The organism is Pseudomonas sp. SWRI18, from assembly GCF_014268345.1.
Classification (GTDB): Bacteria; Pseudomonadota; Gammaproteobacteria; order Pseudomonadales; family Pseudomonadaceae; genus Aquipseudomonas; species Aquipseudomonas cedrina.
In genome coordinates, this window is sequence record NZ_JACCQQ010000018.1 from 1 (window position 1) to 55,961 (window position 55,961).

General features: G+C 60.3%; 50 protein-coding genes and 1 pseudogene. 28 read left to right on the forward strand and 23 right to left on the reverse strand.

The genetic code is table 11. The annotated features are described in order from the left end of the window. The first annotated feature begins 166 nt into the window (after positions 1-166). Complete coding sequence (gene pdxB / locus H0Z09_RS18950; RefSeq protein WP_186692410.1) at positions 167-1,309, forward strand: 4-phosphoerythronate dehydrogenase PdxB; 1,143 nt, start codon at positions 167-169, stop codon at positions 1,307-1,309. A gap of 55 nt (positions 1,310-1,364) precedes the next feature. Here pdxB and H0Z09_RS18955 read toward each other — a convergent pair whose 3' ends face one another. Next, a complete protein-coding gene (locus H0Z09_RS18955) occupies positions 1,365-1,538 on the reverse strand; it encodes a PA1571 family protein (protein WP_186692412.1) in 174 nt (57 codons plus the stop codon). Positions 1,539-1,782: 244 nt separating this feature from the next. On the opposite strand from H0Z09_RS18955, the gene H0Z09_RS18960 reads away from it, so the two are divergent. Then, on the forward strand, positions 1,783-3,561 hold the full coding sequence (locus H0Z09_RS18960) for an ABC transporter transmembrane domain-containing protein (protein ID WP_186692421.1): 1,779 nt from the start codon (positions 1,783-1,785) through the stop codon (positions 3,559-3,561). A gap of 217 nt (positions 3,562-3,778) precedes the next feature. On the opposite strand, the gene H0Z09_RS18965 is transcribed toward H0Z09_RS18960, so the two are convergent. Further along, positions 3,779-5,707: a transglycosylase SLT domain-containing protein gene (locus H0Z09_RS18965; RefSeq protein WP_186692431.1), complete on the reverse strand. Its 1,929-nt coding sequence runs from the start codon at positions 5,705-5,707 to the stop codon at positions 3,779-3,781. A gap of 213 nt (positions 5,708-5,920) precedes the next feature. Between H0Z09_RS18965 and H0Z09_RS18970 the strand changes: the two genes are divergently transcribed. Further along, positions 5,921-7,840, forward strand: a complete 1,920-nt coding sequence (locus H0Z09_RS18970) for an ATP-binding cassette domain-containing protein (protein ID WP_076950280.1) — start codon at positions 5,921-5,923, stop codon at positions 7,838-7,840. Between the two features lie 182 nt (positions 7,841-8,022). Here the strand turns inward: H0Z09_RS18970 and H0Z09_RS18975 are convergent, their stop codons facing one another. Beyond that, positions 8,023-8,463 carry a universal stress protein gene (locus H0Z09_RS18975; RefSeq protein WP_076950281.1) on the reverse strand — a complete coding sequence of 147 codons (441 nt, stop codon included), beginning with the start codon at positions 8,461-8,463 and terminating at the stop codon, positions 8,023-8,025. Positions 8,464-8,568: 105 nt separating this feature from the next. Here H0Z09_RS18975 and H0Z09_RS18980 point away from each other — a divergent pair, with 105 nt between their 5' ends. The 7 genes from H0Z09_RS18980 (at position 8,569) to H0Z09_RS19010 (ending at position 16,918) form a co-directional block, all read left to right on the forward strand. Beyond that, positions 8,569-9,006: a hypothetical protein gene (locus H0Z09_RS18980; RefSeq protein ID WP_076950282.1), complete on the forward strand. Its 438-nt coding sequence runs from the start codon at positions 8,569-8,571 to the stop codon at positions 9,004-9,006. Positions 9,007-9,491: 485 nt separating this feature from the next. Beyond that, on the forward strand, positions 9,492-11,639 hold the full coding sequence (gene fadB / locus H0Z09_RS18985; RefSeq protein WP_186692442.1) for a fatty acid oxidation complex subunit alpha FadB: 2,148 nt from the start codon (positions 9,492-9,494) through the stop codon (positions 11,637-11,639). A 29-nt stretch (positions 11,640-11,668) separates the two neighbouring features. Then, positions 11,669-12,844 carry an acetyl-CoA C-acyltransferase FadA gene (gene fadA / locus H0Z09_RS18990; RefSeq protein WP_076950284.1) on the forward strand — a complete coding sequence of 392 codons (1,176 nt, stop codon included), beginning with the start codon at positions 11,669-11,671 and terminating at the stop codon, positions 12,842-12,844. A 98-nt stretch (positions 12,845-12,942) separates the two neighbouring features. After that, positions 12,943-13,179, forward strand: coding sequence for a DUF1653 domain-containing protein (locus H0Z09_RS18995; protein ID WP_076950285.1), 237 nt, complete (start codon positions 12,943-12,945; stop codon positions 13,177-13,179). A 114-nt stretch (positions 13,180-13,293) separates the two neighbouring features. Then, positions 13,294-15,915, forward strand: coding sequence for a type I DNA topoisomerase (gene topA, locus H0Z09_RS19000; RefSeq protein WP_186692444.1), 2,622 nt, complete (start codon positions 13,294-13,296; stop codon positions 15,913-15,915). A gap of 129 nt (positions 15,916-16,044) precedes the next feature. Then, positions 16,045-16,566, forward strand: coding sequence for a DUF6586 family protein (locus H0Z09_RS19005; protein WP_186692446.1), 522 nt, complete (start codon positions 16,045-16,047; stop codon positions 16,564-16,566). 118 nt (positions 16,567-16,684) lie between these two features. Continuing rightward, the gene (locus H0Z09_RS19010; RefSeq protein WP_005786160.1) at positions 16,685-16,918 is read left to right on the forward strand and encodes a hypothetical protein; all 234 of its coding nucleotides are present in this window, start codon (positions 16,685-16,687) and stop codon (positions 16,916-16,918) included. 207 nt (positions 16,919-17,125) lie between these two features. Here the strand turns inward: H0Z09_RS19010 and sulA are convergent, their stop codons facing one another. Both sulA and lexA read right to left on the reverse strand, forming a co-directional pair. Further along, positions 17,126-17,599, reverse strand: a complete 474-nt coding sequence (gene sulA / locus H0Z09_RS19015) for an SOS-induced cell division inhibitor SulA (protein ID WP_186692448.1) — start codon at positions 17,597-17,599, stop codon at positions 17,126-17,128. A 10-nt stretch (positions 17,600-17,609) separates the two neighbouring features. Next, the gene (gene lexA / locus H0Z09_RS19020; protein WP_186692450.1) at positions 17,610-18,218 is read right to left on the reverse strand and encodes a transcriptional repressor LexA; all 609 of its coding nucleotides are present in this window, start codon (positions 18,216-18,218) and stop codon (positions 17,610-17,612) included. A 263-nt stretch (positions 18,219-18,481) separates the two neighbouring features. Here lexA and H0Z09_RS19025 point away from each other — a divergent pair, with 263 nt between their 5' ends. Together H0Z09_RS19025 and nagZ are read left to right on the forward strand one after the other, a co-directional pair. Next, positions 18,482-19,189 (forward strand): TetR/AcrR family transcriptional regulator, encoded by a 708-nt coding sequence (locus H0Z09_RS19025; RefSeq protein ID WP_186692452.1) that lies wholly within the window; start codon positions 18,482-18,484, stop codon positions 19,187-19,189. Positions 19,190-19,315: 126 nt separating this feature from the next. Beyond that, positions 19,316-20,326, forward strand: coding sequence for a beta-N-acetylhexosaminidase (gene nagZ / locus H0Z09_RS19030; protein ID WP_186692454.1), 1,011 nt, complete (start codon positions 19,316-19,318; stop codon positions 20,324-20,326). 100 nt (positions 20,327-20,426) lie between these two features. Here the strand turns inward: nagZ and H0Z09_RS19035 are convergent, their stop codons facing one another. From H0Z09_RS19035 to mfd, 3 genes are read right to left on the reverse strand one after another with little or no spacing between them, the layout of a single operon-like run. Continuing rightward, positions 20,427-23,135: a DEAD/DEAH box helicase gene (locus H0Z09_RS19035; RefSeq protein WP_186692456.1), complete on the reverse strand. Its 2,709-nt coding sequence runs from the start codon at positions 23,133-23,135 to the stop codon at positions 20,427-20,429. Between the two features lie 9 nt (positions 23,136-23,144). Beyond that, on the reverse strand, positions 23,145-23,711 hold the full coding sequence (locus H0Z09_RS19040; protein WP_186692458.1) for a CsiV family protein: 567 nt from the start codon (positions 23,709-23,711) through the stop codon (positions 23,145-23,147). Positions 23,712-23,722: 11 nt separating this feature from the next. Then, entirely contained in the window at positions 23,723-27,172 is a 3,450-nt protein-coding gene (gene mfd, locus H0Z09_RS19045) for a transcription-repair coupling factor (RefSeq protein ID WP_186692460.1), read from the reverse strand. 340 nt (positions 27,173-27,512) lie between these two features. Here mfd and H0Z09_RS19050 point away from each other — a divergent pair, with 340 nt between their 5' ends. Continuing rightward, entirely contained in the window at positions 27,513-28,976 is a 1,464-nt protein-coding gene (locus tag H0Z09_RS19050; RefSeq protein ID WP_076950295.1) for a glyceraldehyde-3-phosphate dehydrogenase, read from the forward strand. A 381-nt stretch (positions 28,977-29,357) separates the two neighbouring features. Beyond that, positions 29,358-30,752, forward strand: a complete 1,395-nt coding sequence (gene sthA, locus H0Z09_RS19055; protein ID WP_076950296.1) for a Si-specific NAD(P)(+) transhydrogenase — start codon at positions 29,358-29,360, stop codon at positions 30,750-30,752. Between the two features lie 42 nt (positions 30,753-30,794). Here the strand turns inward: sthA and H0Z09_RS19060 are convergent, their stop codons facing one another. Together H0Z09_RS19060 and H0Z09_RS19065 are read right to left on the reverse strand one after the other, a co-directional pair. Next, on the reverse strand, positions 30,795-31,517 hold the full coding sequence (locus H0Z09_RS19060; RefSeq protein WP_186692462.1) for a glycerophosphodiester phosphodiesterase family protein: 723 nt from the start codon (positions 31,515-31,517) through the stop codon (positions 30,795-30,797). Positions 31,518-31,561: 44 nt separating this feature from the next. Further along, positions 31,562-32,140 carry a PilZ domain-containing protein gene (locus H0Z09_RS19065; protein ID WP_186692464.1) on the reverse strand — a complete coding sequence of 193 codons (579 nt, stop codon included), beginning with the start codon at positions 32,138-32,140 and terminating at the stop codon, positions 31,562-31,564. Positions 32,141-32,234: 94 nt separating this feature from the next. Here H0Z09_RS19065 and H0Z09_RS19070 point away from each other — a divergent pair, with 94 nt between their 5' ends. The 5 genes from H0Z09_RS19070 to queF all read left to right on the forward strand — a co-directional run bounded on the left by H0Z09_RS19070 (position 32,235) and on the right by queF (position 37,105). Further along, positions 32,235-33,485: a lipoprotein-releasing ABC transporter permease subunit gene (locus H0Z09_RS19070; protein ID WP_169376598.1), complete on the forward strand. Its 1,251-nt coding sequence runs from the start codon at positions 32,235-32,237 to the stop codon at positions 33,483-33,485. 7 nt (positions 33,486-33,492) lie between these two features. Continuing rightward, the gene (gene lolD / locus H0Z09_RS19075; RefSeq protein WP_024074097.1) at positions 33,493-34,176 is read left to right on the forward strand and encodes a lipoprotein-releasing ABC transporter ATP-binding protein LolD; all 684 of its coding nucleotides are present in this window, start codon (positions 33,493-33,495) and stop codon (positions 34,174-34,176) included. 60 nt (positions 34,177-34,236) lie between these two features. Next, on the forward strand, positions 34,237-35,481 hold the full coding sequence (locus H0Z09_RS19080) for a lipoprotein-releasing ABC transporter permease subunit (RefSeq protein WP_186692474.1): 1,245 nt from the start codon (positions 34,237-34,239) through the stop codon (positions 35,479-35,481). Positions 35,482-35,691: 210 nt separating this feature from the next. Beyond that, the gene (locus tag H0Z09_RS19085) at positions 35,692-36,204 is read left to right on the forward strand and encodes a cupredoxin family protein (RefSeq protein ID WP_186692476.1); all 513 of its coding nucleotides are present in this window, start codon (positions 35,692-35,694) and stop codon (positions 36,202-36,204) included. 70 nt (positions 36,205-36,274) lie between these two features. Beyond that, positions 36,275-37,105, forward strand: coding sequence for an NADPH-dependent 7-cyano-7-deazaguanine reductase QueF (gene queF / locus H0Z09_RS19090; protein WP_186692486.1), 831 nt, complete (start codon positions 36,275-36,277; stop codon positions 37,103-37,105). Between the two features lie 136 nt (positions 37,106-37,241). Here queF and H0Z09_RS19095 read toward each other — a convergent pair whose 3' ends face one another. Together H0Z09_RS19095 and H0Z09_RS19100 are read right to left on the reverse strand one after the other, a co-directional pair. Beyond that, a complete protein-coding gene (locus tag H0Z09_RS19095) occupies positions 37,242-37,508 on the reverse strand; it encodes a DUF4404 family protein (RefSeq protein WP_076950303.1) in 267 nt (88 codons plus the stop codon). 110 nt (positions 37,509-37,618) lie between these two features. Beyond that, a complete protein-coding gene (locus H0Z09_RS19100; protein ID WP_186692488.1) occupies positions 37,619-38,227 on the reverse strand; it encodes an HAD family phosphatase in 609 nt (202 codons plus the stop codon). 195 nt (positions 38,228-38,422) lie between these two features. Here H0Z09_RS19100 and H0Z09_RS19105 point away from each other — a divergent pair, with 195 nt between their 5' ends. The 3 genes from H0Z09_RS19105 to rssC all read left to right on the forward strand — a co-directional run bounded on the left by H0Z09_RS19105 (position 38,423) and on the right by rssC (position 41,115). Further along, a complete protein-coding gene (locus H0Z09_RS19105) occupies positions 38,423-39,112 on the forward strand; it encodes a VacJ family lipoprotein (RefSeq protein ID WP_076950305.1) in 690 nt (229 codons plus the stop codon). A 339-nt stretch (positions 39,113-39,451) separates the two neighbouring features. Continuing rightward, complete coding sequence (rssB, locus tag H0Z09_RS19110; protein ID WP_076950307.1) at positions 39,452-40,633, forward strand: two-component system response regulator RssB; 1,182 nt, start codon at positions 39,452-39,454, stop codon at positions 40,631-40,633. Then, on the forward strand, positions 40,633-41,115 hold the full coding sequence (gene rssC / locus H0Z09_RS19115) for an anti-sigma factor antagonist RssC (RefSeq protein WP_010212025.1): 483 nt from the start codon (positions 40,633-40,635) through the stop codon (positions 41,113-41,115). Before rssB ends, rssC begins: the two co-directional genes overlap by 1 nt. A gap of 198 nt (positions 41,116-41,313) precedes the next feature. Here the strand turns inward: rssC and tal are convergent, their stop codons facing one another. Both tal and dusA read right to left on the reverse strand, forming a co-directional pair. Further along, positions 41,314-42,240, reverse strand: coding sequence for a transaldolase (gene tal / locus H0Z09_RS19120; RefSeq protein WP_186692491.1), 927 nt, complete (start codon positions 42,238-42,240; stop codon positions 41,314-41,316). A gap of 330 nt (positions 42,241-42,570) precedes the next feature. After that, positions 42,571-43,584, reverse strand: coding sequence for a tRNA dihydrouridine(20/20a) synthase DusA (dusA, locus tag H0Z09_RS19125; RefSeq protein ID WP_186692687.1), 1,014 nt, complete (start codon positions 43,582-43,584; stop codon positions 42,571-42,573). Positions 43,585-43,982: 398 nt separating this feature from the next. On the opposite strand from dusA, the gene H0Z09_RS19130 reads away from it, so the two are divergent. Beyond that, positions 43,983-44,291, forward strand: coding sequence for a BrnA antitoxin family protein (locus tag H0Z09_RS19130; RefSeq protein WP_076950310.1), 309 nt, complete (start codon positions 43,983-43,985; stop codon positions 44,289-44,291). Between the two features lie 66 nt (positions 44,292-44,357). On the opposite strand, the pseudogene H0Z09_RS27390 reads toward H0Z09_RS19130, so the two are convergent. After that, a pseudogene (locus H0Z09_RS27390) lies at positions 44,358-44,450 on the reverse strand (type II toxin-antitoxin system RelE/ParE family toxin); the annotation flags it as partial. Further along, entirely contained in the window at positions 44,440-44,682 is a 243-nt protein-coding gene (locus tag H0Z09_RS19135; protein WP_186692493.1) for a CopG family transcriptional regulator, read from the reverse strand. The gene H0Z09_RS19135 and the pseudogene H0Z09_RS27390, both read right to left, overlap by 11 nt. A 289-nt stretch (positions 44,683-44,971) precedes the next feature. Between H0Z09_RS19135 and H0Z09_RS19140 the strand changes: the two genes are divergently transcribed. Both H0Z09_RS19140 and H0Z09_RS19145 read left to right on the forward strand, forming a co-directional pair. Next, a complete protein-coding gene (locus H0Z09_RS19140) occupies positions 44,972-45,319 on the forward strand; it encodes a DUF6124 family protein (RefSeq protein ID WP_186692495.1) in 348 nt (115 codons plus the stop codon). A 143-nt stretch (positions 45,320-45,462) separates the two neighbouring features. Continuing rightward, on the forward strand, positions 45,463-45,684 hold the full coding sequence (locus H0Z09_RS19145) for a hypothetical protein (RefSeq protein WP_186692498.1): 222 nt from the start codon (positions 45,463-45,465) through the stop codon (positions 45,682-45,684). A 55-nt stretch (positions 45,685-45,739) separates the two neighbouring features. On the opposite strand, the gene H0Z09_RS19150 is transcribed toward H0Z09_RS19145, so the two are convergent. From H0Z09_RS19150 to H0Z09_RS19160, 3 genes are all read right to left on the reverse strand, one after another. After that, complete coding sequence (locus tag H0Z09_RS19150) at positions 45,740-46,579, reverse strand: hypothetical protein (RefSeq protein WP_186692500.1); 840 nt, start codon at positions 46,577-46,579, stop codon at positions 45,740-45,742. A 357-nt stretch (positions 46,580-46,936) separates the two neighbouring features. Continuing rightward, positions 46,937-47,593, reverse strand: a complete 657-nt coding sequence (locus H0Z09_RS19155; protein WP_186692502.1) for a Wzz/FepE/Etk N-terminal domain-containing protein — start codon at positions 47,591-47,593, stop codon at positions 46,937-46,939. A 197-nt stretch (positions 47,594-47,790) separates the two neighbouring features. Further along, the gene (locus tag H0Z09_RS19160; protein ID WP_186692504.1) at positions 47,791-48,978 is read right to left on the reverse strand and encodes an MFS transporter; all 1,188 of its coding nucleotides are present in this window, start codon (positions 48,976-48,978) and stop codon (positions 47,791-47,793) included. Between the two features lie 423 nt (positions 48,979-49,401). Between H0Z09_RS19160 and mqo the strand changes: the two genes are divergently transcribed. Beyond that, positions 49,402-51,048 (forward strand): malate dehydrogenase (quinone), encoded by a 1,647-nt coding sequence (gene mqo / locus H0Z09_RS19165; protein ID WP_076950317.1) that lies wholly within the window; start codon positions 49,402-49,404, stop codon positions 51,046-51,048. 238 nt (positions 51,049-51,286) lie between these two features. Here mqo and H0Z09_RS19170 read toward each other — a convergent pair whose 3' ends face one another. Further along, the gene (locus H0Z09_RS19170) at positions 51,287-52,123 is read right to left on the reverse strand and encodes a LysR substrate-binding domain-containing protein (protein WP_186692506.1); all 837 of its coding nucleotides are present in this window, start codon (positions 52,121-52,123) and stop codon (positions 51,287-51,289) included. A 97-nt stretch (positions 52,124-52,220) separates the two neighbouring features. Between H0Z09_RS19170 and H0Z09_RS19175 the strand changes: the two genes are divergently transcribed. Then, positions 52,221-53,120, forward strand: a complete 900-nt coding sequence (locus H0Z09_RS19175; protein WP_186692508.1) for a DMT family transporter — start codon at positions 52,221-52,223, stop codon at positions 53,118-53,120. A gap of 123 nt (positions 53,121-53,243) precedes the next feature. Next, on the forward strand, positions 53,244-53,573 hold the full coding sequence (locus tag H0Z09_RS19180) for a YXWGXW repeat-containing protein (protein WP_076950322.1): 330 nt from the start codon (positions 53,244-53,246) through the stop codon (positions 53,571-53,573). Positions 53,574-53,683: 110 nt separating this feature from the next. Here the strand turns inward: H0Z09_RS19180 and H0Z09_RS19185 are convergent, their stop codons facing one another. The 3 genes from H0Z09_RS19185 to ppnN all read right to left on the reverse strand — a co-directional run bounded on the left by H0Z09_RS19185 (position 53,684) and on the right by ppnN (position 55,879). Then, entirely contained in the window at positions 53,684-54,079 is a 396-nt protein-coding gene (locus tag H0Z09_RS19185) for a type II toxin-antitoxin system VapC family toxin (protein WP_186692518.1), read from the reverse strand. Continuing rightward, positions 54,076-54,333, reverse strand: a complete 258-nt coding sequence (locus H0Z09_RS19190) for an AbrB/MazE/SpoVT family DNA-binding domain-containing protein (RefSeq protein ID WP_076950324.1) — start codon at positions 54,331-54,333, stop codon at positions 54,076-54,078. Before H0Z09_RS19190 ends, H0Z09_RS19185 begins: the two co-directional genes overlap by 4 nt. A gap of 172 nt (positions 54,334-54,505) precedes the next feature. Then, complete coding sequence (ppnN, locus tag H0Z09_RS19195) at positions 54,506-55,879, reverse strand: nucleotide 5'-monophosphate nucleosidase PpnN (protein ID WP_076950325.1); 1,374 nt, start codon at positions 55,877-55,879, stop codon at positions 54,506-54,508. Between the last annotated feature and the right edge of the window lie 82 nt (positions 55,880-55,961).

The window sequence follows — 55,961 nt, forward strand, 5'->3', positions numbered from 1 at the left end:
CGCGAATGCGGTGTGTCAGTCACAAGGTACTATCTGACCCACCGCATTCGCGAGCAAGCCCGCTCCCACAGTTAGATCTCCGTACATTCTGCGGGTATCCACTCGATCCACGCTGGAACCCAAATCGCATCCCTGTACACTGCGGTTCCGCCAAAAGGAGCCCGCCATGCTGATTGTTGCCGACGAAAATATTCCGCTGCTCGATGCATTCTTCCAGGGATTTGGCGAGATTCGCCGCGTACCCGGCCGCTCCATCGACCGCGCCACGGTCGAGCAGGCCGATGTGTTGCTGGTACGCTCCGTGACCAACGTCAACCGCGCTTTATTGGAGGGCTCCAAGGTGCGCTTCGTCGGCACCTGCACCATCGGTACCGATCACTTGGACCTGGACTACTTCAAGCAGGCCGGTATCCAATGGTCCAGCGCCCCCGGCTGCAATGCGCGCGGCGTGGTGGATTATGTGTTGGGCAGCCTGATGACCCTGGCCGAGATCGAAGGCGCCGACCTCAACCGGCGCACCTACGGCGTGGTCGGTGCCGGTGAAGTCGGCGGGCGGCTGGTCGAGGTGCTCAAGGGCCTGGGCTGGAAGGTATTGGTCTGCGACCCGCCCCGGCAAATCGCCGAAGACGGCGATTACGTCAGCCTGGCGCAAATCATCGAGCACTGCGATGTGATCAGCCTGCACACGCCGCTGACCAAGTCCGGCAACGGCTCCACCTGGCACCTGTTCGACCGTCAGCGCCTCAACCAGCTCAAGCCCGGCACCTGGCTGATCAACGCCAGCCGTGGCCCGGTGGTGGACAATGCCGCGCTGCGCGAAGTGCTGCTCGCGCGTGAAGACCTGCAAGCGGTGCTGGATGTGTGGGAAGGCGAGCCCGAAGTCGACGCCGACTTGGCCGACTTGTGTGTGCTGGCCACACCGCACATCGCCGGCTACAGCCTGGACGGCAAGCAGCGCGGCACCGCGCAGATCTACCAGGCGTTCTGCGCGCACCTGGGCCAGGAGCCGAGCATTCAGTTGAGCGACCTGCTGCCACCGCCCTGGCTGGCCGAGGTGCACCTGAACGCGTCGACCGACCCGGCCTGGGCGCTGGCGACCTTGTGCCGCAGCGTGTACGACCCGCGCCGCGATGATGCGGATTTTCGTCGTAGCCTTGTAGGAACCGTGAATGAACAGCGCAAGGCCTTCGACCTGCTGCGCAAGCACTATCCCGAGCGCCGTGAGATCGATGGGCTGAAGGTGCGTATTAATGGCGAGTCGGCCCGGTTGTCGAACATCGTGTCCGCACTGGGCGCGGAATCCGTTTAGACCGCCCATAAAAAACCCGGCCACCTGGGCCGGGTTTGAAAATAGCGTCAGCGCGTCAGCCTTGCTGTGCAGGCTTGACCAGGCGCTGCTCCAGTTCGCTGCACGCTTGCTGGATCATCTCTTCGGTAATCTGCACTTCGTGGCCTTGGGCGTCAATGTACGTGCAAGGCAACGCCTGCGGTTGGCGAATCACTTCAATCTTGGCGTCGCTGCTATTTTGCAAGGTCATGGCCTGTCTCCTCATCAGGTTGTGTACCTATTCTAATTCCCCCGCGTGACCAGGCTATTACAGCTCCCTGCGCGATCACCGGTTCGAACGCCCAGTGCACCAGAAACCGATATAAATTTCCAGCCAGGGGTTAGACCGAAAATCTCTAGCGTCTGGCCACGGTGAGCATAATTAACCTGACTCATTGTTATTCGCCCAAGTTCCCCCAATGTTGATGTACAGGTTCCTCATCGGTGATGCCCTCATGTTCTCAGCCCGTCAACGCCGCGCGATTCGCCTGGCCAGCCGTTTTGTTGCGCCGTACCGCTGGCAGGCGCTCGGTGCCCTGTTGGCGCTTATCGTCACGGCCGGTATTACCTTGTCCATGGGGCAGGGCATTCGCCTGCTGGTAGACCAGGGCTTCATGACCCAGTCACCGCATCTGCTCAACCAATCCATCGGCCTGTTCATGGTCCTGGTCCTGGGCTTGGCGGTGGGTACGTTTGCACGGTTTTACCTGGTGTCGTGGATCGGCGAGCGGGTCGTGGCGGATATCCGTCGCCAGGTGTTCAACCACCTGATCTACCTGCACCCCGGTTTTTATGAGAACAACCGCAGCTCGGAGATCCAGTCGCGGCTGACCACCGACACCACCCTGCTGCAATCGGTGATCGGCTCGTCGCTGTCACTGTTCTTGCGCAACGCCTTGATGGTCATCGGCGGCATCGTGTTGCTGTTTGTGACCAACCCCAAGCTCACCAGCATCGTGGTGGTGGCGCTGCCGTTGGTGCTGGCGCCAATCCTCATTTTTGGGCGGCGCGTGCGCAGCTTGTCGCGCCAGAGCCAGGACCGCATCGCCGACGTCGGCAGTTATGTGTCCGAGACCCTCGGCCAGATCAAGACCGTGCAGGCCTATAACCATCAGGTGCAGGACGAACAGCGCTTTGCCGTGACCGTGGAAGAGGCGTTCACCACCGCACGAAAACGCATTGCCCAGCGCGCCTGGCTGATTACCCTGGTGATCATGCTGGTGCTCGGCGCCGTGGGGGTGATGCTGTGGGTCGGCGGCATGGACGTCATCAGCGGGCGCATTTCCGGCGGCGAGCTGGCGGCGTTCGTGTTCTACAGCCTGATCGTCGGCAGTGCGGTCGGCACGCTCAGTGAAGTGCTCGGTGAATTGCAGCGCGCCGCCGGGGCCGCCGAGCGGATTGGCGAATTGTTGCAGTCGAACAACGAAATCCAGGCGCCCGCCACTGGAACCGTGCAATTGCCTGCGCGGGTCAGTGGTCACATGGCGCTGCAAGACCTGCGCTTTGCCTACCCCTCACGGCCGGACAGCTACGCCATCGACGGCTTGAGCCTGAGCATCAACCCCGGAGAAACCCTGGCGCTGGTGGGACCGTCCGGTGCTGGCAAGTCGACCCTGTTCGACCTGTTGCTGCGTTTCTACGACCCCCAGCAGGGCCGCATCCTGCTCGAAGGCCACCCGCTGACCGAACTCGACCCCATGGACCTGCGCCGCCACTTCGCCCTGGTGTCCCAGAGCCCGGCGCTGTTCTTTGGCAGCGTCGAAGATAACATTCGCTACGGCAACCCTGCCGCCACTACCGAGCAAGTCGAAGCCGCCGCGCGCATTGCCCATGCCCACGACTTCATCCTGCAAATGCCCGACGGCTACCAGACCCACCTTGGCGACGGCGGCATGGGCCTTTCCGGCGGCCAGCGCCAACGCCTGGCCATCGCCCGCGCCTTGCTGGTGGACGCCCCGATTCTGCTGCTCGACGAAGCCACCAGCGCGCTGGACGCCCAGAGTGAACACCTGATCCAGCAAGCGTTGCCGCAGTTGATGCAGGGGCGCACCACGCTGGTGATCGCCCATCGACTGGCGACGGTCAAGAACGCCGACCGGATTGCGGTGATGGACCAGGGTAAATTGGTGGCGGTGGGCACGCATCAGCAGTTGATTGCGAGCAATGCGCTGTATGCGCGGTTGGCGGCATTGCAGTTCAGCGAAGGAACAGAGGTTGCGAAAAGCGAAGGCTAGCACGGACCGAGCGCACAGCCGGCTTCCTGTGGCGAGCGGGCTTGCCCCGCGTTGGAGCGCGAAGCGCTCCCAAGTCAGTCCCCGCGGTGTAACTGTCAGATCGCGCTTGCAGGTTTGGGGCCGCTACGCAGCCCAACGCGGGGCAAGCCCGCTCGCCACAGGAAGCCCGCTTACCACAAAGGAATCGCCTCGCCATTGTCACTTGGCCAGTCAGTTATCACTGATCATCGAAATACCGCTCATGCCAATCCACCAACGGCTGCGGTGAATTGAGCTTCTGCCCGTAGATCACCGAATAAGACAGCACGTTCTGCACATACTGGCGTGTCTCATCGAACGGGATGCTTTCCACCCACACATCAAAACTCAGGTGATCCGCACCGCGCAGCCATTGGCGCACGCGCCCTGGGCCGGCGTTGTAGGCAGCGGAGGCGAGCACGCGGTTGCCGTTGAACTGGCTGTGCACCTGGCTCAGGTAGGCGGCGCCGAGCTGGATGTTCTTGTCCGGGTCCAGCACCTGGGCCGGGGAGGCCAGGGGAATGCTGAACTTGCGTGCGGTTTCCTTGGCGGTGCCGGGCATCAGTTGCATCAGGCCGCTGGCGCCGACGCCGGAGCGGGCGTCGTCCATGAACGCGCTTTCCTGGCGGGTAATGGCGAAGATCCAGCTGGAATGCAGGCCACGCACCTTGGCCTCGCGCACCAGGGTGTCGCGGTGGGCCATCGGGAAACGGATGTCCAGGTCGTCCCAGTACTGCGCCTGGCTGATGGTGCGGATAGCCGGGAAGTACCACTTCATGTCATAGGCCAGCTTGGCCTGGGCGACCATTTCGTCGCGGTTGAAGTGGCGGCTGACGTGGTACCACTCGCGACGCCCGTCGACGATCTGGCCACGCGCATAAAACTCAAGCGCACGCCGCACGCCGGGGGTGTTGCGGACCTTGTTGACCAGCGCCTGGCTCATCACCAGAGGCTTGTTGTTCAACTGGTAGGGAGATTTGGAGCGGTCAGCGGCGAGGAACCCGTAGAAATCCCGTTCCTTGGCCACGTTCTTGTACAGCGCCAGCGCTTGCGGATTCTTCGGCTCGGCCAGTTCCAGGCTGCGCGCCTGCCAGTAGCGCCAGCGGTTTGTGGTGGCCAGGTCCTGCGGCAACTTACGGGTCAACTGGTAGGCATCTTCCCAGCGGGCCAGGCGCAACAGCAGGCGCAGGCGCCATTCGGAGACGGTGTTGTCACGCAATTCCGGGTCGTATTGGGTCATCACCTCAAGGGCGCGCGGGTCGTAGCGCTTGGCCAGGGTCAGGCCGATTTCCCGGGCGATCGACACTTTTTCGTCACGGGAGAAGCGCATGCTGCTGGCGTAGCCGTCGAGCAGGGCCATGGCTTTGTCCGGGTCCTGGCGTGCCAGGCGGCGCAGGCCCAGGCCTACGGCGTCCGACATGGCTTCGGTGGCCGGCAGGAACCGCGATGGATCGCTGAGCATGTCCGGCTTTTGCGCGACATCCACCATCAAGCGGCCTTGGGCGCCGAGGGTGGGCAGGGTTTTGACCAGGCTGTTGGCCAGCGCATAGTTGCGCGCTTCGGCGGCGAGCTTGGCGCGGTCCCAGATCTTCTGTTCGGTGAGTTGGCCGTCCGCCGCCCATTGGCCGAATGTGACATCGCAGGCCGCCGGCTGGGACTTGCCGGTCATCCAGAGTTTTTCAGCGGTCTTGTAGCCTTCGGCTTTCTGGTTGTGGGTGAGCTGGTACTGGCCATGCAGGCAGTCCAGTTCGACGAAATTGAGCTTGGCGTCGTAGTACTTTTCAAAGGTCTGCCAGTCGCCGCGCTCGGCCAGCCAGCGCAACCAACGCAATTTCATCCAGTTGGCCTGGGGCAGGTCACCATTTTTGGCCAGGAACTGTTCGATTTCCTGGTTGCTCGCGGTTTTCAGGCGTGCCGTCAGTTCGTCGTAGGCCAGGTACGGCGTCAGCGGATAGTCGGCCAGGGCCTGGCTGTATTGCATGTACGGGCCGGTGTCGCCTGTGGCCAAGGCGCGTTTGGCTTCATCGTAATATTGACGTTGGGTGGTGAGGTCCACGGCCTGGGCGGATTGAACGGCGGTGGCGGAAAGAAGCAGACAAGATAAAAAGTTGAAAAGGCGACTGCGCATGAGACGTCCGTGCAGAGAAATCACGACTAGCACCGGCACCGCCGACACTGATTGCCCCTAGCTTAGCCTTTTGCCCGACGCCTGAGAAAGCTTTGCTGGCCGGTTCGTTCAAGTTCGTTGGAAATGTCCTACAGAACGTGTCGGCAGCGAAAATGCCAGCCGCATCCCACCCTCAACTCAGGTAGAATGCGCGCCCAGTTTTTGGAGAAGCGTATGACCCTGCTCAAATTCAGCGATGTGTCCCTTGCTTTCGGCGCTATGCCGTTGTTGGACAAGGTGTCCTGGCAGATCGCCCGTGGTGAGCGGGTGTGCATCATCGGCCGCAACGGCACCGGCAAATCCAGCATGATGAAGCTGGTCAAAGGCGACCAGAAGCCCGATGAGGGTTCTGTCTGGCGCGCGCCGGGCCTCAAGATTGGCGAATTGCCGCAGGAATTGCCGGTAGCCGACGAGCGGACAGTGTTCGACGTGGTTGCCGAAGGCCTCGATGGCGTGGGCGCCTTGCTCGCCGAGTACCATCACCTGGCGCAGAACTGCGTGACCGAAGCCGACCTGGACAAATTGATGCACGTCCAGCAAGACCTCGAAGCCCGTGACGGTTGGCGCTTGCAGCAATTGGTCGACAGCACCCTGAGCCGCCTGCAGCTGCCGGCCGACAAGACCCTCGCCCAGTTGTCCGGCGGCTGGCGTCGTCGCGTGCTGCTGGCCCAGGCCCTGGTGTCCGAGCCGGACCTGCTGCTGCTCGACGAGCCGACCAACCACCTGGATATCGGCGCGATTGCCTGGCTCGAAGAAGCCCTCAAGGACTTCCAGGGCGCCGTGCTGTTCATCACGCACGACCGTTCCTTCCTGCAAAACCTGGCCACCCGCATCCTCGAATTGGACCGTGGCGGCCTGATCGACTGGAACGGCGACTACGCCAGCTTCCTGGTGCACAAGGAAGCCGCACTCTCGGCAGAAGAAACCGCCAACGCCCTGTTCGACAAGAAACTGGCCCAGGAAGAAGTCTGGATCCGCCAGGGCATCAAGGCGCGCCGTACCCGCAACGAAGGCCGCGTGCGTGCGTTGAAAGCGCTGCGTGTCGAGCGCAGCGAACGCCGCGAGCGTACCGGCAAGGCCAATATCCAGCTCGATACCGCCGACAAGTCGGGCAAGCAAGTGATGGTGCTGGAAAACGTCAGCTTCCATCACCCGGAAGGCCCGTTCCTGATCAAGGACTTTTCCATGGTCCTGGCACGCGGCGACCGTATCGGCCTGCTGGGCGCCAACGGCACCGGCAAGACCACCTTGCTCAAGCTGATGCTTGGCGGTCTGCAGCCGACCAGCGGCAAGGTGGAAGAGGGCACGCGGATCGATGTGGCCTACTTCGACCAATTGCGTCACCAGTTGGACCTGGAAAAGACCGTGATCGACAACGTCGCCGAAGGCCGCGACTTTATCGATATCGACGGCCAGAGCCGCCACGTCCTCAGCTACCTGGGTGACTTCCTGTTCAGCCCGCAACGTGCACGTACACCGGTCAAAGCCTTGTCCGGTGGTGAGCGTGCACGCCTGCTGCTGGCCAAGCTGTTCAGCAAGCCGGCCAACCTGCTGGTGCTCGACGAACCGACCAACGACCTCGACGTGGAAACCCTCGAGCTGCTGGAAGAGGTGCTGCTGACCTTCAACGGCACCGTGCTGATGGTCAGTCACGACCGGGCATTCCTCGACAACGTGGTCACCAGCACCCTGGTCTTCGAAGGTGAAGGCAAGGTGCGTGAATACGTCGGTGGTTACCAGGACTGGCTGCGCCAGGGCGGCTCGCCGCGTCTGCTGGGCGTGACCGAGAGCAAGTCCGGCAAGGCCGACCTGACCTCGGCGGTTGTCGCGCCCGTGGCCGCTGCTGCTCCGGCACAGGAAGCCGCACCCTCCACCAAGAAAAAACTCAGCTACAAGCTGCAGCGTGAGCTGGAAGCCTTGCCGGGCGATATCGACGCCAAGGAACAGCAGATCGCCGCGGTGGAAGCGCAAATGGCTGACGCGGGTTTCTACCAGCGTCCGGCGGCGGAGACTGCCGAGGTTATTGCTTCGCTTGAGAAACTGAACCAGGAGCTGGAAGTGCTGGTTGAGCGCTGGGCCGAGCTGGATGGCTGAGTGATCGGCACGCAATAAAAAACCCGGTGTTCATCTGATGAGCACCGGGTTTTTCATATGGAATACAGTTAAAAATGTAGGAGCTGGCTTGCCTGCGATAGCGGTGTATCAGCCACCAGATGCATCAACTGACAGACTGCTATTGCAGGCAAGCCAGCTCCCACATTTGATCTTCAGTGTTCTTAAGGTGCCTTCACCAGCTTCACGGCCAGCACATCACACGGCGCGCCATGCAGCACATCATTGGCGGTGGAACCCAGCAACAACGCCAGGCCGTGACGGCCATGGCTGCCGACCACGATCAGGTCGCAGTTGTGTTCCTTGGCCAGATGATGGATTTCCTGACGCGGTTGGCCGTAGGTGAGGTGGCACGCTTCTTTGTTCAATTTGGGATATTTGAGGATCAGGCGCTCAAGACGCTCCTTGGCCTGGTCAAATTGCTGTTGCTGCAACTGGGAAAGATCCATGGGCACGTCGCCGCCGAAGGCCATGGCCATTGGCTCAACGATATGCACCAGTGACAGTTTCGCGCCATTGGCGATGGACGATTCCTGCGCGCGTTTGATCACTGGATCGCACTCTTCGGTCAGGTCGACGGCGACCAGAATATGTTCGTAGGGCATGGGGCGTTCCTCCAGGGGACTGCAATAAATTCAGTATGGCTGCTTTCAAGCGGATGGGGTTGCCCCAAGTCAAATCCGCTCATCGGGAAAATCGGGAGTACACATATGACGGTCTGGATAGTGGTGTCAATCCTTCTGGTGGTTCTGAGCCCTCTGGTGTGGCTGCGCCCTTCGCGCCATCAGAGCGGGCGCATGGCCCTGCGCATGGAGGCGCGACGCATCGGCCTGGCCATGCAACTGTCGCCGCAGGCGTGGCCGCACTGGCTCAAGCACCAGCCGCCGAGCCCCTGCGCGCAGTACTGCCGGCCACGGCGCAGCAGCACGCCGACGGTCTGGAGCTACTGGCAGCTGGAGCCGGGGGTGTGGGTGAATCAATGGCGCGAAGTCTGCGTTGATGAAAAGTTGTTGCCGTATTTTGCGAAGCTGCCGGGCAACGTCTACAAGATCGAGGCCGACAAGCAAATGATTGCGCTGTACTGGGGCGAGAAGGGCGAGGCGAGCGTCCTGCAGGAGATCGATGCACTTCTCAAGGCCCTGGCCTGACAAACCGGCAGGCAATAAAAAGCCCGATATCATCATCGGGCTGGAGTTGGCCAGGCAGGCCGGTAATTCGGTGTTGCCCGCGTTGGATGTTCATCCCGTCGCGTTACGCTTGTCGCTAGCCTAGCGGCCTATGCGGTTCTGTACAGCCCTTTCCCAGATTTTTTGTCTTATTGATTCTATGAATAATCAAATATTGACGTGTAGCGCCTTCAGGGCTGGGGTTCTTAAATGACTGGAAAGTCGCGTTTTTCCTAGCCTTTGGAGCGATTGACAATTGCCCGGAATTGGATGAAGGTGGCGTACCCGAATCAAACGGGCGTATGAATTGAGCGTTTGTCTGTCAGACGACTCATACAGAATCCCGACTATCGCATTGGCGGGTGTGCCTGGCGCAATGGGGTGAGCATTGACGAATTCATCAATGTCCAACCAGAGGCCAGCGTCCAGTGTGTACTGTTCAGCTTCCATATCGTGGAGATCAGTTGATGATTTACGAAGGTAAAGCCATCACGGTTAAGGCTCTTGAAAGTGGCATCGTCGAGCTCAAGTTCGACCTCAAGGGTGAGTCCGTCAACAAGTTCAACCGTCTAACCCTGAATGAATTGCGTCAGGCCGTAGACACCATCAAAGCAGATGCATCGATTAAAGGCGTGATCGTCTCCAGCGGCAAGGACGTGTTTATCGTCGGCGCGGACATCACCGAATTCGTCGACAACTTCAAGCTGCCCGATGCCGAGCTGGTGGCTGGCAACCTCGAAGCCAACAAGATTTTCAGCGATTTCGAAGACCTCAACCTACCGACCGTCGCCGCAATCAATGGCATCGCGTTGGGCGGCGGCCTGGAAATGTGCCTGGCGGCGGACTTTCGCGTCATGTCGGCCACGGCCAAGATCGGCCTGCCTGAAGTCAAGCTGGGCATCTACCCGGGTTTCGGCGGCACCGTGCGCTTGCCGCGCCTGATCGGTGCCGACAACGCCATCGAATGGATTGCCGCCGGCAAGGAAAACCGTGCTGAAGACGCGCTGAAAGTCGGCGCCGTCGATGCCGTGGTTGCCCCGGACAAACTGGCCGAAGCGGCACTGAACCTGATCAAGGGCGCCATCAGCGGCGAATTTGACTACAAGGCCAAGCGCCAGCCGAAGCTGGAAAAACTCAAGCTCAACGCCATCGAACAAATGATGTCGTTCGAAACCGCCAAGGGTTTCGTGGCAGGCCAGGCCGGCCCGAACTACCCGGCGCCGGTCGAGGCGATCAAGACCATCCAGAAAGCCGCGAACTTCGGTCGCGACAAAGCCCTGGAAGTGGAAGCGGCAGGCTTCGTCAAACTGGCGAAAACCTCGGCTGCCCAAAGCCTTATCGGCTTGTTCCTGAATGATCAGGAACTGAAGAAAAAGGCCAAGGCCTACGACGAAATCGCCCGTGACGTGAAACAGGCGGCCGTACTCGGCGCCGGTATCATGGGCGGCGGCATCGCCTATCAGTCGGCGTCCAAAGGCACGCCGATCCTGATGAAGGACATCAACGAACACGGTATCGAGCAGGGCCTGGCGGAAGCCGCCAAGCTGCTGGTGGGTCGCGTTGATAAAGGTCGCATGACCCCGGCGAAAATGGCTGAAGTGCTCAACGGCATTCGTCCTACGCTGTCCTACGGCGATTTCGGCCACGTCGACCTGGTGGTCGAAGCGGTTGTCGAGAACCCGAAGGTCAAGCAAGCCGTACTGGCCGAAGTCGAAGCCCAGGTCAAGGACGACACCATCCTGGCGTCCAACACCTCGACCATTTCCATCTCGCTGCTGGCCAAGGCCCTCAAGCGTCCGGAAAACTTCGTCGGCATGCACTTCTTCAACCCGGTGCACATGATGCCGCTGGTGGAAGTGATCCGTGGCGAGAAGTCCAGCGAGGAGGCGATTGCCACCACCGTTGCTTACGCCAAGAAAATGGGCAAGAACCCGATCGTGGTCAACGATTGCCCGGGCTTTTTGGTCAACCGCGTGCTGTTTCCGTACTTCGGAGGTTTCGCCAAGCTGGTCAGCGCCGGTGTGGACTTCGTGCGCATCGACAAAGTCATGGAAAAATTCGGCTGGCCAATGGGCCCGGCGTACCTGATGGATGTGGTGGGTATCGACACCGGCCACCACGGTCGCGACGTGATGGCTGAAGGCTTCCCGGACCGCATGAAAGACGACCGCCGCTCGGCGATCGACGCGCTGTACGAGGCCAAGCGCCTCGGTCAGAAGAACGGCAAGGGTTTCTACGCCTACGAGGCCGACAAGAAGGGCAAGCAGAAGAAGGTCGCCGACCCGTCGGTGCACGAAGTGCTGGCCCCGGTCATCTACGAACAGCGTGAGGTGTCGGACGAAGACATCATCAACTGGATGATGATCGCCCTGTGCCTGGAAACCGTGCGTTGCCTGGAAGACGGCATCGTCGAGACCGCCGCCGAAGCCGACATGGGCCTGGTGTACGGTATTGGTTTTCCTCCATTCCGTGGCGGTGCGCTGCGTTACATCGATTCGATCGGTGTGGCCGAGTTCGTTGCCCTGGCTGACAAATACGCTGATTTGGGCCCGCTGTACCACCCGACCGCGAAGCTGCGTGAGATGGCCAAGAACGGCCAGAGCTTCTTCGGTTAAGTGCCCAGACGACTAGAGCGAGAATATTTATGAGCTTGAATCCAAGAGACGTCGTGATTGTCGACTTCGGTCGCACGCCGATGGGCCGCTCCAAGGGCGGCATGCACCGCAACACCCGCGCCGAAGACATGTCGGCGCACCTGATCAGCAAACTGCTGGAACGCAACGTCAAGGTTGACCCGAACGAAGTCGAGGACGTGATCTGGGGCTGCGTCAACCAGACCCTGGAGCAGGGCTGGAACATTGCGCGCATGGCGTCGCTGATGACCCAGATCCCGCACACCGCGGCCGGCCAGACCGTGAGCCGCCTGTGCGGTTCGTCGATGAGCGCGCTGCACACTGCCGCGCAAGCGATCATGACCGGCAACGGCGATGTGTTCGTGGTCGGCGGCGTGGAGCATATGGGCCACGTGAGCATGATGCACGGCGTCGACCCCAACCCGCACATGTCGCTGTACGCGGCCAAAGCCTCGGGCATGATGGGCCTCACCGCTGAAATGCTCGGCAAGATGCACGGCATTACCCGCGAAGCCCAGGACGCGTTCGGCCTGCGCTCCCACCAGCTCGCCCACAAGGCGACCGTGGAAGGCAAGTTCAAGGATGAAATCATCCCGATGAACGGTTACGACGAGAACGGTTTCCTGAAACTGTTCGACTACGACGAAACCATTCGTCCGGACACCACCCTGGAAAGCCTGGCGGCATTGAAGCCTGCGTTCAATCCAAAGGGCGGCACCGTGACAGCTGGTACTTCGTCGCAAATCACCGACGGTGCATCGTGCATGATCGTGATGTCGGCGCAGCGTGCCCAGGACCTGGGCATCCAGCCTCTGGCCGTGATCCGTTCGATGGCCGTAGCGGGTGTGGACCCGGCGATCATGGGCTATGGTCCAGTACCGGCCACCCAAAAAGCCTTGAAGCGCGCGGGCCTGACTATCGCCGATATCGACTTCTTCGAGCTCAACGAAGCTTTCGCCGCACAGGCCCTGCCGGTGCTGAAAGATTTGAAAGTACTCGACAAGATGAACGAGAAGGTTAACCTGCACGGCGGTGCGATTGCCCTGGGCCACCCATTCGGTTGCTCCGGTGCGCGTATCTCCGGTACTTTGCTCAACGTGATGAAGCAAAATGGCGGCAACCTCGGGGTAGCTACCATGTGCATTGGTCTCGGCCAAGGCATTTCGACAGTCTTCGAACGCGTTTAAGCGTTGGGTTGACGGAAGCCGGGGCCCAGTGCCCCGGTTTTTGTTTTTTGGGAATTTTTAATATTTTTTTTCAACACATTTTGTAAGAGGGCCAGAGCATGAAAGTCGAACCAGGGCTCTATCAGCATTACAAAGGTCCGCAGTACCGTGTTTTCAACGTGGCGCGGCATTCCGAAACCGAAGAAGAAGTGGTGTTTTACCAAGCGCTGTATGGCGATTACGGCTTTTGGGTGCGCCCTTTGAGCATGTTCCTGGAGACCGTCGAAGTTGACGGCGAGCAGGTCCCGCGCTTTGCTTTGGTCCAGCTTGAACCCAGTCTTTTTTCAGGGCAATAACGGCCAGTCGCGCAGAATGCTGCGCTTGACCTCACCTTGTTGCCACTATATATAGCGTTGCCGCGACAGGCGCCAACTGCCTTTCACTTCTCGAATTCAGGAATTTTCCGATCCATGGGCAAATCGCTGGTCATTGTGGAATCCCCGGCTAAGGCCAAGACCATCAACAAGTACTTGGGCAACGAGTACGTGGTGAAGTCGAGTATCGGCCATATCCGAGACCTGCCCACCAGCGGTTCGGCTAGCGCCAGCAAGGAGCCTGCCGCCAAGCGCGGCAAGGCCGCCGCGGGCGAAGGTCCGGTACTCACCCCTAAAGAGAAAGCGCGCAAGCAGCTGGTCTCGCGCATGGGTGTGGACCCGGATCATGGCTGGAAGGCCAAGTACGAAATCCTTCCAGGCAAGGAAAAGGTCATCGAGGAGCTGCGCCGGCTCGCCAAGGATGCTGACACCATCTATCTCGCAACCGACTTGGACCGCGAGGGGGAAGCCATTGCCTGGCACCTGCGCGAAGCCATCGGCGGTGACGACAGCCGCTACAAGCGCGTGGTGTTCAACGAAATCACCAAGAAAGCCATCCAGGAAGCCTTCTCCAAGCCGGGCGAGCTGGACATCGACCGCGTCAACGCCCAGCAGGCCCGTCGTTTCCTTGACCGCGTCGTGGGCTACATGGTCTCGCCGCTGCTGTGGGCCAAGATCGCCCGTGGCTTGTCCGCCGGCCGCGTGCAATCGGTCGCGGTGAAGCTGGTGGTGGAGCGTGAGCGCGAAATCCGCGCGTTCAACCCTGAAGAGTATTGGGAAGTCCACGCCGACCTGGGCACCGCCAAGGGCGCCAACGTGCGCTTCGAAGTGGCTCGCGAGAAGGGCGAAGCCTTCAAGCCGCTGAACGAAGCCCAGGCCATGGCCGCGCTGGAAAAGCTCAAGGCTTCCAGCTACAGCATCGTCAAGCGTGAAGACAAGCCGACCAGCAGCAAGCCGTCGGCACCGTTCATCACCTCCACCCTGCAACAGGCCGCGAGTAACCGCCTGGGCTTTGGCGTGAAGAAAACCATGATGATGGCCCAGCGTCTTTACGAGGCCGGCTACATCACCTACATGCGTACCGACTCCACCAACCTGTCGCAAGACGCGGTGGCGATGGCGCGTACTTATATTGAAAGCGAGTTCGGCAAGAAATACCTGCCGGAGAAGCCGAACGTCTACAGCAGCAAGGAAGGCGCGCAGGAGGCTCACGAAGCGATTCGTCCTTCCGACGCCAACACCGAGCCAAGCAAGCTCAGCGGCATGGAGCGCGACGCCGAGCGCCTCTACGAGCTGATCTGGCGCCAGTTCCTGGCGTGCCAGATGCTGCCGGCGCAATACCTGTCGACTACCGTCAGCGTTGCTGCATCCGACTTCGAGCTGCGTGCCAAGGGCCGTATCCTCAAGTTCGACGGCTACACCCGCGTCATGCCGCAGATCGCCAAGCCAGGCGATGACGATGTGCTGCCGGACATGGCCCAGGGCGATACGCTCAAGCTGATCAAGCTCGACCCGTCCCAGCACTTCACCAAGCCGCCGGCGCGTTACTCGGAAGCCAGCCTGGTAAAAGAGATGGAGAAACGCGGCATCGGTCGTCCTTCGACCTACGCGGCGATCATCTCGACAATCCAGGATCGCGGCTACGTGGCGCTGCACAACCGTCGTTTCTACTCGGAAAAGATGGGCGACATCGTTACCGAGCGTCTCTCCGAGAGCTTCTCCAACCTGATGGACTACGGCTTCACCGCCGGCATGGAAGAGAACCTCGATGACGTCGCCCAAGGCGAGCGCGACTGGAAAAGCGTGCTGGACGAGTTCTACGGCGACTTCAAGAAAAAGCTCGAAGTGGCAGAAAGCCCTGAAACCGGCATGCGCGCCAACCAGCCGGTGATGACCGACATTCCGTGCCTGACGTGCGGCCGGCCGATGCAGATCCGTACCGCGTCCACCGGCGTGTTCCTGGGGTGCTCGGGCTACAGCCTGCCGCCGAAAGAGCGCTGCAAGGCCACGGTCAACCTGGTGCCGGGTGATGAAATTGCCGCGGACGACGAAGGCGAATCCGAATCGCTGGTACTGCGTGGCAAGCACCGTTGCCCGATCTGCAGCACGGCGATGGACGCCTACCTGCTGGACGAGAAGCACAAGCTGCACATCTGCGGTAACAACCCCGATTGCAATGGCTACGAGATCGAAGAGGGCACCTACCGCATCAAGGGCTACGAAGGCCCAAGCCTGGAATGCGACAAGTGCGGCAGCGAGATGCAGCTCAAGACCGGCCGTTTCGGCAAGTTCTTTGGCTGCACCAACCCCACGTGCAAGAACACCCGCAAGCTGCTCAAAAGCGGTGACGCGGCGCCGCCGAAGATGGACCCGGTGAAGATGCCCGAACTCAAGTGCGAGAAGGTCAACGACACCTACATCCTGCGTGACGGCGCTTCTGGGCTGTTCCTGGCCGCCAGCCAGTTCCCGAAAAACCGCGAGACCCGTGCGCCGTTGGTGCTGGAGATCGTGCCGCACAAGGACGAGATCGATCCCAAGTACCACTTCCTGTGCGAAGCGCCGAAGAAGGACCCGGATGGTCGCCCGGCCGTGATCCGCTACAGCCGCAAAACCAAGGAGCAATACGTGCAGACTGAAGTGGACGGCAAGCCTACCGGCTGGAAAGCCTTCTACGATGGCGGCAAGTGGAAGGTCGAGGACAAGCGCCAGGGCGCTTGATCGACCCATAAGCTGCGAAAACAAAGGCCGCCTGTAACAGGCGGCTTTTTTTTACGCTTGCAGTGCGCTCGGCTGATCCGTGACACTGTTCAGCCAGCATCACGCCTCATTCGTTGTGGAGACAGCCTTATGGCCAACGAACTCTATACCCGTACCAATCAGAAAATTTACTTTGCGGGTTTATCCCTGGAAGCCCTTGGCCGCGCCGAGGAAGGGAAAGAGATGAATGCCATCGCGCTGGTCCAGGCCGGGCGCGAAGCGGCGTTGTTCCACCTGTATGGCGCCTTGCTGGGCCTGTGCCATGAAATCGCCGGGTTCTATCGCTTGCCTCAAGCCGGCTCGCCTCGTGCAGAGATGATCATGAACCGCGAAGTGCTCGAATCCATGGCGATTCCTGAATTGGCCGAGCTGGTTGAAATGGCGCAAAGCCCCGACAGTTGGATTGCGCGCTTGCTCAAGGCGCATGCCGATATGTTCCAGCCGCCGCGGGTTCCTCATGTGCCCAAGGGTGATGTGACCCAGCCGTTGATCGTGGCGGTTGCGATGCAAGAAGATGAGCCCAGGCCGTTAAGCCGCGAAGAGCTGGAAGGCTGGCGCCAGGCGTTGAAAAAGATGGCACTGCGCTTTCGTGAAGGCTTGAACGAGTGCTGACGCCTGTTCAGGTCCTGAGAGCACCGTTCATCAAGCTGTAAAGAAACCTGTTCAGATCCTCTGCGGGGCTGGGTGGATGACTGATATAATCCCGGCCTTTCGTGGAGAACAGACTTTTATGCCAACGTCCTTTCTGGAAATTGTTGAGTTGCCTGACGGCCGTATCGAGCTGCGCCGGGCCGAGGACGAGGGTTCTCTGGTTATTCTGGATTTTTCCGAGGACGCCAAGGTGTTCTTGCAGGGCCAGCACGTGGAAGTGGCAAAAGCCATGTTGAGCGTGGGTGTGCAGATGGCGGGTCGTTTGGCGGAAGGCGAGCCGGAGAAGGACGATGGACCGCGGGTGCTTCACTGAGGTCTGCGAAGATCAGGCTTGTTGCGCCGCATTGAATTTGTAGTGAGCGGGCTTGCCCCGCGTTGGGTGGCGAAGCCGCCCTAAATAGATGAATGCGGTATATCAGTTAATCCACAGTGTCTGGTTTTGGGGCCGCTTCGCAGCCCAACGCGGGGCAAGCCCGCTCGCCACAGCAAGCCCGCTCGCCACAGAAGCCCGCTCAGCCAATTATCCCAATCGAATATTCAAGCTCTGTGCATCGCCCACGCGCGCGGCACTGATCAACTGCTGCTTGGCGCCGGCATTCAGTGGATTCAGCCAGCTCACCACCGTGTGGCTACGGCCCAGGCGCAAGGCTTCGCAGGTCAACTGCTGGGCACTTTGCATGCCGCGCGGTTGCAGCAACAGGATACGCTCACGGTTTAGACCGGCGTCTCGCAACCAGGCCTGGGTCAGGCTGGCGGGCGGGGCGATCAGTGTCAGCCAGCGAGCGTCCTGCTCTTCACTCAATTCACGCAGGATCGGCGCCAGCAGGCTCAGGCAGCTCCCCGCTGCACCGCGCAACGACAATTCACTGAACGCCTCCGGCTCGGCGCTCCAGGGCGCCTCGACCGTTTCCTTGAGGATAGGCGCAAGGGGTTGGGCCATGAAGGCCTCGAACAGCGACAGTTGTGTGTGTTGCGGGGTGTGGACGAGCTGCATGATGTCTCCTTTAGCGGCGAATAACGCCGACGCTCAAACCTTCGATCACCAGGTCCTGATCTTTAAGGTTCACTTCGATCGGGGCGAACTCAGGGTTCTCGGCCAGGAGCCAGACCTTGCTGCCTTCGCGCTTGAAGCGTTTGACGGTGACCTCATCGCCGATACGGGCGACGACGATCTGGCCATTACGGGCTTCGCGGGTGGTGTGGACAGCCAGCAGGTCACCGTCGAAGATGCCCACATCCTTCATGCTCATGCCATGGACCCTTAGCAGGTAGTCGGCGCGAGGATGGAAGAAGGTCGGGTTGATATTGCATGACTCTTCGATGTGCTGCTGTGCCAGGATCGGCGCACCGGCGGCGACGCGGCCGATGATGGGCAGGGTCGATTCGTCGGCCTTGGCTTCGAAGCCAGGGATGCGGATACCGCGCGAGGCACCGGGGGTCATCTCGATCGCGCCTTTGCGAGCGAGGGCCTTGAGGTGTTCTTCGGCGGCATTGGGGGACTTGAACCCCAGTTCCAGCGCAATTTCCGCTCGCGTCGGCGGGTAGCCGTTGTCATCGAGGCAGCGCTTGATAAAAGCCAGAATCTCAGCTTGGCGTGGCGTCAGTTTTAGCATGTTGATCGCTCTGTCTTTTTATACAGTGACTGGGATTATATACAGTGAACTGCGCTTGGCAATCATCCTTTTCCAACGCTCCGCTGGACGGTCATCGCGTTAGCTTCCTACAAGGCAGAGATAGCGCTGCCTACAGACCGTCAGGGATGTGATTAAATAGGGATGAAATACATGACTGACCGGCCGGAAAGCGAACCCGCAGGCTTGACAAGACACAAACTGAAACGTATGTTTCAAACAAGTGTTTGTCAGGCGGAGTAGCCATGGCCCAGTCGGAAACCGTTGAACGCATTCTCGATGCTGCCGAGCAATTGTTCGCGGAAAAAGGATTTGCTGAAACTTCACTGCGGCTGATCACCAGCAAGGCTGGCGTCAACCTTGCTGCGGTGAACTACCATTTTGGCTCGAAAAAAGCCCTGATCCAGGCGGTTTTCTCGCGTTTCCTGGGGCCGTTCTGCGTCAGCCTCGACCGTGAGCTGGAGCGTCGCCAGGCCAAGGCCGACCACAAGCCGACCCTGGAGGACTTGCTGGAGATCCTGGTCGAGCAAGCCCTGGTGGTCCAGCCCCGCAGCGGCAACGACCTATCGATCTTCATGCGCTTGCTGGGCCTGGCTTTCAGCCAGAGCCAGGGGCACCTGCGGCGTTACCTGGAAGACATGTACGGCAAGGTATTCCGTCGCTACATGTTGCTGGTCAACGAAGCCGCTCCGCGCATCCCGCCTATCGAACTGTTCTGGCGCGTGCACTTCATGCTCGGTGCGGCCGCGTTCAGCATGTCCGGGATCAAGGCCCTGCGCGCCATTGCCGAGACCGATTTCGGCGTCAACACCTCCATCGAACAAGTGATGCGCCTGATGGTGCCGTTCCTCGCCGCTGGCATGCGCGCCGAAACCGGCGTGACCGACCCGGCCATGGCGGCCGCCCAGTTACGCCCACGCAGCAAAACCACGCCAGCCCCCGCCAAGGTTTGACTGCCCTGGGTGTGCGCGGCCGCTTGCATCCGCTAAGCTAGCCGCCATGTCGATTTCAGCTATTTACTCACGACCCGTTGCCTTTATTGAGGGCAACGGGTCGTGTGCGTTATTTAAGGAAGGTTTATGACTGCTGCCCTGCAAGGTTCTTTGATGGTTGACGTTGCCGGCACTTGGCTGACGGCCGAGGATCGCCACCTGCTGCGCCAGCCTGAAGTGGGCGGCCTGATTATCTTCGCACGCAACATCGAACACCCACGGCAGGTGCGCGAACTGAGCGCGGCGATTCGTGCGGTGCGCCCGGACCTGCTCTTGGCGGTCGACCAGGAAGGCGGTCGCGTGCAGCGTCTGCGCCAAGGCTTTGTGCGTCTGCCGGCCATGCGTGCGTTGGCCGACAACTCCAATGCCGAATACCTGGCCGAGCAGTGCGGCTGGATCATGGCGACTGAAGTGCTGGCCGTTGGCTTGGACCTGAGTTTCGCCCCGGTACTCGATCTGGACTACCAGCGCAGCGCCGTGGTCGGCACCCGTGCCTTCGAAGGCGACCCCGAACGCGCCGCCGTGCTGGCCGGCGCCTTTATCCGTGGCATGAACAGCGCCGGCATGGCCGCCACCGGCAAACACTTCCCGGGCCATGGCTGGGCCGAGGCGGATTCCCACGTCGCCATCCCCAATGACGAACGCAGCCTGGAACAAATTCGCGCCAATGACCTGGTGCCTTTCGCACGCCTGAGCAAGCAGTTGGCGGCCGTGATGCCTGCCCACGTCATCTACCCGCAGGTCGACGCCCAGCCCGCCGGCTTCTCGCGCCGCTGGTTGCAGGACATCCTGCGCGGCGAGTTGCAGTTCGACGGCGTGATCTTCAGCGATGACCTGTCGATGGCGGGCGCCCATGTGGTGGGGGATGCGGCCAGCCGTATCGAAGCGGCGTTGACAGCGGGTTGCGATATGGGCCTGGTGTGCAACGATCGCGCGGCTGCGGAGCTTGCACTCACAGCCGCTCAACGCATGAGGGTCACGCCATCGGCGCGGATTGCGCGCATGCGGGGCCGGGCAATTGCCTCGACGGACTACAAGCAGGATCCGCGTTGGTTGGCGGCGCTGACTGCGTTGCGGGATGTTCAACTGATTGATTGAAACCGCGTCGTCGCTATCGCAGGCAAGCCAGCTCCCACATTTTGATTTGTGAATACATTCAAGTGTGGGAGCTGGCTTGCCTGCGATGACGGTCTAACAGTCAGCGCTTCTCTTGCTTATTGGGCAGCGGCGCAAACAACGCCTCGATATCCTCATTGCCCAACTGCCAGTCCCCAGTCGTGCGCCCATCCAGCACACCCGCCGCCAAATCTGACTTCTCCTTTTGCAGGTGCTGGATTTTCTCCTCCACCGTCCCGCGCGCAATCATCTTGTACACGAACACCGGCTTCTCCTGGCCGATGCGGTACGCACGGTCAGTCGCCTGGTTTTCCGTGGCCGGGTTCCACCACGGGTCGTAGTGGATCACCGTGTCGGCTTCGGTCAGGTTCAGGCCTACACCGCCGGCCTTCAGGCTGATCAGAAAGATCTGCAACTTGCCGCTCTGGAAGTCCTTCATCGGCGTGCGCCGATCACGGGTCTGGCCGGTCAACAAGGCGTAGGCGACGCCGCGCTTTTGAAGCTCGATTTCGATCAGGCTCAGCATCGAGGTGAACTGGGAAAACAGCAGGATGCGCCGACCTTCCGCAAACAGCTCCTCCAGCATCGCCATCAGGCTATCTAGCTTGCCCGAGCTGCCGCCACGGGCGGGCAGGGTGGCGTCATTGACCAGCCGCAAATCGCAGCACACCTGACGTAACTTGAGCAGTGCTTCAAGAATGATGATCTGGCTGCGCGCCACGCCCTTGCGGGTGATCTCGTCGCGCACCTTCTTGTCCATGGCCAGACGCATGGTTTCGTACACGTCGCGCTGGGCTTCGCTGAGGTCCACCCAGTGGATGATCTCGGTCTTGGGCGGCAGTTCCGTGGCCACCTGTTCCTTGGTGCGGCGCAGCAGGAAGGGTTTGATCCGACCGTTGAGGTGCTGCAGTCGTACATCGCTGGCGCGCTTTTCGATGGGTACGCGGTAATCGCGATTGAAGCTTTTCACGTCACCCAGCCAACCCGGCAGCAGGAAGTGGAACAGCGACCACAACTCGCCCAAGTGGTTTTCCAGCGGCGTGCCGCTCAGGCACAAACGCTGCCGGGCATTCAGCTCGCGCGCCGCCTGGGCCGCCTTGCTGGACGGGTTCTTGATGTACTGGGCTTCGTCGAGGATCAGCACGTGCAAGGGCAGGGCGGCCAACGTGTCGATGTCTTTGGGCAGCAGGGCATAGGTGGTCAGCAGCAGGTCATAATCCTGCAGGGCGTTTTCCTTTAAGGGCGGGAAATACTTCTTGCGTGACGCGCCATACAGCGCCAACACCTTCAGTTGCGGTGTGAAGTGCGCCGCTTCATCGAGCCAGTTGGGAATCAGGCTGGTCGGCATCACCACCATGCAGGGTCGATCCAGGCGCCCGGCGTTTTTTTCCGTGAGAATATGCGCAAGGGTCTGCAGGGTTTTACCCAGGCCCATGTCATCCGCAAGAATGCCGCCGACATCAAGCTGACGCAGCGACTGCATCCAGCTCAAGCCTTCCAGTTGATACGGGCGCAAGGTCGCATTCAGCCCTTCGGGCGCCACGCAGGTGAAGTCCTTGATATCTCGCAGGCGCTGGGCGAAGTTGCGGATCTTTTCGCCGCCTTCCCATTGCAGCGGCAGGTCTTCCAGCGGGTTCAGGCGAATCGCATCGGCCTTGGCCAGGCGTAACGTGGTCGTGCCGGCCTCTTGCAGGTAGAACTCACCCAAGGTGGCCAGCACCGGTTTCAGGCGTCCATAAGGCAGCGCGACTTGCAGCGGGCCATGGCCGCCGTTGGGCAGGCCAGGGATATTCACCAGGATCAGTTCATCATCGCGGCGCCGCGCCAGTTTCTCCGGGTTGAGGATCTCGGTGTGGGAGCGCATCAGGTTCAGCAGAATCGGCAGCAGGCTCAGGCGCTCACCGTTGACGATGATCCCCAGCTCCAGGTCGAACCAATCGCGCTCCGGGCCTTCGTCGACGGTGGCGTACCAGTCATCGACGGCGCTCAGGTCGAAGCCGAAATCTTCTTCGATCTGCAGCTCCCAACCCTCGGCCCGCAACGTGGGCAGGGCATTGAGGGTGAAGTTGAGCCAGGCGCTGTCATTGACCAGCTCGAACAACTCGCCGGCGCTTTCCGGCAAGGCCTTGCTCTGGCGCGTGGCGATCTTGAAACCGAGCAGGCGCAGACGCTCGCGGTACGGCTGCTCAAGCTCGGGATGGCGCTTGATGCGCAGGCTTTGGGTGTCCTGGCGCACGATGATGTCGGCGTTTTTCTGCCCGCTGACATAGTTGCCCAGGTAGTTGAACGACAACGCCGCGCGATGCTGGATATAGCGCTGCATCTTGCCGTTGCGCGGTTCAAAGGCGCTGAATTCGACACTGGCCAGCCATAGGCGTGGCACGGGCAGCACATCCTCCATGACCACCTGCGGCAGTACCGGGCGGTTTTCCAGCACGGCCTGGAGTTTTTCCAGCAACTCGGCATCCTGGGTCGCGGCCGGGTAGGCCAGGGTTTCCTGGACCTTGAGCAGCACCGCCGCGATGTGTTTGCAGTTGGTGTGCACCGGGCAGGTACAGCGGCTGTCCACCAGGATCAGCATGCCCTTGGCCGACTCGCGCAGCGAGATAGTCTGCCGATAGACGTTGCCGCCCGAGCCTTCGCAGCTGGCGGTGATGGTGCTGTCGCCGGACTCGACGATGCGCACCCGGTTCTCCAGAGCATACCGCCGCCCCCGCTCAAGGCTCTGCTCTTTGAAGCGATTGGCCCACGATGGGGCCAGGGGTTTGGTCAGCGACGACGTCAGGGGCATGGCGCTGGATCAGTCCTGCAGGTCGGGCGGTGGTGCGCTGGGTGGCTTGGCGGTCAACGAGGTGATCTTGATCAGCAGCGCCAGGTGGCCGCCGTCCAGGTAGTTGAGCTGGTTGTTCTTGGTGCGCACGTCCTTCTGGGCCAGGTGTTCGCTGGCGATCACGCTGCCGTTGCCGTCGAACTGGTTGATCCAGAAGTCCGCGTCGATATCGGTGAAGCGGCCCAATTGCAGGTTCAACACGCCTTCGATGGGGAACTGCCCGAACTGCTCCTGGCCGTCGGTAATCGCCAGCTTCACCGGTTGCTCGCCGAGGTTCTGTTCCCACGCCTTATGCAACAGCACGGTGTAGGTAGAGTCGGCGCGCAGCTTGTCGACAATGCTGGAAAGGCGCGGTGGGCTCAGCTTATCGCCCAGGCGCAGCGCCCCGGCGTCCCAGTCTTCCGGCGCGGCGCGGCTATTGATCACCGGCTCGGCGTTCTGGCGCACCAGGATCAGCTCCACCTGGTACGGGCTGTCGGCGAACGCCGCGGGTGCCGCTACCAGCAACAACAGGCTCAACATGCGGAACAGGCGCATCGGGGCGTCCTTCAAGCAGATTTCGGGATGAGGCGCTCGAACAGCGCCTCCAATGTATTAAAGCGTTCTTCGGCACGTTCCATCGGCACCATGAACTTGAACAGCGTAGCCCCTTCGAACTTGTAGCGGTTGGGCTGGCCCTGGATCAGCTTGATCAGCACCAACGGGTCCACCGGCGTCTGCGCTTCGAACTCGATACGCCCACCCTGCGGCCCGGCGTCGACCTTCTTGATACCCAACTGCTCGGCCTGCAATTTGAGCAAGGTCAGGCGTACCAGGTTCTTGGTCGGCTCCGGCAGCAGGCCGAAGCGGTCGATCATCTCCACTTGCAGGTCCTTGAGGCCCTCTTCGTCAGTGGCCGAGGCGATGCGCTTGTACAGGATCAGCCGCGCATGCACGTCCGGCAGGTAGTCTTCGGGAATCAGCGCCGGCAAGCGCAGGTTGATTTCCGGGCCGCCGCCCAGCGGTTGGTCGAGGTTCGGCTGCTCGCCCTTGCGAATGGCTTTCACCGCGCGTTCGAGCATTTCCATATACAGCGTGAAACCCACCGCCTGGATCTGCCCGCTCTGGCCGTCGCCCAGCAGCTCGCCGGCGCCACGGATTTCCAGGTCGTTGGTGGCCAGCACAAAACCTGCGCCCAGGTCCTGGGTATTGGCGATCGCTTCCAGGCGCTTTTCCGCGTCGGAGGTAATCTGTTGCCGTGGCGGCGTCAGCAGATAGGCATAGGCCTGGTGGTGACTGCGTCCGACCCGGCCGCGCAACTGGTGCAACTGGGCCAGGCCGAACTTGTCGGCGCGCTCGATGATGATGGTGTTGGCGCTCGGCACGTCGATGCCGGTCTCGATGATGGTCGAGGCTATCAGCACGTTGAAGCGCTTGTGGTAGAAGTCGCTCATCACCTGTTCGAGTTCACGCTCGCGCATCTGCCCGTGGCCGATGGCGATACGCGCTTCGGGCACCAGTTCGGCGAGGTCGGCGGCGCATTTTTCGATGGTCTTCACGTCGTTGTGCAGGTAGTACACCTGGCCGCCGCGCAGCAGTTCACGCAGCAACGCTTCCTTGACCGTGCTTTTGTTCTGCTCCATCACGAAGGTGCGCACCGACAAGCGCCGCGCCGGCGGCGTGGCGATGATCGACAGGTCGCGCATGCCCGACACGGCCATGTTCAGCGTGCGTGGGATCGGCGTGGCGGTCAGCGTCAGAATGTCGACTTCGCTGCGCAGGTTTTTCAGCTGTTCTTTTTGACGCACGCCGAAGCGGTGTTCTTCGTCGATGATCACCAGGCCGAGGTTCTTGATCTTCACATCGTCCGACAACAGCTTGTGGGTGCCGATGACGATGTCGATCTTGCCTTCCGCCAGATCAGCGACGGCGGCGTTCACTTCCTTGGCGGACTTGAACCGGCTCATCACTTCCACGCTCACCGGCCAATCGGCAAAGCGGTCGCGGAAGCTGTTGTAGTGCTGCTGGGCGAGCAGGGTGGTCGGCACCAGGATCGCCACTTGCTTGCCGCCGTGCACCGCGATGAAGGCGGCGCGCATCGCCACTTCGGTCTTGCCGAAGCCCACGTCGCCGCAGACCAGGCGGTCCATCGGCTTGGGCGCGAGCATGTCGGCGCGCACGGCTTCGATGGTGGTTTGCTGATCCGGGGTTTCTTCGAACGCGAAGCCGGCGCTGAAGGTGGCGTAGTCGGCTTTCGGGTCGGCGAACGCATAACCTTCGCGAGCGGCGCGGCGGGCGTAGATGTCGAGCAGTTCGGCGGCGACGTCGCGCACCTGCTCGGCGGCCTTGCGCTTGGCTTTCTGCCAGGTCTCGGAACCCAGGCGGTGCAACGGCGCCAGGGCGTCGTCGCTGCCGGTGTAGCGCGCGATCAGGTGCAGGCTGGCCACCGGCACGTAGAGCTTGGCGCCCTCGGCGTATTCCATGGTGAGGAATTCGGCCGCCTGGTTGTCGATCTCCAGGGTTTGCAAGCCCAGGTAGCGGCCCACGCCATGGTCGATATGCACTACCGGCGCGCCTTCGCGCAGTTCGGTGAGGTTCTTGATCACGGCGTCGTTGTTGGCGTCGGCGCGTTTTTCGCGGCGTCGGCGCTGCATCACGCGCTGGCCGAACAGCGGGCTTTCGGCGATCAGCGCCAGGGCCGGGTCGTCCAGCAGCAGGCCTTCATCGAGCGGTGCGATGGTGATTGCCAGGCGCTCTTTGCTTTTTACAAAATCCGGCCAGCTGTCGACGGTCTTCGGTCGCAGCTTCAGGCGTTCGAGCAGTTCCAGCAGCACTTCGCGACGACCGGCGGATTCGGCGGTAAACAGCACGCGGCCGGGGAAGTCGCCGAGGAAGTTGGACAGCGCTTCCAGCGGTTGCGTGGCCTTGGCTTGGATCGCCAGGTCCGGCAGCGTCGCCGCCGGAAAGCGTTCGCGGCCGCCGCCTGCGTCCACGTCCTGCTGGCTGGCGACCACCCGCGGCCAGTTTTTCAGGCGTGCGAAGCAATCTTCCACCGGCAGGAACAGCTCGGCCGGCGGCAATAAAGGACGGGACGGATCGACGCGGCGTTCTTCGTAGCGGTTACGCACGTCGTTCCAGAAGTTTTCCGCGGCCTGTTCGATACCGGGCAGCGAGAATACTTGGGTGTCCTGGGGCAGGTAGTCGAACAGGGTGGAGGTTTCGTCGAAGAACAGCGGCAGGTAGTACTCGATACCGGCCGGTGTAATCCCGCTGCTCAGGTCCTGAAAGATCGGGCAGCGACGGAAGTCCACGTCGAAGCGCTCGCGAAAGCGTGCCTTGAAGCGCGTGACCGCGTCTTTTTGCAGCGGGAATTCACGGGCCGGCAGCAGCTTGACCGACTCCACCTTGTCGATGGAACGCTGGTTTTCCGGGTCGAAGGTGCGCAGGGTCTCGATTTCGTCATCGAACAGGTCGATGCGGTAGGGCAATTTGCTGCCCATGGGGAATAAATCGATCAGCGCACCGCGCACCGCGAATTCGCCGTGCTCGTACACCGTGTCGACGCAGCGGTAGCCGCTGGCTTCAAGGCGCATGCGCATCTGCTCGACGTCGAGCTTCTGGCCGATATCCAGCACCAGGCTGCTGCCCAGCAGGAACTTGGTCGGCGCCAGGCGGTGCAGGGCCGTGGTAATCGGCACCACCAGCACGCCGTGGGCCAGTTCCGGCAAGCGGTACAGGCTGGCGATGCGCTGGGAAATGATGTCCTGGTGCGGCGAGAACAGGTCGTAGGGCAGGGTTTCCCAGTCGGGGAAATGCAGCACCGGCAAATCGGGGGCGAAGAAGCTCAGCTCCTGCTCCAACCGTTCGGCGCTTTGGCTGTCGGCGGTGAGCAGCAGGGTAAAGCGCTTGGCTGCGCTGGCAGCCTCGGCAATGGCCAGGCTCAGGGCGGCACCGGGCAGATTGCCCCAATGCTGTTTACCTGCCGCGGCAGGGAGTAGCGGTAGACGCAGAACGGGCACGGAAGGTTGAGCTCCAAGCGTTGCGACAAAGTCGGTAATTGTAACGGCCAGAGGTGCCGCCTGTCAGTTGCTGACTGTGCCTAATGCGGTTTGTAGGAAATGTAGTGGCTAAGACAAACAAAGGCGTGTTTTGACTCAATATGTAGTGCCAAAAGACGCGATTGTTTTGGAGTGTTACAGACAAGTTGGCCGGCCGGCCAAACTGATGGCCTTCTGGAACCCGCGTATTTGCTGGGCTGCAGCGGGGTGGTATTTTTTGGCAAGGGCTTTTTGTTGGTCGTTGCGCATTGCTCAACCGGCAGTCGGACGACATAATGTAGCCCCTTTTTTCAGCCCCTACATGTGGAAGGTTACCGTGACTCAGAAGCCCGACCAGTGTCTTGGTGAATGGATCGACCGTGAAGCACTCGCAGAAGCGATGATCCCGCTCATCGGTCAGCTGTACCGCAATAACAATGTGGTGAGCTCGATCTATGGCCGCAGCCTGATCAACCAGTCCGTCATCGCGATTCTCAAAGCACACCGCTTTGCGCGTCACCGTTCCGCCGACGACAGCGAACTCTCCGTCCACGAAACATTCCCACTGCTCAAGGCCATGAGCGAGCTCAAGCTCGGCGCGGCTTCGGTCGACCTGGGCAAGCTGGCTTATAAATTCCGCCAGGAAGGCGCCGGCCGTAGCGCCGAGCAGTTCGTGCGTGAAGAAATGGCTGATGTGGTTGGCCAGCAAAGCGCCGCCGCCCGTAAGGGCACCGACGTGGTCCTGTATGGCTTCGGTCGTATCGGCCGCCTGCTGGCGCGCATCCTGATCGAAAAAACCGGCGGCGGCGACGGCCTGCGCCTGCGTGCCATCGTGGTGCGCAAAGGCGCCGAGAACGACCTGACCAAGCGCGCCAGCCTGTTGCGCCGCGACTCGGTGCACGGTTCGTTCAATGGCACTATCACCATCGACGAAGAAAACAACACCATCACCGCCAACGGTAACCTGATCCAGGTGATCTACGCGAAGAACCCGTCCGAGGTGGATTACACCCAGTACGGCATCAAGGACGCCCTGCTGGTGGACAACACCGGTGTTTGGCGTGACGCCGAAGGCCTGGGCCAGCACCTGGCCTGCCCGGGTGTCGACCGCGTTGTCCTGACCGCGCCTGGCAAGGGCAAGCTCAAGAACATCGTGCACGGCATCAACCACGCTGAAATCACCGCTGACGACAAGATCGTGTCCGCCGCGTCCTGCACCACCAACGCCATCGTGCCGGTGCTCAAGGCCGTGAATGACAAGTTCGGCATCGTCAACGGCCACGTCGAAACCGTTCACTCGTACACCAACGACCAGAACCTGATCGACAACTTCCACAAGGGCGACCGCCGTGGTCGCAGCGCTGCGTTGAACATGGTGATCACCGAGACCGGAGCCGCCACCGCTGCCGCCAAGGCCCTGCCTGAGCTGGCCGGCAAGCTGACCGGCAACGCGATCCGCGTACCGACGCCTAACGTGTCGATGGCCATTCTCAACCTGAACCTTGAGACAGCCGCCACCCGTGAAGAGATGAACGAGTACCTGCGCTACATGGCGCTGCACTCCGATCTGCACAAGCAGATCGACTTCGTCAATTCGCAGGAGGTGGTGTCCACCGACTTCGTGGGCTCGCGCCACGCCGGTGTAGTGGACGCCGAAGCGACCATCAGCCAGGACAACCGCGTTGTGCTGTACGTGTGGTACGACAACGAGTTCGGTTACAGCTGCCAGGTGGTGCGTGTGATGGAAGACATGGCTGGGGTCAACCCGCCGGCGTTTCCGCGCTAAGTATCAGTGGTAAATGAGAAGCCCCGACTGGTTCGGGGCTTTTTCATGGCTGGGGATTTGTGTTGCCCCGGCCGGCCTCTTCGCGAGCAAGCCCGCTCCCACATTTGACCGAGTACATCCTGAAGAAACGCGGTCGAATGTGGGAGCGGGCTTGCCCGCGAAGGCGGTGGTGCAGTCGATGCATAGGTGACTGTCGCATCTATTTCCAGCAGGATGGACTGGCCTACGACGCGACCAAGGGTTAATGTGCGCGGCGTTGAGCCTTATATAGACTGTGCCCCGGTTCACACACTTGAGCCAAATTGTCCTTCATGCCCGCTGGCCGCGGCATGATTTAGCCCGGCGTCCAACCGTACGCCTGGCCTGTTCTGAGGAGTACGCATGGCTGTCTACAACTACGACGTGGTGGTACTGGGTTCCGGCCCGGCTGGAGAAGGTGCGGCGATGAATGCCGCCAAGGCGGGGCGCAAGGTGGCGATGGTCGATAGCCGTCGCCAGGTCGGCGGTAACTGCACCCACTTGGGTACCATCCCGTCCAAGGCCTTGCGTCATTCCGTGCGCCAGATCATGCAGTTCAACACCAACCCGATGTTCCGGGCCATCGGTGAGCCGCGCTGGTTTTCGTTTCCGGATGTGTTGAAAAGCGCCGAAAAAGTCATCTCCAAGCAAGTCGCGTCGCGTACCGGTTACTACGCCCGTAACCGCGTCGACCTGTTCTTCGGCACCGGCAGCTTCGCCGACGAGCAGACCATCGAAGTGGTCTGCCCCAACGGCGTGGTCGAAAAGCTGGTGGCCAAGCACATCATCATCGCCACCGGTTCGCGCCCGTATCGCCCGGCAGACATCGATTTCCATCACCCGCGCATCTACGATAGCGACACCATCCTGAGCCTGGGCCACACCCCGCGCAAACTGATCATCTATGGCGCCGGCGTGATCGGCTGTGAATACGCCTCGATCTTCAGCGGCCTGGGTGTACTGGTGGAGCTGGTGGATAACCGCGACCAGTTGCTGAGCTTCCTCGACTCGGAAATTTCCCAGGCGTTGAGCTACCACTTCAGCAACAACAACATCACCGTGCGCCACAACGAAGAATACGAGCGGGTCGAGGGGCTGGATAACGGTGTGATCCTGCACCTCAAGTCCGGCAAGAAGATCAAGGCCGACGCCTTGCTGTGGTGCAACGGCCGTACCGGCAACACCGACAAGCTGGGCATGGAAAACATCGGGGTCAAGGTCAACAGCCGTGGCCAGATCGAAGTGGACGAGAACTACCGCACCTGCGTGGCGAACATCTACGGCGCCGGCGACGTGATCGGCTGGCCGAGCCTGGCCAGCGCCGCCCATGACCAGGGCCGTTCGGCGGCCGGTAGCATCATCGACAACGGCAGCTGGCGCTACGTGAACGACGTGCCGACCGGGATCTACACGATTCCCGAGATCAGCTCGATCGGCAAGAACGAGAACGAACTGACCAAGGCCAAGGTGCCTTACGAAGTGGGCAAGGCATTCTTCAAGAGCATGGCGCGTGCGCAGATCGCCGGCGAGCCGCAAGGCATGCTGAAGATCCTGTTCCACCGCGAAACCCTGGAAGTGCTCGGCGTACATTGCTTCGGCTACCAGGCCTCGGAGATCGTGCACATTGGCCAGGCGATCATGAACCAGCCGGGTGAACTCAATACGCTCAAGTATTTCGTCAACACCACTTTCAACTACCCGACCATGGCCGAAGCCTATCGGGTAGCAGCCTACGACGGCCTCAACCGGCTTTTTTGAGCGGCTCCGGCCGGTGGCCTGAGCCGGCCGGGGAGACCGATTTCAGTAATTCCCGAGGGTGGCAGTGGCCAAACCGGGAAAGTCTGTAATCAGGCTATCTACGCCGAAGTCGGCGAGCCTGCGCATCAGCGCAGGTTCGTTGACGGTCCATACGGACACGTGCAAACCCTGGCGCTGGGCTTTTTGCAGGCGCTCGGGGGTGCACAACGTCCAGTTCAACGCCAAGTACTCACAGCCATAGTTCTGCGCGACCTTCAGTGGGTCGAGCCAGGCATATTCGGCGACCAGGCCACGTGACAGGTCGGGGGTGAGTTCAATCGCCGCTTTCAGCACTTCCCGCGAACTTGAGGTGACGGTGACTTTGTCCATCAGGCCAAAGCGCACGGCCATCTCGCGGATTGCCAATACAGTGGTGGCGGCGCGGGTGCGCGAGGCGCTTTTGACTTCCAGTTGCCAGTGATCGAAGTCGCATTTTTCGAACAACTCCTCCAGGCACGGGATCGGGCAGGGCTGGACCCAGCCTGGGCCACCCTTGCGCGCGTCCATCTTCACCAGATCCGCCGCTGAGTACTCAACGACTTTGCCGCGCCGGTCGGCGGTGCGCTTGAGGGTCGGGTCGTGGATGACCATCAGCTCGCCGTCCATGGACAAGTGCAGGTCCAGTTCGCAACGGCGTACACCGTGCTTGAGGCACTCCTTGAAGCTGGTCAGGGTGTTTTCCGGTGCTTCGCCTTTGGCACCGCGGTGGCCGTAGATCAGGGTCACAGTTGCTCCTATGCGCCAGGATGGCTGGCGTCGTGAATACGCATTCAGAGATCGTCGCTTTGTTCTCGCGCCAGGCGGCGTTCCTGGGCCTGTTTCTGCAGAATGTAGCGCGCCAGCAGCTGGCGTTGGGCATCGGTCATGGATTCGAATTCCGTGCCCACGTCAAAGCCGTCGCCCTTGGCATCGCAATGAGTGACGCGCGCGCGCAACAGCAGGCCGAGCGCCTGGGGCATCAGCACCAGCTTGACCGCCAGGTGTGCGCCCACCGCCAGGGAGGTGGCGTGTTGGAAGTCGATACCGCCCTCGGAAATGATCACCGGCTGCGGCGCGCCGACTTCGTCCAGCAGGCCGCGCGCCATGATCTGGCTGAGCAGGTCCAGGCGTTTGTTCTGCACGCGCAGGAAGGCGGCGAGGGTGCGATCCTTCTCGCTGAGCTGGCGCAGCAGGTGCTGGGCTTCGAATTCGCTCAAGTGCAATTCGCTGAGCAGGTTGAACAGCGGCGAATCATCGAGCAACACTTCCTTGCTCGCCGCTTCGGGGGCAGACAGGCTTTTGATTTGGAGTGCGATCATGTCGTCGATACGGTAGTATTCGCGGCGCTCTTCTTCATCTAATGTCGACATGGCGAACCCCAGGTTACGGTAATGGTCTGAGTGTAAAGCTGCTTACCAGACCCCGCCACCGGGACGTCTTCTTTTCCTCCGAACAAGCCCCGACATGTTCAGACCTCTCTTCGTATTTATCGGCACGCGTTATACCCGTGCAAAGCGTCGCAATCATTTTGTGTCGTTCATTTCCCTGACCTCGATGATCGGGCTCGCCTTGGGCGTGGTCGTGATGATCGTAGTGCTGTCGGTGATGAACGGCTTCGATCATGAGATGCGCACCCGCGTGCTGGGCATGGTGCCCCACGCGACCATCGAAGGCGATGCGCCCATCAGCGACTGGCAAAGCCTGGCCGACAAGGTCAAGCAGAACCCCAAGGTGCTGGCCGTGGCGCCGTTCACCCAGATGCAGGGGCTGCTGACCAACGACGGCAAGGTGCAGAAGATCCTGCTCAATGCCATCGATCCGGCCCAGGAGCGCAATGTCTCGATCATCGACAAGTTCATGTTGCAGGGCAAGATCGATGACCTTGCGCCGGGCAGCTTCGGCATCGTCATCGGCGACAAGGCCGCGGCCAAGCTCGGCGTGGGCATGGGCGACAAGCTGACCTTTGTCGCGCCGGAGGTCACCGTGACCCCGGCCGGCATGTTCCCGCGCATGAAGCGCTTTACCGTGGTCGGCATCTTCCATGTCGGCGCCGGCGAGATCGACGGCTACCTGGGCCTGACCAACCTCACCGACCTGGCGCGCCTGCATCGCTGGCAGCCGGACCAGGTGCAGGGCCTGCGCCTGAAGTTCAACGACCTGTTCGACGCACCGCGCGGCGCCTGGGAAATCGCCCAGCACCTGGGCGAATCCCAGTACTACGCCCGCGACTGGACACGTACCCATGGCAACCTGTACCAGGCCATCCGCATGGAAAAAGCCATGATCGGCCTGCTGTTGCTGCTGATCGTCGCGGTTGCTGCGTTCAACATCATCTCCACGCTGGTGATGGTGGTGAACGACAAGAAGGGCGATATCGCCATCCTGCGCACCCTAGGCGCCACGCCGGGGCAGATCATGGCGATCTTCATGGTGCAAGGCACGGTGATCGGCGTGGTCGGCACCTTGATCGGCACCGCCGTGGGAATTCTGGCCGCGCTGAACGTCAGTGCCGCGATTGCTTTGCTTGAGAAAGTGATCGGCCACAAGTTTCTCAACGCCGACGTCTACTTCATCGACTACTTGCCGTCCCAGGTTCAGGCCCAGGACGTGTTGATGGTAGGCGGCGCGGCGTTGGTCCTGAGTTTCCTTGCCACCCTGTATCCAGCCTGGCGCGCGGCACGTACCCAGCCAGCACAGGCCTTACGTTATGAGTGAATCGGGCATGAGTGAAAAAGCAATCCTGAGCTGCCGCAACCTGGGCAAATCCTACGAGGAAGGCCCGGAGTCGGTGGTGGTGCTGTCCAACCTGCAACTTGAACTGCACCCTGGCGAGCGCGTTGCGATCGTCGGCAGTTCCGGTTCCGGCAAAAGTACCTTGCTGAACCTGCTGGGCGGCCTTGATACGCCGTCCCAGGGTAGCGTGTGGCTGGCCGGTGAAGAACTGTCGGCCCTGAACGAAAAGGCCCGTGGCCAGTTGCGCAACCGTTCGCTCGGTTTTGTGTACCAGTTCCATCACCTGCTGCCGGAATTCACCGCCCTGGAAAACGTGTGCATGCCGTTGCTGATCGGCAAGACCGCGATCCCTGAAGCCCGCCAGCGTGCCAAAGCCTTGCTGGAGCGCGTCGGCCTGGGCCATCGCCTGGAGCACAAGCCGGCCGAATTGTCCGGCGGCGAGCGTCAGCGTGTGGCCATCGCCCGTGCCTTGGTGAACAACCCGGGCCTGGTGATGCTCGATGAGCCCACCGGCAACCTCGACTCCCACACCGCCCAAGGCATCAAGGACTTGATGTTGGAGTTGAGCACCCAGATGCGCACCGCGTTCCTGGTGGTGACCCATGACATGAGCATGGCCCGGCAGATGGACCGCGTGTTGCACCTGCAGGAAGGTCATCTGGTCGCCATCTGACCCGTTTCAAGCCCGGCGGTTGACGCCGGGTTTTTCTATTTTTTCCAACGGTGCCCGCGAATGTTCAGACCGTTATCGATTTTCATCGGCACGCGCTATACCCGCGCCAAGCGCCGCAACCGTTTTGTTTCGTTTATCTCGATGACCTCGATGATCGGCCTCGCCCTGGGCGTGTTGGCGATGATCGTGGTGCTGTCGGTGATGAACGGCTTCCAGCGCGAAATGAGTTCGCGCATCCTCGGCATGGTGCCCCACGCCACCATCGTCGGCGTAAACCCGATCGACGATTGGCAGCCGGTGGCCGCCGCCGCGATGAAAAATCCGCAAGTGACCGCCGCAGTGCCCTTCACGCAGATGGACGGTATGTTCTCCTACAAGGGTGCGATGCAGCCGATTGAAATCAGCGGTGTCGACCCGGCCCAGGAAGGCAAGGTGTCGATCGTGGCCCAGCACATCGTGCGAGGCAAACTCGATGACCTCAAGCCCGGCGAGTTCGGCGTGGTGGTCGGCGAAATCACCGCGCGACGCTTTCGCCTTAACGTGGGCGACAAGCTGACCCTGATCGTGCCGGAACTGAGCAGCGCACCCGGCGGTATCACGCCGCGCATGCAGCGCTTGAACGTGGTGGGTATCTTCAAGGTCGGCGCCGAGCTGGATGGCTCGATGGCCCTGATCCACATGGCCGACGCGGCAGAGATTCAACATTGGCAGCCGAACCAGGTACAAAGCGTGCGCCTGGCGGTCAAGGACTTGTACGCGGCGCCCAAGGTCTCGGCGGATATCGCCGCCAGCCTGGGCGCAGGCTACAAGCCCGATGACTGGACCCACACCCAGGGCAGCCTGTTCAGCGCGATGAAGATGGAAAAGACCATGATCGGCCTGCTGTTGCTGATGATCGTCGCCGTGGCCGCGTTCAACATCATTGCGACCTTGATCATGGTGGTGAACGACAAGGGCGCGGACATCGCGATCCTGCGCACCATCGGCGCCACGCCACGGCAGATCATGGCGATCTTCATGGTGCAGGGCACGGTGATTGGCGTCGTCGGCACCTTGATCGGCGGTATATTGGGCGTGATCGCGGCGCTGAACGTGAGTGAGTTGGTGGGCTGGGTGGAGCGGGTCACCGGGCAGCATATCTTCAGTTCGGACGTATATTTTGTCAGCAACCTGCCTTCTGAACTGCAAGGTGGGGATGTGTTGCTGATTTGTTCGGCCGGGTTTGTGCTGAGCTTCCTGGCGACGATTTATCCGGCGTACCGGGCGGCGAAGATTGAGCCGGCGCATGCTTTGAGATATTCGTAAGCTCTGAGGTATCCACAATTGTAGTGAGCGGGCTTGCCCCGCGCCGGGTGGCGAAGCCGCCCCAATAAAGACACCCGCAGCCCTCCAGCTAGACCCCGGTCGCCTGGTTTGGGGCGGCTCCGCCACCCAGCGCGGGCGGTGCGACGATTCGACAAGCCCGCTCACTACAGTGGTTCCTTCGCCAGTCATATACATTTTTGGAGAAAAGAGATGGCATTGCGTACCCCTCTGTTATTGGCGGTTTGCTTGTCGGCATTGAGCGTCGATGCGCTGGCTGATGCCGCCCACGCCTATGCGTTCGGCCAACCGGCGCCGGCCAACAAAGCCACGCGCAGCGTGGAAGTGACACTGCAGGACATCGCTTTTTCGCCCAACTCCGTGAATGTAAAAGACGGCGAGACCGTGCGCTTTGTCCTGGTCAACAAAGGCCGGTTGCTTCACGAATTCAACCTGGGCGACGCGGCGATGCATGCCGAACACCAGAAGGAAATGTTAAAGATGCAAGCCAGTGGCATGCTCACCGCCACCGGCATGGGCGCGATGGACCACAGCGCCATGGGCCATGGTGCAATGAAACACGATGATCCCAACAGTGTCCTGGTCGAGCCCGGCAAAACCGCCGAGCTGACCTGGACGTTCGCCAAGGCTACGGGCCTGGAGTTTGCCTGCAACCTGCCGGGGCATTACCAGGCGGGCATGGTCGGCAAGCTCAATGTCGATTGATCCACCGGTGCTTAGGCGCGGGGGCAAAGGCTGGTAGACTGGCGCGGTTTTATTCAGCCAGGTTTCCGCCATGCATCCCGCAGCCGAACATTCGCCGCTGGGCAAGTCCAGTGAATACATCTCCACTTACACCCCTTCGTTGCTGTTTCCGATCCCGCGTGCCGCCAAATGGGCCGAGCTGGGCCTGAGCGCCGAGACCCTGCCTTACAAGGGCGTGGATTTCTGGAACTGCTTCGAACTGTCCTGGCTGCTGCCGTCGGGCAAGCCGGTGGTGGCCATCGGTGAGTTCTGCATCCCGGCCGACTCGCCGAACATCATCGAGTCCAAGTCGTTCAAGCTCTACCTCAACTCGCTGAACCAGACCGCGTTCGCCGCTACGGCCAGCCTTGAAGCCACCCTGCGTACCGACCTCAGCGCCGCTGCCGGTAAACCGGTGAGTGTGCGCATCCGCAGCCTGGCCGAGGTCGAAGCCGAAGGCGTGATGGCGTTGCCGGGCGTGTGCATTGACGCGCTGGATATCAGCGTCAGCAACTACGAACACCCGCGTCCGGAACTGCTGCGCTGCGATGACTCGCGCATTATCGAGGAGAGCGTGCACAGTCATCTGCTCAAGTCCAACTGCCCAGTGACCAGTCAGCCGGATTGGGGCAGTGTGGTAGTGGAATACCGCGGCTCAGCGCTGGATCACGCCAGCCTGCTGGAATATATCGTGAGCTTTCGCCAGCACTCGGACTTCCACGAGCAGTGCGTGGAGCGCATCTTCCTGGATTTACAGCGCCTGCTGAAACCGGAGAAACTGACGGTGTATGCGCGGTATGTGCGGCGGGGCGGCTTGGATATCAACCCATATCGCAGTACGGAAGATAGGGCGTTCCAAAACGTACGCCTGGCCCGCCAGTAGCCTTCACGCAAACCAAATGTGGGAGCGGGCTTGCTCGCGAATGCGGTGTGTCAGTTAAGCATCCAGTGACTGGCACCCTGCATTCGCGAGCAAGCCCGCTCCCACATTTTGGTTCTGTGCTTGGCGAGGGATTGTGTTAAATCCCCATGCTACCCAGCGTGTTCATGATATTGCGCAATGTCCCGGAAATGACCGGGTGTTCAGCGTCGAACTCTATTGCAGCTTGATTCACATCGTCCGAAATACTGGGTGACTGGGTGGCCGGCTCCAATTCAAGTTGCACTTCAAACTTGGCAATCAAGGCTTCCAGCGCTTCACGTTTTTCGGCAGGCAGCGGCGGTTCCTGTTCCAACTGCCCGCGCAGGATCTCGACCTGTTCTTCAAGTTTTTTGCGATCAGGCATGATGTCTTCCTTCTTATCAATAGGCACTGGCATAGACCGCGGCACGCCGAGAAAGGTCTACGGACTGACCAGTAGATTAATCCACCGGCGGCAACTGTGCATGATCCGTGTCAGGGCTTCTCGCCTTTGAGCTGGCGCAGGCTGATGTCGGCCAGGCATGTGCCGAGTTCGCCCAGGTGATCGATCACCGAATGCACGCCCAACCCATACAAGGCAACGGTGGCCTTGCCGCGCTTGCGCTCGCGCTCCTGTTCGCTCAGCGCCTGCCATGGCTCGGGTGCCAGGCCGCACAGCGAGCCGCAGGAGGCCAGGCCGATGGTCCACAACCCGGCATTGAGGCCTGATTGCAGCAGGCGTGGTTCGCCGCTGACCAGTACGCAGCCTTCCAGGCGTTCGATGTTCAGCTCCATCAAGGCTTGCCAGCAGGCGTGGGGCGCCGGCCAACGAATGGAGGAGGGCGATGCCGCCTTGACCCAGGCCGGCAGCGTGGCGGCCAGGGGCGTCGTGATAGAGGGAGGCAGTTCATCCAGCCAGGCGCAGGGCACGCCTTGCTCCTTCAGGCTGCGCAGGATCTTCAGCGCGCCCGGGGTGGCCTGGGAGTCGGGCGCGGGCGAATCGGTGCGCGCCCGGGAACCGAAGTCCACCAGGCAGCCACTCAGGCCAAACAGAACGGCAGTCAAGGCGGGAGCGTTGGCGATGGCTGTTTCGGCGTGAGGCATGTCGGCATCCCTGAAATAGCTCCAACGCTATCGGTCCGGCATGACAAGTCGATGACAGTATTATTATTTGTAGGAATTTTGTGCATTTCGGGTGCGACAGTTCCCGGAAGATGCCTAATTGGCGACTTCCGTCATATACTGCAGGCCTTATTCAGGGCATAGCGCCCATGACAGACTATTCAAGGAGCAAAAGCTATGCGCTGGAGCCACTGTTTCGCTCAGCTATCGGTGTGTGCCACTGTCCTGCTGGCGCCGTTCGCCGCCCAAGCAGCCCCGGAAGACGACCCGTGGGAAAGCGTCAACCGCCCGATCTTTACCTTCAACGACACCGTTGACACCTATGCCCTCAAGCCATTGGCTCAAGGCTACGAGTGGATCACTCCGCAGTTTGTCGAAGATGGCATCCACAACTTCTTCCGCAATATCGGCGATGTCGGCAACCTGGCCAACAACGTGCTGCAGCTCAAGCCCCACAATGCCGGCGTCGACACTGCCCGTTTGCTGGTCAACACCACATTCGGCGTACTGGGCTTTATCGATGTAGGCACTAAAATGGGGCTGCAACGCAGCGATGAAGACTTCGGCCAGACCCTCGGTTACTGGGGCGTGGGCAGCGGCCCTTACGTGATGCTGCCGTTGCTGGGCCCAAGCACCTTGCGTGATGCGCCCTCCAAGTACGTGGACAGCTACACTCAGCCGTACCGTTACATGGACGATGTGTCCCTGCGCAATAGTGTCATGGGCCTCAACCTCGTTGACACCCGCGCCAGCCTGCTCGACAGCGAGAAGCTGATCACCGGTGACAAATACACCTTTATCCGCAACGCCTACCTGCAGAACCGCGAGTTCAAGGTCAAGGATGGCAAGGTCGTCGACGACTTTTAGGCCGTGACGTTTTGAAATGAAAAAGGCGACCCCAGTGGTCGCCTTTTTTGTGCGCGATCGCTATGGCTCCATCCTTACTTTGCGTTGTGGTCGTGCCTGTTCTTATAACTCCCGGTGATTTGCGGTGTAAAGACGCCCGGCGACCATCGGCATGAGCTTGAAACCCCTCACGGATGGGAGTACCGTCTGCGCCTTAGAAGGGCACCTCTGCTTTACCGTTGTGCATGGGCGAAATCCCAATGCTTTGTAGGACAGAGAGGCTAGAAAGCGAATCCAGTACGTGCGCCCGGCCATTGCCGAGCCGCCTACGCCAACCTAATTCTGGCGCCGTTTGCCCACATGCAGAAAACCAGTGCCACGCTGCTGATAATCGATGACGACGAAGTAGTGCGCGCGAGCCTCGCGGCCTATTTGGAAGACAGTGGCTTCAGCGTCCTGCAGGCCAGTAATGGCCAACAGGGTCTCCAGGTATTCGAGCGCGACCAGCCCGACCTTGTGATCTGCGACCTGCGCATGCCCCAGATGGGCGGCCTTGAGCTGATTCGCCAGGTAACCGAGCTCGCCCCCGAGATGCCGGTGATCGTTGTGTCCGGTGCCGGCGTGATGAACGATGCCGTCGAGGCCTTGCGCCTGGGTGCCGCCGACTACCTGATCAAACCCCTGGAAGACCTGGCGGTGCTGGAGCATTCGGTGCGCCGTGCCCTGGATCGTGCACGGCTGATGGTGGAGAACCAGCGCTACCGCGAAAAGCTCGAAACCGCCAACCGCGAACTCGAGGCCAGCCTCAACCTGCTCCAGGAAGACCAGAACGCCGGTCGCCAAGTGCAGATGAACATGCTGCCGGTGAGCCCCTGGACCATCGACGAATTCCAGTTTGCCCACCAGATCATCCCGTCGCTGTACCTGTCGGGAGACTTTGTCGATTATTTCCGCGTGGATGAACGGCGTGTCGCCTTCTACCTGGCTGACGTGTCCGGCCACGGCGCATCCTCTGCTTTTGTTACCGTGTTGTTGAAGTTCATGACCACGCGGCTGTTGTTCGAGTCCAAGCGCAATGGCACCTTGCCGGAGTTCACCCCGTCGCAAGTGCTGGGCCACATCAACCGAGGCCTGATCAGCTGCAAGCTGGGCAAGCACGTAACGATGGTCGGCGGCGTGATCGACGAAGAAACCGGTCTGTTGACCTACAGCATCGGCGGTCACCTGCCGATGCCTGTTTTATACACTCCTGACAGTGTGCGTTACCTGGAAGGGCGTGGCCTGCCCGTAGGCTTGTTCAATGAAGCCACCTACGAAGACCACATCCTGGAGCTGCCGCCGACGTTCAGCCTGACGCTGATGTCCGACGGCATCCTGGACCTGCTTCCAGAGCCTACACTTAAAGAGAAAGAAGCCGCCTTGCCCCAAAAGGTCAAGTCGGCGGGCGGCAGCCTGGATGGCCTGCGGCAGGTTTTTGGATTGGCCACGCTAGGGGAGATGCCGGATGATATCGCCCTATTGGTGTTGAGCAGGAATCTTTGATGAGTACCGGAAGAATCCAATTCGCCGAGCAAGACGGGACTTTCGTCCTGAAATTTGTCGGTGAAGTGCGCCTGACCCTGTGTTCGGCGCTGGATGCGACGATTGAGCGGATTTTCACAGCGCTGAACTTCTCGGCGATCGTGATCGATCTGACCGAAACCCGCAGCATCGACAGCACCACCCTTGGCTTGCTGGCCAAGTTGTCCATCCTGTCCCGGCAGAAGGTTGGCCTGTTGCCGACCGTTGTCACCACCCACGAAGACATCACCCGTCTGTTGCAGTCCATGGGTTTTGACCAAGTGTTCAACATCGTTGACCGCCCGATCCCGTGCCCGGAATGCCTGACCGATCTGCCTTCGCAAGACCAGTCCGAGGAAATCGTGCGGGTCAAAGTGCTGGAGGCTCACAAGATTTTGATGGGCTTGAACGAGTCCAACCGGGAAGCCTTCCACGACCTCGTCAACGCCCTGGAACGCCACTGATCCCACAGTTGGAATACATTCCAACTGTGGGAGCTGGCTTGCCTGCGATAGCGGTATGTCAGCCACCTACTCATTACTGACCCACCGCTATCGCAGGCAAGCCAGCTCCCACATTTTGAACTGTGACTGGCTTGAGATCAGCGAGCACAAAAAAGGGCGGCACCCGCAAGGGTACCGCCCTTTTTGCCGCCATCTGTCTTACAGCTTGGCCGACAACAACGCCTCCAGCTTCTCCTGATCCCGAGCAAACTGACGAATCCCCTCCGCCAGCTTCTCGGTCGCCATCGCATCCTCGTTGGACTCCCAACGGAACTGCGCTTCAGTCAAATGCACACGGGCCTCGCCAGCATGCCCAGGCGACAGCTTACGCTCGAGCTTGCCTTCATCCGCCGCCAACTTCTCCAGCAGGTCCGGGCTGATGGTTAGGCGATCGCACCCCGCCAGCTCTTCGATCTGGCTCAGGTTACGGAAGCTCGCACCCATCACCACGGTCTTGTAGCCGTTAGCCTTGTAGTAGTTGTAGATGCGCGTTACCGACTGCACACCCGGATCATCGGAACCGGTGTAGTCGTTGCCATTGGCCTTCTTGTACCAGTCGTAGATACGGCCCACGAACGGCGAGATCAGGAACACGCCGGCTTCAGCGCAAGCCACGGCCTGGGCGAATGAGAACAGCAAGGTCAGGTTGGTCTGGATGCCTTCTTTTTCCAGCTTCTCCGCCGCGCGGATGCCTTCCCAGGTGGACGCGATCTTGATCAGCACGCGGTCGCGGCTAACGCCGGCTTTGTCGTACAAATCGATCAGGCGGTGCGCACGCTTGAGTATCGCGCCTTCATCGAACGACAAGCGGGCATCCACCTCAGTGGAAATACGGCCCGGCACCACTTTAAGAATTTCTTGACCCACCGCCACCGCAAAACGGTCGCTGGCCAGACCTACGTCGCCATTGCAGTCCTGCACGCACTCGTCCAGCAGTTTGGCATAGCCTGGAATCGACGCGGCCTTGAGCAGCAGGGAAGGGTTGGTGGTAGCGTCTTGCGGCTTGAGCTTGGCGAGTGTGGAAAAATCGCCGGTATCGGCTACAACGGTGGTGAATTGCTTGAGTTGTTCCAGCTTGGAAGTCATGGGCGTGCTCTGTCCTGTGGGTCTGATGACATTACCCGAGCGCCGACAGGCGCTCAAGGGCGCAAATGGGTTCGATCGTTTGCGAAGGCAACAACCTGAAAACAGCCGTTTGAATACTGGCCGTACTGCTCAATAGGAGGCCAAAACCGCCGCCAGGTTCAACCCAAATGACACAGGCACAACACTGTTCCCTGTGGGAGCTGGCTTGCCTGCGATGACGGTCGCACAGTCGCCTATACCTACCAGATGTTCATCAATCCAACTGTGGGAGCGGGCTTGCTCGCGAAAGCAATGGTCCAGTCACCTCATTCCCCCACTGACACACCCTCATTACCGCCCTTCCAACAACTCTCCCGCCTGATCCAGCAACGCCAACGGATCACTCGCCTTATGAATATCCACCGACAACAACTGCCGAAACTTGCGAGCCCCCGGAAACCCCGTCCCCAGCCCCAACACATGCCGCGTTACATGGTGCATCGTCCCACCCGAAGCCACATGCTGCGCAATATACGGCCGCAACTGCGCCAACACCTCGGCCCGACCAATCACCGGCGCCTCACTGCCAAACACCTGCTGATCCACCTGCGCCAGCACATACGGATTGTGATAAGCCTCCCGCCCCAACATCACCCCATCAAACGTCTGCAAATGCTCATGGCACTGCTCCAGCGTCTTGATCCCGCCGTTCAGCACAATCTCCAACTCAGGAAAATCCCGCTTCAACTGCGCCGCCACGTCATAGCGCAACGGCGGAATATCCCGGTTCTCCTTGGGCGACAACCCCTCTAGAATCGCAATCCGCGCATGCACGGTGAAACTGGTGCAACCGGCGTCCTTCACCGTCCCGACGAAATCACACAGCTCGGCATAACTGTCCCGCCCATTGATCCCGATGCGATGCTTCACCGTCACCGGAATCGACACCGCGTCGCGCATCGCCTTCACGCAGTCAGCCACCAGGGCAGGGTGCGCCATCAGGATCGCGCCGATCATGTTGTTCTGAACACGGTCGCTGGGGCAGCCGACGTTCAGGTTCACTTCGTCGTAACCGGCGGCTTCGGCCATGCGAGCGCAGGCGGCCAAATCAGCCGGAACGCTGCCGCCTAACTGAAGAGCCAACGGATGCTCGGCTTCGTTGTGGCGCAGGAAACGCTCGTGATCGCCGTGGAGGATCGCGCCGGTGGTGACCATCTCAGTGTAGAGCAGGGTGTGTTTGGACAGCAGGCGCAGGAAGTACCGGCAGTGGCGGTCGGTCCAATCCATCATGGGGGCGACGGAGAAGCGGCGGGAGAGGGGAGCGGTTTGTAGGGGCATTGGGGAATCTGAGTCAGCGGGGCGAATGGGGCGCAGTTTATCAGGGATGCATGTCAGGTACTCGACGGGTTCTCAAGCCTAGCCAGTCAACCATCGGTGGTAACCCGAGTACACGCTCGGTAGGCTTTCGACGCGCACCTTGTGTTGGTGATTTATTGTGGCTACGATAATCACATGCAGATTACCTATGACCCAGCCAAAGACGCTCGTAACGTTGAAGAACGCGGACTCCCGTTTGCGTTAGTACGGGACTTTGAATGGTCTACGGCTTGATCCTGGAAGATGATCGATTCGACTACGGCGAGTGTCGTTACCGAGCGATGGGATACATAGGGGATCGGCTGCATGTCGTAGTGTTCACCCACGAGGTGACGCTGTCCACGTCATCAGCTTTCGTAAAGCCAACAAACGGGAGGTCAAAAATTATGACCAAGAAACCCAGTCCTGAGAAAGTCGATACAGCGAACCCTGAATGGTCGGCTGAGGACTTTGCTAAGGCCAGGCCCGCCAGCGAGGTGCTTGTTGGGTTGTTTGGCAAGGCTCAGGCAAAGGAAATGCTCAAGCCAAAGCGTGGGCGGCCAAAGTCGGTAGCCACTAAAGAGCACGTTAATGTTCGTTTTGACGCTGACGTGCTGGAGCGATTCAGGGCTTCCGGGCCGGGCTGGCAAACGCGAATGAATGCCGCTTTGGCCGATTGGCTAAAGACGCACACACCAGATGAGTTGAAGGCTTAGTCGCCGAAGATCACTCCTAAGACAATTAGCCGCCGATAAGGCGGCTTTTTACTGCTTGGTGATTGAGAAGTCGTCAGCGGCTTTTGGATTTTCGAGAGCTATATAGTTCGCTTCGTCTTCCAGGTTTTTGAGTGCTTTTTCAAGCCACTCAACCCGCATTCCGGCTCCAGCGCCTGGCGCGCATGGCGGCCACTTGGTCATCAGACGCGAACTTGCCTTGGTCAGCTTCCCTTACTGCCAGCTCAATCTGAGCGGTCAGCGTTTTTTCGTGTTCGATGTAGTCGCGAAGGACGTCCATCGCCAGGTAGGACGCAGTCTGGCCATTGGTTTTGACCAGGTCGGCGAGAGAGTTGGATAGGTCTTCCGGCAGGGTCAAGCATATTCCAGTCATGGCAGCCTCGATGATGGAGGGTTGTGGCGCATCTTACACCGTGGAGCACTGGGTTGAATCGACAGTCTGTCGCCAACTGGTCTGCTGCCGGCAAAGCCCTCAGCAGCCAGGATTCAGCAGACCAATTTGAGCCGCCGGTGTTTCGCTAAGAAATTTCCCACGTTCTTATCAGCTTGCCGCTCAGACCTCCCCTGACTAACCTCCTCAAGCCGCTGCAAACCCAGCGGCCGGAGGTGGAAGACCGTATTGCTAAGGCGTTTTAACTCCCGAACATATTGGAGCTTCGCCCATGCCCAACAAATCACGCAATCCTTATGTGGATCACAACACGGTACCTGTTGATGCCAAGCTACACGCTGCCCAACCAGCGATTCATCATCACCTGCCGCGATCCGACAACGATGCTCCTGTCGAGCAGCCAAACGGCAACCTATTCATCGTCAGCCCGAACATAGACACCGAAACCCTCCTGGCCAACGCCTCCGAAAACCTCGCGTCCGCCAATCAAATGACCGCAACCCTGGCTTTCGACCTCGACGAATCCCAACGCGCCATTGCCCTGGGAATCCAGCAGTTGATCGAATTGAGCGCGCTACTCGTCGACCGAGCCCAGGAGCAAGTCGCACCAGCGGCCTGACAACTCACCCTGCCGCCTTGCCCCAAGGCGGCAACCTGAACCCACCCTGTCACCCTGCAAAGTTTCATCATCCCCGGTGCTGTTGGGGTCTACGATCCTCCTTAAGAGAGGCCCCTACACCTCCAGCCCACAGGGAGCTAAAAATGATTTCCAACCTCGTCAAACTGGTGATGATCACCGGCACGTTGATGTTAAGCGCTTGTTCGTCGAGCTCAGCCGGCCTGAATAGCGACCCTTGTTTCACCGGAGGATGCCAAGCATTCGGCGACCACAGCCCCAACAAAGCCGCCAGGATGAATTTCGGCGGCAGTGGGCTTGGCAGTAGTTATGGTGAGTATGGTTCTGGGTTGTTGCACGACGATTGAATAGCAGTGGGGCTGCTGCGCAACCCAGCGGGAGCAAGCGCCCTCGCCACAGGGGTCAGCCCGTTACGACAGTGCCTTTATGGAAAATCTCACGCCGTGCCCGGCGGCTGATATTTTCGTGCTTGCTCGCCGCGTACACCTCGTCAAACCGCTCGCGATCAACGCCGGCATAGTGGGCCAGTTCGTCCGCTACCATCCGGTCGTATTCTTCCTCGATCACGAAGCGAAAAACCTCCCGGCGATAATAAAACCCAAACTGAAACCCCAGCACTTCGCTCATGTGATTCGTCGGCGTAAGGAAGCAGTTTTCCAGGTCGATGGCCTTGGTGAGCGAGGGTTGCGCCAGGTTGATCATCACATTGTTGGCCCAGAAATCCATGTGCACGATGTCTCTGTTGTGCAGGGAGCGTAGCAATGTGAATGACGCGGTGACCAGGCTGTGGATGTCGCGCTTTTGCTTGAGCCATTCCAGCCCGTTGAGGTAGCCGTCCAGCATCTCGGTGAAGATGAAAAATTCCTGGATCAAGCCCAGCGCCGACTTTCGATAACCAAAGCCATACAGGCCGGCGACCGGAGCGCCGCGTTTTTGTGCGCGGAAGGTATTGATGACTTCTTCTACCGGCCAGTCGAAGGTCCCGTCGCGTTTTGCGCGGCCAAAGGTGACTCGCAGTTTTGGCCTGAGGCTGTCGAGGGGCTGGGATTTGGCGAACAGGTCGTTCTCCAACCCTTTAAGCGGGGCGCTGACGCGGTCTTTCAATGCGTAGCGACTGTCGATCAGGTTCTGGATCGCCTGCTGGGCGATTTCATCGGCGCCCCGTGAGGTGAAGACCGTGGCGTTTCGGTGGATCAGTGTCGAGGGGAAACTTTGGCGCACAGTTTTGTCAGGAAAGCTCAAAACACATCCTTGTCATAGCGTGAATATGACAAGGATGTTACAGGCGCGGACCATTGGATCCAACCTGAACGTAGCCTGAACGAAAATTAAATAACCGCTATTTTGTCAATTTATTCTTGACATTTAGGATTTTCTTATTGGCTGGTCGTGCAGGGCGGGTGCGTGCGACTTCGGTAAAAATCGCTGTGAAAAAATCAGGGTACGATGCAATAATGGCACCAAGCCATTATCTCCTTTCACTAAGTACTCTTGATGAAAACGACATTCCCCGCGAAATTGTTCATTGTTGTTATTGCTTCGCTGCTGGTCTGTGTCTTCTATTTCCTGATCGAAGAGTTTCTTTAGCGCCGCTCAAGGTCACTTCGACTGTTTGTATTGCCGAATGAAGAACCTGCCGAGCACAAAGATGCTACCCAGTATCAACCCCAAAAAAGCGCCCAGAAACGCATACTTTTTGCCATTCTGGGTGGTAGCGACTTTTATTTCATCAAGGGTATTAAATGCTTTTAGCGTATTGCTGGCAGCCACGGTCGGCAAGTTAAGCGCTATGGCTTCGGTATTGGCGGTATCCATGGCGGCTTTCAGTTGGGCGCTGGCCAGTGCAGCAGTGGTCGCAGTGGCTGAGGCGATATAGAGAACCGGCTCATTCCCACCTGATTTTGGAGGGGCGTCCTTCAAACTGATCGATTTAGCTGCCATGACGCCCATGGCCGAATAGAAAATATCGTTTTGGATGGTGCTGTACAGCTTGGTTTCCAGCGAAAGCGGATTTGCAGGCGTTGGAGTGGCTTTTTCATTAACTTGTTTATATAAGCTGTACAGAGACGGTTTGGTAATGTAAGTGCTGGCCGTCCACTGTTCGGGGGACGTTTCATAAATTGCTAATGAGACGATAGTACCCAATACGGTTGCTGCGATAATAGTCACCTTGCTTTTCCAGAGTGCCTGGATAAGGGGGATCAGATCTACTTCATCATCGTTGTGACGCGCTTTAGAATTTGTTGGAATGCTCACGAAAAATTCCTTAATTTACATTCCTGAATTGTAAAGAAAAAAACACAGCACGCCTACGTAGCATTCGGCTTTGCGGTGGATAGGAATAGTTCCTGTCTAATGGGCTCGGCGCGGTTATACAGCTGAAACTCGCGCCTATTAAGTACATCGGCTACAGAATCATTCCTACGGCACAATTGTTCAAGGCGGCCAGTGGCTCAATGCCCACCCTTCATCCGTCGCGCCATCAGATAAACCCCGAGCCCGATCAACGCTGTCACCGCGCCGATATACCCGGTGCTCGTCCACCCCAGCCCAGCCGTGATCGCCATCCCGCCAAACCACGGCCCCAGCGCGTTCGCCAAGTTAAACGCCGCGTGATTCGACGCCGCCGCCAGGCTTGGCGCTTCGTGGGCAATGTCCATCAGGCGGATTTGCAGTGGCGCAGCCATTGCGATCATGGTGCCGACCAGGCCGATACCCAGCAGTACGCCCCACAATGAGCTGGCGGCAAAGGTGAAGAAGATCAGCACGGCCATCGACCACACCAGGATCCAGCCCATCGCCCGAAACTGCAGGCGATCAAACAGCTTGCCGCCGGCGATGTTACCGATGATTCCGCCCATGCCAAACGTCGCCAGGCCAAACGGAATCCACTGCGGCGACACCTTGGTCACTTCCAGCATGGTCGGCGCCAGGTAGCTGAATACGCAGAACATTCCGGCAAAGCCAATCGCGCCAATGGCCAGGGCCATCCACACCTGCGGTTTGGTGAAGGCGCGCAGTTCCTTGCGCGGGTCGCTGCGTTGTTCGTCGTGGCGGTGGGGCACGAATTGCCAGACCAGGGCGATGGTGACGAGCGCGATCACGCTGACCAGGGCGAACGCCGAGCGCCAGCCCAGGTGTTGGCCGAGGAAGGTGGCGATGGGGTTGCCGAGCAGCATGGCCAGGGTCAGGCCCATCATTACGCGGGCCACGGCGCCGGCGCGTTTGTCGTTGGGCACCATGCTGGAGGCGACGACGGCGGCAATCCCGAAGTAGGCGCCGTGGGGCAGGCCGCTGATAAAGCGGAAGGCCACCAGCGCACCAAAGCTCGGGGTAAAGGCCGTTGCCAGGTTGCCCAAGGCATAAAGCCCCATCAACAGCAGCAGCAGATGTTTGCGCAGCAGCTTGGCGCCGAGGATGGCGAGCAGCGGGGCGCCGACCATCACGCCCAGCGCGTAGGCGCTGATGGCGTGGCCGACCTGGGGTTCGCTTAGACCCAGGTTCTGGGCGATGTCGGGCATCAGCCCCATGATGGCGAACTCACCGGTGCCGATCGCGAACGCGCCCACGGCCATGGCAGCTTCCATTTTGGCGGCGCTGCGTGCGGGCAGCACGTGCCCGGATGTTTGCTGGATAGTCATGGAACGCTCTGTGTGGAAGATGGCACGAAAGGCGGCCGCCGATGCTACGCAAGCCGCGGCGAAGGTGTCTAGAACAGCCTTTTGCCTGAGAGTTCCACGCCTGTGACCCCACGTCGCGCCTACCGGCCTTGACAGCGGCGGGTTAAAAGCCGCGATTTAGAGGTGTCAATTGGCCAAACGGCGCATAAACGCCGTTTGCCGTGATATTCTGCGCGCCGTCCTGGACCAGCCTCCCCGGGTGCGTACATCCGTATACGCCCCCGCGAGTGGCTGCCGCCCAGGTAGCTGAAGCCAATAATGATAAGAAGTCAGCGCAGAAGGGACATAAAAGTGAGGTCGATACGTCGGTCTTGTGTGCCCACCCCGCGGCCTTGAACACTCAGGGGCGCTAGGGCGGATGGCGTTTTATCATAGGTGCTACTGATGTTTAAGAAAGTAAACACTGCCCTGCTGGGGCTGGCTTTGTCGATGGGGATCACGTCCGTTCACGCGGAAGAGGCAAAGAAAGTCGATGTGCTGCTGATCGGCGGCGGCATCATGAGTGCGACCCTGGGTGTCTGGCTCAACGAACTGGAGCCGGGCTGGTCGATGGAAATGGTCGAGCGCCTTGACGGCGTCGCCGAAGAGAGCTCCAACGGCTGGAACAACGCCGGTACCGGTCACTCGGCCCTGGCTGAGCTGAACTACACCCCGGAAGACAAGAACGGCAACGTTGAGATCCCCAAGGCGGTCGAGATCAACGAAGCGTTCCAGATCTCCCGTCAGTTCTGGTCCTGGCAGGTCCAGCAGGGCGTGCTGAAGAACCCGCGTTCGTTCATCAACTCCACACCGCACATGAGCTTTGTGTGGGGCGATGACAACATCAAGTTCCTGAAAAAGCGCTACGAAGCCCTGCAAGCGAGCCCGCTGTTCGCCGGCATGCAGTATTCCGAAGACCCGGCGCAGATCGCCAAGTGGGTACCGCTGATGATGGAAGGGCGTGACCCGAACCAGAAAATCGCGGCCACCTGGACCCCGATCGGCACCGACGTGAACTTTGGCGAGATTACCCGCCAGTTCGTCGCTCACCTGCAAACCACACCGAAGTTCGACCTGAAACTGTCGAGCGAAGTGCAGGACATCACCCGCAACGACGACGGTTCGTGGCGTGTCAGCTACAAGAACCTCAAAGACGGCACCAAGACTGAAACCGACGCCAAGTTCGTGTTCATCGGCGCCGGCGGCGGTGCCCTGCACCTGCTGCAGAAGTCCGGTATCCCTGAAGCCAAGGAATACGCCGGCTTCCCTGTGGGCGGTTCGTTCCTGGTGACCGATAACCCGACCATCGCCGAGCAACACCTGGCCAAGGCCTACGGTAAGGCTTCGGTGGGTTCGCCGCCGATGTCGGTTCCGCACCTGGACACCCGCGTGCTCGATGGCAAGCGCGTGATCCTGTTTGGCCCATTCGCGACCTTCTCCACCAAGTTCCTCAAGGAAGGCTCGTACCTGGACCTGCTGACCAGCACCACCACCCACAACATCTGGCCAATGACCAAGGTCGGTATTCGTGAATACCCGCTGGTCGAGTACCTTGCCGGCCAACTGATGCTGTCGGATGACGACCGCTTCAAGGCGCTGCAAGAGTACTTCCCGAACGCCAAGCAATCGGACTGGCGCCTGTGGCAAGCCGGTCAGCGCGTGCAGATCATCAAGCGTGACGAAGAGCAGGGCGGCGTCCTGAAACTCGGTACCGAAGTGGTCAGCTCCGCCGACAACTCCATTGCAGGCCTGTTGGGCGCATCGCCAGGCGCGTCCACCGCGGCTCCGATCATGCTGACCGTGCTGCAGAAAGTGTTCAAGGACAAGGTCGCGAGCCCTGAGTGGCAGGCAAAACTGCACCAGATCGTACCGAGCTACGGCACCAAGCTGAACGACAGCCCTGAAGCTGTTGCCAAGGAATGGGCCTACACCGCCGGTGTGCTGCAACTGACGCCGCCGCCTGCGATCCCGCAACTGGGCGCTCCAAAGGCGACCGAGGCTGCCAAGCCTGCGGCTGCGCCGAGCAAGCCGGCGTCTGACCTGGCGCTGTAAGCAACACGCAGTAAAAAGCCCGCTGAACCGGCGACGGTCAGCGGGCTTTTTTATGTGCGGATTTTTACCGAAATCTGCTTTTCTGTGGCGAGCGGGCTTGCCCCGCGTTGGGCCGCGTAGCGGCCCCAAAACCATGCCGCGATTTGCCTGACCCGGCGAGGCGGCCTTAATGGGGCTGCTACGCAGCTCAACGCGGGGCAAGCCCGCTCGCCACAGTCATAACAAGCTCGCCGACGTTTCAGGCCTTGAACTGCCTGACTTGCTCATGCAAATGCAGCGCGAGTGCATTGCCGCTATCGCACAGCAGGTACAGATGCTGCGCCGGCAGCGGCGGCAGGTCTTTCATTTCTACCAACCCCTCGCCCATGCGGCTGTGCTCCATCAGGCCCACCGCCACACCGCTGCGCACACAGGCTTCCACCGCGAAGGTATTAGGGCTTTCCAGCAGCACCCGGTGATAAATGCCGTGATCCTTCAACGCCTGCAAGGCCGCTGCGCGGTACGGGCAACCGGTGATGGGCAAGGTGACGGGAAGCGGCGTATTCGGTGGAGAGCTGAAGTGCTCGGCTGCGACCCACAGCGGTTGCACAAACCCCAGTCGCTCGCCTTGTGCCAGCGGCTGTGTGCTGACTGTGATGGTCAGGTCCAGCTGGTTTGCCATAAACAGATTCAGCAATTCACCGCTGGTGCGCGCTTCAACTTCCAACTCCAGCAACGGATTGTCGGCAATCAACTTGGGCAAAAACTGCTGGATGAAGGCGGGCGCATAGGTGTCGGGAATCCCCAGGCGGATCTTGCCTTCCATGCGTTGCGGCATCAGTGAAATCAGCAGGCGGTCGTGGCTCTTGAGAAACTCGGTGGTTTCGCCCAGCAGCTTCTTGCCGTACAGCGTCAGTTCCACGCCCTGGTTGCTGCGGCTGAACAGGCGTTGACCGATCTGATCCTCCAGCTTCTGGATATGCGTGGTCACGGTAGACGCGCTGCGGTGCACATAGTCGGCCGCTTCATTGAAGCGCTGAAAGCGCGCCACGGCATGAAAGGTGCGCAATAGATCGATATTCAGCTGTTTAGCCATGGTTCCATTTTTCCGGATTGCTCATGCAGCTTATTCAAATATACAGAATCATGTGTGCCCCTTAGCCTTGACGTCAACCTACAAGGCAGGAGGCGTCATGAAGCGATCGACCCTGGGACTCTTGGCAGTGCAAGCAGCGTTTGTGTTGTCGTGGAGTTCAGGCTACATCGGCGCAAAGTTGGGTACCCAAGGCAGCGGCGCGTTCAACCTGCTGTTCTGGCGGTTCCTGTTGGTCTCGGTGTGCCTGGGCCTGTACTTGAATGCCAGGCTGCTGAAGGTTTCGCGGGCACAGATCCGCCACTACGCCATTATCGGTTTCCTGTCGCAGTTCCTTTATTTGAGCTGCCTCTACGTAGCGATCCAGAATGGCTTGCCGCCCGGCATCGCCGCGATTATCGCTGCGCTGCAGCCATTGATGACGGCCGCGCTCTCGACGGGAAACGCCGCCGAGCGCAGCGGCGGCTGGCAGTGGGTGGGCCTGATGATCAGCTTCGCCGGGGTCTCGATTGTTATTGCCGGCCAATACGGCAGCGGGGGCCAGGGTGTGAGCCTGGTGATGTACCTGTTGCCACTGGTGGCCGCCCTGGGGCTGACCCTGGCGACATTGTATGAGCGCCGCAGCGTACAGCGCCACGATGCGGGCCTGGTACTGCCGCTGTTCATCCAGTCGTTGCTGACCTTGATCGGCTTCACCGGCGCCGTGCTCTACACCGATACGTTGAGCATTCCCCATGATCCCGAGGTGCTGGTTTCGATTGTCTGGCTGACGGTGTTTTCCACCTTTGTCGCCTACTTGAGCCTGTGGATGTTGCTGCGAGTCATGACCGCAACCCATGTGGCGGCGTTGGTCTACCTGGAACCGCCCGTCACCCTCGTATGGGCGGCGTTGATGTTTGGCGACGTGATCCAGGCATCGACCTACGCCGGTATGGCCGTGGTGGGCGCCGGGTTGCTGCTGGTGCGCTGCAAGCGACCGACCGTCGCGTGTACCTCTTGAGGCCCGCGGGTTCAGCAAGCAGACAGACATCACCTGTTAAAAAGAACCCAGGGCCACGCAGGAGCGCGGCTGCAACAAGGGGGCTTTTTTACAGCAGTGGGCGTCAGCGCCCGAGGGTTTTGTATGTTGCTACGTTATGCGGCATTGGCGGCCATGGTCGTCGCAGCATCCGGTTGTGTACAAGAGCGCGTCGTGCACGAGCGCAGGCCGGTGCAACGTGAATACGTCGAGGTTGTCGCGCCGCAACCGCCGCCGGTGCAAGTGATCGAGGTCGAGCCGGCGCCACGCTACGGTTATGTGTGGTCACGCGGTTATTGGCGCTGGGAAGGCGGGCGTTATGTGGCGGTTCACGGACATTGGGAGCCGGTGCGCGAGGGTTATCGCTATGTCCATCCGCACTGGGTGCAACACAGTGACGGGTACCATTGGCAGGTGGGCGGCTGGATTCGCTGAGCCTTGGCCGGATAGGTCTTTGCGTGTCTGCAAGCTGAACGTCATCCGACAGTAGGGCGCCGTGCTGATCGGTGCCCAAATCCTCTGGAGCAGCGGCGTATCCGTAGGCCTCAAGCCAGCCGTTTCATGCCCGCTGTCTTGGCCGCATTGCCATCGAAGGTCGCGGTGTAGTCGCAGCCGGCCGCATGGGCACAGCGCTCGATCAGGCAGTCGGCAAAATCAGCCTTGCTCGCGATGAACTTGCGCAGTGCCTGCCAGATGAGATCGGCATGCTCCACGGTCAGTTCGCGCGTGTGCAACAGGGTTTCCAGTACCATCACCACGTCGCTCTTGGCCGATTGGTAGCAGGATTGCAGCACCCACACCAGTTCCACAATGGTCACCAGGCTGACAAAACCCGGTGACGCGGCGGTGAGTGATTCGATCAGTTGGGACGCCTTGGCTGATTGAGCAGGATCATCCTGGGTCACATAGCGCACCAGCACGTTGGTATCCAGGCCGATCATCCCGCCTTGGCTCCCTGGGCCGCGATGGCGCTGTTCATGTCTTCGATGGACACGGCCTTGGCCGGCTTGCGGATGAGCCCCTTGAGGTCCCTGACGGTTTTGCTCGCGGCAATGATGGAAAACTTGCCGTCTTCCATTTCGACAAATTCCACCCGATCGCCTGTTTCCAGGCCCAGGGCGGTCCGGACCTGGACAGGGATGGTGATTTGTCCTTTTGAAGTGAGTGTGGCGGTTGCCATAGTGAAGATCTCCATCGTGATATTCCTTACCTTAGGGTAAGGAATGACAGAGGACAATATCCGTTGGTCCATAGATTGCTCGCAGAGGTGGGTGAGGGGAACAGTGAAAACCCTAGACCGGTTTTCTGATCCTCACACCCTCGGCCACGCGCCAAACAGATACAAACTATGACCGACCGCCGCTGGCTTACTGCACTACGCGATAGCACGGCACATACGCCGCGCCGCCTGGCAGTTTCATGCGGTGCTGGGCGACAAACGCTTTGAGCAGTTCATCCAGCGGTTGCATGATCGCCGGGTCGCCGTGAATCTCGTACGGGCCGTTTTCCTCGATCAGGCGGATACCCTTGTCCTTCACGTTACCCGCCACGATCCCGGAGAACGCACGGCGCAGGTTGGCCGCCAGTTCATGGGGCGGCAGCGCGTGGCTCAGTTGCAGACCGGCCATATTCTCGTGGGTCGGGTCGAACGGGCGCTGGAAGCCTTCGTCGATTTTCAGCAGCCAGTTGAAGTGGAAAGCGTCGTTGCGCTCGCGGCGGAACTGCTTCACGGCCTTGAGGCCGGCGGTCATCTGGCGCGCCACTTCGGCCGGGTCGTCGATGATGATCTGGTAGTGCGCCTGCGCGGCCGCGCCCAGTGTCGCGCCGACGAAGGCGTGCAGTTGCTGCAGGTACGGCGCTGCGTCTTTCGGCCCCGTGAGAATGACCGGGAACGGCAGGTCGCGGTTGTCCGGGTGCATCAGGATGCCGAGCAAGTACAGGAACTCTTCGGCCGTGCCGGCGCCGCCCGGGAAGATGATGATGCCGTGGCCTACACGCACGAAGGCTTCCAGGCGTTTTTCGATGTCCGGCAGAATTACCAGTTCGTTGACGATCGGGTTCGGCGCTTCGGCGGCGATGATGCCCGGCTCCGTCAGCCCCAGGTAGCGCCCGCCGGTAATGCGTTGCTTGGCGTGGGAAATGGTCGCGCCTTTCATCGGACCTTTCATCACGCCTGGGCCGCAGCCAGTGCACACGTCGAGGCTGCGCAGGCCCAGTTCGTGGCCGACTTTCTTGGTGTATTTGTATTCTTCGGTATTGATCGAGTGCCCGCCCCAGCACACCACGATCTTCGGCTCCACACCCGGGCGCAGCGTGCGGGCGTTGCGCAGCAAGTGGAAGACATAGTCGGTGATGCCCTGGGAATTGCTCAGGTCGATGCGCTGGCTGTCCAGCTCGTTCTCGGTGTAGACGATGTCGCGCAGGGCGCTGAACAGCATCTCGCGGGTGCTGGCGATCATCTCGCCATCGACGAAGGCATCGGCCGGGGCGTTCAGCAGTTCCAGGCGCACGCCTCGGTCCTGCTGGTGGATACGTACTTCAAAATCCTTGTAGGCATCCAGGATGGTCTTGGCGTTATCGATGTGTGCGCCAGTATTGAGGATCGCCAGGGCGCACTGCCGAAACAGGGTGTAGATGCTGCCGCTACCGGCTTCGCTCAGTTGCTGGACTTCACGTTGGGACAGGGTTTCGAGGCTGCCCTTGGGGCTGACGGAGGCATTGATGACTTGACGTTGGGGCATTCCGGTTCCTTGAAAGCGCAGCCACCGCACCCGCAAGGGGCCGCGATGGCTTGAGAAGAGTGGGCGCCGAATTCGGTCGCAC

What these genes read in the sequence shown, in the direction of transcription:
- H0Z09_RS19025 (WP_186692452.1), top strand. Translation starts at nt 18,482, where the DNA reads ATGGCCCAGTCGGAAACCGTTGAACGCATTCTCGATGCTGCCGAGCAA.
- pdxB (WP_186692410.1), top strand. Translation starts at nt 167, where the DNA reads ATGCTGATTGTTGCCGACGAAAATATTCCGCTGCTCGATGCATTCTTC.
- H0Z09_RS18965 (WP_186692431.1), bottom strand. Translation starts at nt 5,707, where the DNA reads ATGCGCAGTCGCCTTTTCAACTTTTTATCTTGTCTGCTTCTTTCCGCC.
- H0Z09_RS19050 (WP_076950295.1), top strand. Translation starts at nt 27,513, where the DNA reads ATGTGGAAGGTTACCGTGACTCAGAAGCCCGACCAGTGTCTTGGTGAA.
- topA (WP_186692444.1), top strand. Translation starts at nt 13,294, where the DNA reads ATGGGCAAATCGCTGGTCATTGTGGAATCCCCGGCTAAGGCCAAGACC.
- H0Z09_RS19145 (WP_186692498.1), top strand. Translation starts at nt 45,463, where the DNA reads ATGATTTCCAACCTCGTCAAACTGGTGATGATCACCGGCACGTTGATG.
- lolD (WP_024074097.1), top strand. Translation starts at nt 33,493, where the DNA reads ATGAGTGAAAAAGCAATCCTGAGCTGCCGCAACCTGGGCAAATCCTAC.
- H0Z09_RS19035 (WP_186692456.1), bottom strand. Translation starts at nt 23,135, where the DNA reads ATGCCCCTGACGTCGTCGCTGACCAAACCCCTGGCCCCATCGTGGGCC.
- H0Z09_RS19190 (WP_076950324.1), bottom strand. Translation starts at nt 54,333, where the DNA reads ATGGAGATCTTCACTATGGCAACCGCCACACTCACTTCAAAAGGACAA.
- H0Z09_RS18975 (WP_076950281.1), bottom strand. Translation starts at nt 8,463, where the DNA reads ATGCCCTACGAACATATTCTGGTCGCCGTCGACCTGACCGAAGAGTGC.
- H0Z09_RS19135 (WP_186692493.1), bottom strand. Translation starts at nt 44,682, where the DNA reads ATGACTGGAATATGCTTGACCCTGCCGGAAGACCTATCCAACTCTCTC.
- queF (WP_186692486.1), top strand. Translation starts at nt 36,275, where the DNA reads ATGCATCCCGCAGCCGAACATTCGCCGCTGGGCAAGTCCAGTGAATAC.
- mqo (WP_076950317.1), top strand. Translation starts at nt 49,402, where the DNA reads ATGTTTAAGAAAGTAAACACTGCCCTGCTGGGGCTGGCTTTGTCGATG.
- H0Z09_RS19040 (WP_186692458.1), bottom strand. Translation starts at nt 23,711, where the DNA reads ATGCGCCTGTTCCGCATGTTGAGCCTGTTGTTGCTGGTAGCGGCACCC.
- H0Z09_RS18980 (WP_076950282.1), top strand. Translation starts at nt 8,569, where the DNA reads ATGACGGTCTGGATAGTGGTGTCAATCCTTCTGGTGGTTCTGAGCCCT.
- H0Z09_RS19185 (WP_186692518.1), bottom strand. Translation starts at nt 54,079, where the DNA reads ATGATCGGCCTGGATACCAACGTGCTGGTGCGCTATGTGACCCAGGAT.
- rssB (WP_076950307.1), top strand. Translation starts at nt 39,452, where the DNA reads ATGCAGAAAACCAGTGCCACGCTGCTGATAATCGATGACGACGAAGTA.
- H0Z09_RS19130 (WP_076950310.1), top strand. Translation starts at nt 43,983, where the DNA reads ATGACCAAGAAACCCAGTCCTGAGAAAGTCGATACAGCGAACCCTGAA.
- H0Z09_RS19160 (WP_186692504.1), bottom strand. Translation starts at nt 48,978, where the DNA reads ATGACTATCCAGCAAACATCCGGGCACGTGCTGCCCGCACGCAGCGCC.
- H0Z09_RS19010 (WP_005786160.1), top strand. Translation starts at nt 16,685, where the DNA reads ATGCCAACGTCCTTTCTGGAAATTGTTGAGTTGCCTGACGGCCGTATC.
- H0Z09_RS18960 (WP_186692421.1), top strand. Translation starts at nt 1,783, where the DNA reads ATGTTCTCAGCCCGTCAACGCCGCGCGATTCGCCTGGCCAGCCGTTTT.
- H0Z09_RS18970 (WP_076950280.1), top strand. Translation starts at nt 5,921, where the DNA reads ATGACCCTGCTCAAATTCAGCGATGTGTCCCTTGCTTTCGGCGCTATG.
- H0Z09_RS19140 (WP_186692495.1), top strand. Translation starts at nt 44,972, where the DNA reads ATGCCCAACAAATCACGCAATCCTTATGTGGATCACAACACGGTACCT.
- lexA (WP_186692450.1), bottom strand. Translation starts at nt 18,218, where the DNA reads ATGCTAAAACTGACGCCACGCCAAGCTGAGATTCTGGCTTTTATCAAG.
- H0Z09_RS19170 (WP_186692506.1), bottom strand. Translation starts at nt 52,123, where the DNA reads ATGGCTAAACAGCTGAATATCGATCTATTGCGCACCTTTCATGCCGTG.
- H0Z09_RS19175 (WP_186692508.1), top strand. Translation starts at nt 52,221, where the DNA reads ATGAAGCGATCGACCCTGGGACTCTTGGCAGTGCAAGCAGCGTTTGTG.
- H0Z09_RS19095 (WP_076950303.1), bottom strand. Translation starts at nt 37,508, where the DNA reads ATGCCTGATCGCAAAAAACTTGAAGAACAGGTCGAGATCCTGCGCGGG.
- sulA (WP_186692448.1), bottom strand. Translation starts at nt 17,599, where the DNA reads ATGCAGCTCGTCCACACCCCGCAACACACACAACTGTCGCTGTTCGAG.
- tal (WP_186692491.1), bottom strand. Translation starts at nt 42,240, where the DNA reads ATGACTTCCAAGCTGGAACAACTCAAGCAATTCACCACCGTTGTAGCC.
- H0Z09_RS19065 (WP_186692464.1), bottom strand. Translation starts at nt 32,140, where the DNA reads ATGTCGACATTAGATGAAGAAGAGCGCCGCGAATACTACCGTATCGAC.
- H0Z09_RS19080 (WP_186692474.1), top strand. Translation starts at nt 34,237, where the DNA reads ATGTTCAGACCGTTATCGATTTTCATCGGCACGCGCTATACCCGCGCC.
- H0Z09_RS19070 (WP_169376598.1), top strand. Translation starts at nt 32,235, where the DNA reads ATGTTCAGACCTCTCTTCGTATTTATCGGCACGCGTTATACCCGTGCA.
- H0Z09_RS19100 (WP_186692488.1), bottom strand. Translation starts at nt 38,227, where the DNA reads ATGCCTCACGCCGAAACAGCCATCGCCAACGCTCCCGCCTTGACTGCC.
- H0Z09_RS18955 (WP_186692412.1), bottom strand. Translation starts at nt 1,538, where the DNA reads ATGACCTTGCAAAATAGCAGCGACGCCAAGATTGAAGTGATTCGCCAA.
- H0Z09_RS18995 (WP_076950285.1), top strand. Translation starts at nt 12,943, where the DNA reads ATGAAAGTCGAACCAGGGCTCTATCAGCATTACAAAGGTCCGCAGTAC.
- H0Z09_RS19105 (WP_076950305.1), top strand. Translation starts at nt 38,423, where the DNA reads ATGCGCTGGAGCCACTGTTTCGCTCAGCTATCGGTGTGTGCCACTGTC.
- H0Z09_RS19180 (WP_076950322.1), top strand. Translation starts at nt 53,244, where the DNA reads ATGTTGCTACGTTATGCGGCATTGGCGGCCATGGTCGTCGCAGCATCC.
- H0Z09_RS19085 (WP_186692476.1), top strand. Translation starts at nt 35,692, where the DNA reads ATGGCATTGCGTACCCCTCTGTTATTGGCGGTTTGCTTGTCGGCATTG.
- sthA (WP_076950296.1), top strand. Translation starts at nt 29,358, where the DNA reads ATGGCTGTCTACAACTACGACGTGGTGGTACTGGGTTCCGGCCCGGCT.
- H0Z09_RS19005 (WP_186692446.1), top strand. Translation starts at nt 16,045, where the DNA reads ATGGCCAACGAACTCTATACCCGTACCAATCAGAAAATTTACTTTGCG.
- fadA (WP_076950284.1), top strand. Translation starts at nt 11,669, where the DNA reads ATGAGCTTGAATCCAAGAGACGTCGTGATTGTCGACTTCGGTCGCACG.
- ppnN (WP_076950325.1), bottom strand. Translation starts at nt 55,879, where the DNA reads ATGCCCCAACGTCAAGTCATCAATGCCTCCGTCAGCCCCAAGGGCAGC.
- rssC (WP_010212025.1), top strand. Translation starts at nt 40,633, where the DNA reads ATGAGTACCGGAAGAATCCAATTCGCCGAGCAAGACGGGACTTTCGTC.
- nagZ (WP_186692454.1), top strand. Translation starts at nt 19,316, where the DNA reads ATGACTGCTGCCCTGCAAGGTTCTTTGATGGTTGACGTTGCCGGCACT.
- fadB (WP_186692442.1), top strand. Translation starts at nt 9,492, where the DNA reads ATGATTTACGAAGGTAAAGCCATCACGGTTAAGGCTCTTGAAAGTGGC.